The organism is Paenibacillus sp. JJ-223 (genome assembly GCF_927798175.1).
In the GTDB taxonomy this organism is placed as follows: Bacteria; Bacillota; Bacilli; order Paenibacillales; family Paenibacillaceae; genus Paenibacillus; species Paenibacillus hubeiensis.
The window spans coordinates 115,343-173,013 of the sequence record NZ_CAKMMP010000015.1 but is presented as its reverse complement, the minus strand read 5'-3'; the positions used below and the strand labels follow the sequence as shown (position 1 = coordinate 173,013).

General features: G+C 51.9%; 47 protein-coding genes and 3 CRISPR repeat arrays (2 of these 50 running past the window's edge). Of the genes, 36 read left to right on the top strand and 11 right to left on the bottom strand.

From position 1 onward, the window contains the following. A protein-coding gene (phnE, locus tag L6H98_RS24205; RefSeq protein WP_236420243.1) for a phosphonate ABC transporter, permease protein PhnE crosses the window boundary here: on the top strand, positions 1–167 show its end. It extends 640 nt beyond the left edge of the window; 167 of the gene's 807 nt are visible here — the last part of the coding sequence; its start codon lies off the left edge, out of view; it ends in the stop codon at positions 165–167. A 267-nt stretch (positions 168–434) separates the two neighbouring features. Here phnE and L6H98_RS24200 read toward each other — a convergent pair whose 3' ends face one another. Then, the gene (locus tag L6H98_RS24200; RefSeq protein WP_236420242.1) at positions 435–1,289 is read right to left on the bottom strand and encodes an SDR family oxidoreductase; all 855 of its coding nucleotides are present in this window, start codon (positions 1,287–1,289) and stop codon (positions 435–437) included. Between the two features lie 239 nt (positions 1,290–1,528). Between L6H98_RS24200 and L6H98_RS24195 the strand changes: the two genes are divergently transcribed. After that, positions 1,529–2,122 carry a TetR family transcriptional regulator gene (locus L6H98_RS24195; protein ID WP_236420241.1) on the top strand — a complete coding sequence of 198 codons (594 nt, stop codon included), beginning with the start codon at positions 1,529–1,531 and terminating at the stop codon, positions 2,120–2,122. Positions 2,123–2,630: 508 nt separating this feature from the next. Here L6H98_RS24195 and L6H98_RS24190 read toward each other — a convergent pair. Next, positions 2,631–5,372 (bottom strand): chitinase N-terminal domain-containing protein, encoded by a 2,742-nt coding sequence (locus L6H98_RS24190; protein ID WP_236420267.1) that lies wholly within the window; start codon positions 5,370–5,372, stop codon positions 2,631–2,633. Positions 5,373–5,846: 474 nt separating this feature from the next. Further along, the gene (locus tag L6H98_RS24185; protein ID WP_236420240.1) at positions 5,847–6,323 is read right to left on the bottom strand and encodes an RNA polymerase sigma factor; all 477 of its coding nucleotides are present in this window, start codon (positions 6,321–6,323) and stop codon (positions 5,847–5,849) included. 253 nt (positions 6,324–6,576) lie between these two features. On the opposite strand from L6H98_RS24185, the gene L6H98_RS24180 reads away from it, so the two are divergent. The 12 genes from L6H98_RS24180 to L6H98_RS24125 all read left to right on the top strand — a co-directional run bounded on the left by L6H98_RS24180 (position 6,577) and on the right by L6H98_RS24125 (position 25,403). Beyond that, positions 6,577–7,290, top strand: coding sequence for a response regulator transcription factor (locus L6H98_RS24180; protein ID WP_236420239.1), 714 nt, complete (start codon positions 6,577–6,579; stop codon positions 7,288–7,290). After that, positions 7,287–8,747 carry a HAMP domain-containing sensor histidine kinase gene (locus L6H98_RS24175; RefSeq protein ID WP_236420238.1) on the top strand — a complete coding sequence of 487 codons (1,461 nt, stop codon included), beginning with the start codon at positions 7,287–7,289 and terminating at the stop codon, positions 8,745–8,747. The genes L6H98_RS24180 and L6H98_RS24175 overlap by 4 nt, the downstream gene beginning before the upstream one ends. Further along, on the top strand, positions 8,744–9,916 hold the full coding sequence (locus tag L6H98_RS24170) for a hypothetical protein (RefSeq protein ID WP_236420237.1): 1,173 nt from the start codon (positions 8,744–8,746) through the stop codon (positions 9,914–9,916). Before L6H98_RS24175 ends, L6H98_RS24170 begins: the two co-directional genes overlap by 4 nt. A gap of 190 nt (positions 9,917–10,106) precedes the next feature. Further along, on the top strand, positions 10,107–12,134 hold the full coding sequence (locus L6H98_RS24165) for an ABC transporter substrate-binding protein (protein WP_236420236.1): 2,028 nt from the start codon (positions 10,107–10,109) through the stop codon (positions 12,132–12,134). A 7-nt stretch (positions 12,135–12,141) separates the two neighbouring features. After that, positions 12,142–13,209 (top strand): iron chelate uptake ABC transporter family permease subunit, encoded by a 1,068-nt coding sequence (locus tag L6H98_RS24160; protein WP_236420235.1) that lies wholly within the window; start codon positions 12,142–12,144, stop codon positions 13,207–13,209. Positions 13,210–13,290: 81 nt separating this feature from the next. Further along, a complete protein-coding gene (locus tag L6H98_RS24155; protein ID WP_236420234.1) occupies positions 13,291–14,352 on the top strand; it encodes an iron chelate uptake ABC transporter family permease subunit in 1,062 nt (353 codons plus the stop codon). 31 nt (positions 14,353–14,383) lie between these two features. Then, positions 14,384–15,214 carry an ABC transporter ATP-binding protein gene (locus L6H98_RS24150; RefSeq protein ID WP_236420233.1) on the top strand — a complete coding sequence of 277 codons (831 nt, stop codon included), beginning with the start codon at positions 14,384–14,386 and terminating at the stop codon, positions 15,212–15,214. Positions 15,215–16,435: 1,221 nt separating this feature from the next. Continuing rightward, a complete protein-coding gene (locus L6H98_RS24145; protein WP_236420266.1) occupies positions 16,436–17,134 on the top strand; it encodes an ABC transporter ATP-binding protein in 699 nt (232 codons plus the stop codon). A gap of 1 nt (position 17,135) precedes the next feature. Beyond that, positions 17,136–18,503 (top strand): ABC transporter permease, encoded by a 1,368-nt coding sequence (locus L6H98_RS24140; RefSeq protein WP_236420232.1) that lies wholly within the window; start codon positions 17,136–17,138, stop codon positions 18,501–18,503. A gap of 87 nt (positions 18,504–18,590) precedes the next feature. Next, positions 18,591–19,667: an efflux RND transporter periplasmic adaptor subunit gene (locus L6H98_RS24135; RefSeq protein WP_236420231.1), complete on the top strand. Its 1,077-nt coding sequence runs from the start codon at positions 18,591–18,593 to the stop codon at positions 19,665–19,667. Positions 19,668–20,327: 660 nt separating this feature from the next. Then, positions 20,328–22,514: a glycoside hydrolase family 6 protein gene (locus L6H98_RS24130; protein WP_236420230.1), complete on the top strand. Its 2,187-nt coding sequence runs from the start codon at positions 20,328–20,330 to the stop codon at positions 22,512–22,514. Positions 22,515–23,060: 546 nt separating this feature from the next. Then, positions 23,061–25,403: a rhamnogalacturonan lyase gene (locus tag L6H98_RS24125; protein WP_236420229.1), complete on the top strand. Its 2,343-nt coding sequence runs from the start codon at positions 23,061–23,063 to the stop codon at positions 25,401–25,403. A 291-nt stretch (positions 25,404–25,694) separates the two neighbouring features. On the opposite strand, the gene L6H98_RS24120 is transcribed toward L6H98_RS24125, so the two are convergent. Beyond that, positions 25,695–26,312, bottom strand: coding sequence for a histidine phosphatase family protein (locus L6H98_RS24120; RefSeq protein ID WP_236420228.1), 618 nt, complete (start codon positions 26,310–26,312; stop codon positions 25,695–25,697). Between the two features lie 330 nt (positions 26,313–26,642). Here L6H98_RS24120 and L6H98_RS24115 point away from each other — a divergent pair, with 330 nt between their 5' ends. From L6H98_RS24115 to L6H98_RS24050, 14 genes are all read left to right on the top strand, one after another. Continuing rightward, complete coding sequence (locus L6H98_RS24115) at positions 26,643–27,113, top strand: hypothetical protein (protein WP_236420227.1); 471 nt, start codon at positions 26,643–26,645, stop codon at positions 27,111–27,113. Further along, the gene (locus L6H98_RS24110; RefSeq protein WP_236420226.1) at positions 27,110–28,129 is read left to right on the top strand and encodes a CehA/McbA family metallohydrolase; all 1,020 of its coding nucleotides are present in this window, start codon (positions 27,110–27,112) and stop codon (positions 28,127–28,129) included. The genes L6H98_RS24115 and L6H98_RS24110 overlap by 4 nt, the downstream gene beginning before the upstream one ends. 12 nt (positions 28,130–28,141) lie before the next feature. Further along, positions 28,142–28,882 carry a glycerophosphodiester phosphodiesterase gene (locus L6H98_RS24105; protein ID WP_236420225.1) on the top strand — a complete coding sequence of 247 codons (741 nt, stop codon included), beginning with the start codon at positions 28,142–28,144 and terminating at the stop codon, positions 28,880–28,882. Beyond that, the gene (locus L6H98_RS24100) at positions 28,879–29,898 is read left to right on the top strand and encodes a LacI family DNA-binding transcriptional regulator (protein WP_236420224.1); all 1,020 of its coding nucleotides are present in this window, start codon (positions 28,879–28,881) and stop codon (positions 29,896–29,898) included. The genes L6H98_RS24105 and L6H98_RS24100 overlap by 4 nt, the downstream gene beginning before the upstream one ends. 19 nt (positions 29,899–29,917) lie before the next feature. Further along, positions 29,918–30,742: an ABC transporter permease subunit gene (locus L6H98_RS24095; RefSeq protein ID WP_236420223.1), complete on the top strand. Its 825-nt coding sequence runs from the start codon at positions 29,918–29,920 to the stop codon at positions 30,740–30,742. Between the two features lie 40 nt (positions 30,743–30,782). Continuing rightward, the gene (locus tag L6H98_RS24090; RefSeq protein ID WP_236420222.1) at positions 30,783–31,823 is read left to right on the top strand and encodes an ABC transporter ATP-binding protein; all 1,041 of its coding nucleotides are present in this window, start codon (positions 30,783–30,785) and stop codon (positions 31,821–31,823) included. A gap of 15 nt (positions 31,824–31,838) precedes the next feature. After that, the gene (locus L6H98_RS24085; protein WP_236420221.1) at positions 31,839–33,017 is read left to right on the top strand and encodes an extracellular solute-binding protein; all 1,179 of its coding nucleotides are present in this window, start codon (positions 31,839–31,841) and stop codon (positions 33,015–33,017) included. Then, entirely contained in the window at positions 33,014–33,853 is an 840-nt protein-coding gene (locus L6H98_RS24080; RefSeq protein ID WP_236420220.1) for an ABC transporter permease subunit, read from the top strand. The genes L6H98_RS24085 and L6H98_RS24080 overlap by 4 nt, the downstream gene beginning before the upstream one ends. A 226-nt stretch (positions 33,854–34,079) precedes the next feature. Further along, complete coding sequence (locus L6H98_RS24075) at positions 34,080–35,120, top strand: helix-turn-helix domain-containing protein (RefSeq protein ID WP_236420265.1); 1,041 nt, start codon at positions 34,080–34,082, stop codon at positions 35,118–35,120. Between the two features lie 138 nt (positions 35,121–35,258). Beyond that, entirely contained in the window at positions 35,259–36,764 is a 1,506-nt protein-coding gene (locus L6H98_RS24070) for an alpha-glucosidase/alpha-galactosidase (protein WP_236420219.1), read from the top strand. 236 nt (positions 36,765–37,000) lie between these two features. Further along, positions 37,001–38,188, top strand: a complete 1,188-nt coding sequence (locus tag L6H98_RS24065) for an amidohydrolase (protein ID WP_290371487.1) — start codon at positions 37,001–37,003, stop codon at positions 38,186–38,188. A gap of 152 nt (positions 38,189–38,340) precedes the next feature. Then, a complete protein-coding gene (locus tag L6H98_RS24060) occupies positions 38,341–39,111 on the top strand; it encodes an amino acid ABC transporter substrate-binding protein (RefSeq protein WP_236420263.1) in 771 nt (256 codons plus the stop codon). Between the two features lie 167 nt (positions 39,112–39,278). Continuing rightward, positions 39,279–39,938 carry an amino acid ABC transporter permease gene (locus L6H98_RS24055; RefSeq protein ID WP_236420218.1) on the top strand — a complete coding sequence of 220 codons (660 nt, stop codon included), beginning with the start codon at positions 39,279–39,281 and terminating at the stop codon, positions 39,936–39,938. Positions 39,939–39,991: 53 nt separating this feature from the next. Continuing rightward, positions 39,992–40,747 (top strand): amino acid ABC transporter ATP-binding protein, encoded by a 756-nt coding sequence (locus L6H98_RS24050; protein WP_290371486.1) that lies wholly within the window; start codon positions 39,992–39,994, stop codon positions 40,745–40,747. A 307-nt stretch (positions 40,748–41,054) separates the two neighbouring features. Here L6H98_RS24050 and L6H98_RS24045 read toward each other — a convergent pair whose 3' ends face one another. From L6H98_RS24045 to L6H98_RS24020, 6 genes are all read right to left on the bottom strand, one after another. Next, positions 41,055–41,267, bottom strand: a complete 213-nt coding sequence (locus L6H98_RS24045; RefSeq protein ID WP_236420217.1) for a DUF554 family protein — start codon at positions 41,265–41,267, stop codon at positions 41,055–41,057. Between the two features lie 38 nt (positions 41,268–41,305). Then, on the bottom strand, positions 41,306–41,599 hold the full coding sequence (locus L6H98_RS24040; protein WP_236420216.1) for a DUF554 family protein: 294 nt from the start codon (positions 41,597–41,599) through the stop codon (positions 41,306–41,308). 18 nt (positions 41,600–41,617) lie between these two features. Then, on the bottom strand, positions 41,618–42,943 hold the full coding sequence (locus tag L6H98_RS24035) for an amidohydrolase family protein (protein ID WP_236420215.1): 1,326 nt from the start codon (positions 42,941–42,943) through the stop codon (positions 41,618–41,620). Between the two features lie 83 nt (positions 42,944–43,026). Continuing rightward, the gene (locus L6H98_RS24030; RefSeq protein WP_236420214.1) at positions 43,027–43,635 is read right to left on the bottom strand and encodes a TetR/AcrR family transcriptional regulator; all 609 of its coding nucleotides are present in this window, start codon (positions 43,633–43,635) and stop codon (positions 43,027–43,029) included. Between the two features lie 1,232 nt (positions 43,636–44,867). Beyond that, the gene (locus tag L6H98_RS24025) at positions 44,868–45,812 is read right to left on the bottom strand and encodes an EcsC family protein (protein WP_236420213.1); all 945 of its coding nucleotides are present in this window, start codon (positions 45,810–45,812) and stop codon (positions 44,868–44,870) included. Positions 45,813–45,891: 79 nt separating this feature from the next. Next, a complete protein-coding gene (locus L6H98_RS24020; RefSeq protein ID WP_236420212.1) occupies positions 45,892–46,596 on the bottom strand; it encodes a hypothetical protein in 705 nt (234 codons plus the stop codon). A gap of 295 nt (positions 46,597–46,891) precedes the next feature. Continuing rightward, a CRISPR array of direct repeats spans positions 46,892–47,609; the repeat unit is 23 nt; unit sequence GTATGGAGTGCGTGGATTGAAAT. 277 nt (positions 47,610–47,886) lie between these two features. Between L6H98_RS24020 and L6H98_RS24015 the strand changes: the two genes are divergently transcribed. The 8 genes from L6H98_RS24015 (at position 47,887) to L6H98_RS23980 (ending at position 57,261) form a co-directional block, all read left to right on the top strand. Beyond that, positions 47,887–48,768, top strand: a complete 882-nt coding sequence (locus L6H98_RS24015; RefSeq protein ID WP_236420211.1) for a DUF6602 domain-containing protein — start codon at positions 47,887–47,889, stop codon at positions 48,766–48,768. A 19-nt stretch (positions 48,769–48,787) separates the two neighbouring features. Next, entirely contained in the window at positions 48,788–50,911 is a 2,124-nt protein-coding gene (locus L6H98_RS24010) for a hypothetical protein (RefSeq protein ID WP_236420210.1), read from the top strand. After that, positions 50,908–51,654, top strand: coding sequence for an RAMP superfamily CRISPR-associated protein (locus tag L6H98_RS24005; protein WP_236420209.1), 747 nt, complete (start codon positions 50,908–50,910; stop codon positions 51,652–51,654). The genes L6H98_RS24010 and L6H98_RS24005 overlap by 4 nt, the downstream gene beginning before the upstream one ends. A gap of 1 nt (position 51,655) precedes the next feature. Continuing rightward, positions 51,656–52,630, top strand: a complete 975-nt coding sequence (locus L6H98_RS24000) for a hypothetical protein (protein WP_236420208.1) — start codon at positions 51,656–51,658, stop codon at positions 52,628–52,630. A gap of 1 nt (position 52,631) precedes the next feature. Next, positions 52,632–53,459: a hypothetical protein gene (locus tag L6H98_RS23995; protein ID WP_236420207.1), complete on the top strand. Its 828-nt coding sequence runs from the start codon at positions 52,632–52,634 to the stop codon at positions 53,457–53,459. 195 nt (positions 53,460–53,654) lie between these two features. Beyond that, positions 53,655–54,028: a CRISPR direct-repeat array (repeat unit 33 nt; unit sequence GTCGCACTCCGTATGGAGTGCGTGGATTGAAAT). A 153-nt stretch (positions 54,029–54,181) separates the two neighbouring features. After that, positions 54,182–55,066, top strand: coding sequence for a CRISPR system precrRNA processing endoribonuclease RAMP protein Cas6 (gene cas6 / locus L6H98_RS23990; protein WP_236420206.1), 885 nt, complete (start codon positions 54,182–54,184; stop codon positions 55,064–55,066). A gap of 211 nt (positions 55,067–55,277) precedes the next feature. Further along, positions 55,278–55,718: direct repeats of the CRISPR family, unit length 33 nt; unit sequence GTCGCACTCTGTATGGAGTGCGTGGATTGAAAT. A gap of 231 nt (positions 55,719–55,949) precedes the next feature. Further along, a complete protein-coding gene (locus L6H98_RS23985; RefSeq protein ID WP_236420205.1) occupies positions 55,950–56,615 on the top strand; it encodes a DUF6709 family protein in 666 nt (221 codons plus the stop codon). Between the two features lie 346 nt (positions 56,616–56,961). Next, on the top strand, positions 56,962–57,261 hold the full coding sequence (locus L6H98_RS23980; protein WP_236420261.1) for a DUF4190 domain-containing protein: 300 nt from the start codon (positions 56,962–56,964) through the stop codon (positions 57,259–57,261). 286 nt (positions 57,262–57,547) lie between these two features. Here L6H98_RS23980 and L6H98_RS23975 read toward each other — a convergent pair whose 3' ends face one another. Further along, positions 57,548–57,671, bottom strand: the 3' end of a protein-coding gene (locus L6H98_RS23975; RefSeq protein ID WP_236420204.1) for a YhgE/Pip domain-containing protein. Its footprint extends 2,063 nt past the window's final position; the window shows 124 of its 2,187 coding nt (coding positions 2,064–2,187); the start codon falls outside the window, past its right edge — the gene reads right to left on this strand; the stop codon is at positions 57,548–57,550.

Here is a 57,671-nt window from a genome sequence, read left to right as displayed (position 1 = left end):
CCGCAACCATTCTGGGCGTCATTGGGGCAGGGGGAATCGGCACGCCGCTGATCTTTGCGCTCAGCACGCGGAACTGGCCGCGCGTCGGCATCATTTTGCTGGGCATCATCGTGATGATTACGATCATTGACCTGATTTCCGGTTACATTCGCAAGAAGCTGGTGTAAATCAGGGTCGAAAATAAGCGTTTAATGGAAGTGTTCGATAGTTCAGTGCTATGCTTGATTCCGTGCAAAGTACATGAAGGAATCAGGAGTGCAGTTACGTCGGTCAATAAACATGGCCGTGGCAACTGCACTCCTTTTTATATAAGTATCAACAACTCACACATTGTCATTAAGTTGAGGGCTGTGTTCGAATGATTGTTCATTGTTCCTGCTATAGCATCCAGGTGCTCATCACTTTTTTTCCAAACAGTCAGTGTTAAGGTGTTATTACGAAATCGAGTCTTTCAAAAAATCCGTAAAACTCACCGGCGATCTTCCAATCAGGTTTTCCAAAGTGGGATCGGTTTGCGAGAAATCTCCCTGTCGACTTGCCTGAAACATCCCCGTAAGCATGCCGACCATCACTTCCGGCAGTCCTCGGGATACCAAGTGGTTCCGATATTCATCATCCGACACGACCATTCGCCGAATCGGTCGATCCAAGACCTTGGAAGCAATCGCTGCGATTCGATCCATGTCAATCGCTTCGGAAGCCGTAAGGTGGGGAGTTATTCCTTCATATCTCTGCTCTGTCAGGATTACCGCTGTGGCTTCAGCCAGGTCGGAATGGGTGGTCCAGGCAACAGGACCATCTTCCGAAGCAATCAATTCCCCTGTTTTCAAGGCATCACCCATCCACATGATTGCTGATGCGGCATAAAAGCCGTTTCGCAGCGACGTAAAAGCCAGTCCTGAAGATTTTAGCATCTCTTCTGTAGCAGCATGAACGTCCATGGGAGGAAAATGCGACGTTGCAGATGAAAACATTTGGCTAGTATACAACAGTCGACTAACACCAGCTTTCTTTGCCGAGTCGATTGCGGTATGATGCTGACGAACAGCAGCTTCCCCCAAGGAGTGGGACGAGATCATAAGAACTTGAGACGCTCCCTCAAAGGCGTGAAGAAGACTCTCGGAATCATCGAAATTTCCTTGCCGAACACGAACTCCGCGTTCTTTTAGATCTTGTACCGTGTTCACATCACGGACACTCACACCAATATCCCCGGCTGGAACACGCTTGAGAAGTTCTTCTACGACATTCCGACCTAATTTTCCATTCGCTCCAGTAACAACAATCATTTATGCACTCATCCTTTCGTTCGCAATTCAGATAGAGATTTTCTTGTTATACGATTTGGTTTGTGCAATCATAATCGTATAAGTGCATGTTCAAAAAAGTGACTTTTTGAACAACCTCTTAAGTAAAAGATAAAAGGAATAAGCCCGTGCAAACAACCTGCAAAAAGCTGTTTGTGTTGTGTTCCCAACATTTTTGTCCTTTTGTCTGTTATTTGAGTTCAAGAGAAAGAGGGGATAAGATGTCGGTAAATCCCGAGGATCCGCGTGTTAAAAGAACCCGTCAATTGTTCGTGCAGGCTTTTAACGATTTGGTTGAGAAAAAGAGAAACGTCTATTCCATTTCTGTGCACGATATCACGAAACAAGCAACCGTAAATCGAACAACGTTTTATGCGCATTTTCAGGATAAATATGATTTTCTTGAATATTGGATGACGGAAAAGTTCCAGAAGACTATAAGGGATAGATTGCCGGAAGGAACAAGTTGCAATGCGGGCAATTTGCGAATCCTTATTCAAACCATACTCGATTTTCTTTTGCGGTTTCATCAATGTAGTACGCCGGGAGACAAGCAGTTTGAAGCGATGTTTGAAAATATCATGCATCAGGATCTTCATCGACTCCTGCTTAAACGGATAAATGAAGTGGACACACAGAGCTTTTCGCAAGAAAAATTGGAAGCTATGGCACTCGTTATCAGTTGGGGCATATTCGGATCGGCTTTGCAGTGGAGCCGGAACCCTCAAGACCGCTCAGTGGAAACGACGTTTGAAGAAGTTATAGAGGTTATATCGGTCCAGTTGGCCCCTTTTTGGGAGCAAACAGCCAGCTAAAGACACGCCTCATTGACCGATGTCGAGACAACGCGTTTGGGTTATAAATCGGACTTATGATAGTGTGCGTTAATTGGTTGAAAAGGGCGGAGTATGGGGAGCAAAGGGGAGAACGGGGAACAACGTCTACGGATGATCGGGTAACCGCGAGCGCTAACGAACATCACACGTCTTATTCGGGCGATATCAAGCTGATTCCGGCGCTAACGAATCTCAGACACCTTATTTGTGGATTTCAGGGTCTTGGTACATGGGTTGGGCTGAAATAGCGCTCCTCAGGTTCGTTACCATTTCAAGAAGGCCTGATAATCCCGAATAAGGTGTGTCAGGTTCGTTACAGGTACGAGAAAAAAACCGAAACGGGAACTGGCCAATAAGGCCGTGTCCGGTTTCGGTTTTTGCGTTGAGGCGTTTCATGCGGAGGCGAGGCGTAACACGTGGTGAAGCGTCAAATACGTGGGCTTCTCATGCGAGGGGCATGCGCCAATGCTCTCTTTACCAGAGGCAATTAGCTAGCCAAAGGCAACGCTTTTGTGACTTGAACCGTAATCGTTTCGGTGCTTGTCACACCGGCTGAATTCACCAGCTCAGCACGGTACGTATACGTACCTTGAGCGCGTCCGGACAGTTCGGTTACCGCGCTTTGCGCAGAAGGCGTTGCTGCATTCAGCGCTTGCGTGTCGATCAGCACATCGTTTTCATAGAGACGGTATTCCGTGGCATTGGTTCCCCACCACAGGTTCATGCTGACTTTGTAGTTGCCATCTCCATCCCAATTGTCCTGGGAAAGCACGGCCTTGCCTGGAGCGGCATTGGCTACGGTCACGGTCAGCGTTTGGCTGCGAGTCGTGCCTTTGTCGTTCGTCAATTCAGCGACATACGTATATGTACCGTTGGATTTGCCTTGAATTTTCGTTTCGGCAGATTGAGCCATCGGTGCATTGTAAGTCAGCTTTTGTGTGTCGATCAGCACGCCGTCTTCATACAGCTTGTAGCTGGTTGCGTTCTCGCCCCACCACAGGTTCATGCTGACCGTGTACGTGCCTTCAAGCAGCCCGTTGGCATGACCATTGTTGTGGGAAAGCACCGGTGTACCCGGTGCCCCCGCTGCTGGAGTCGTTGGTTCCTGTTCTTCTTGCTCAGCCGGAACAAAATCGTCCAGGCTTCTTGGTTTCAACTGGAACACATCTTTGAAAATAGCGGATACGCCAGTGATGGAAATTTTGTCGCCTTCCGCATAAGGGAAGGAGGACTGGCTTACGCCGGTGCGCGTATCCACGCGGATGTGCGTGCTTGTGCCGTCTGCAGCTACCGCGTCAAACTCAAAGGAGCCTGCAGGCGCGGCGCTGACGATATTTTGAATCGTCACGTCTTTCAGTTCGAGCAGCTGCCCTTGATTGTCTGCCGTTACCGTTTGAGCCTCTACTGGAGCGGGAATGGAAGCCGTTCCCGTTTTCTCGATGGCAACGATATCGGTCAATTCAAACTCGGTATTATACAGCGCCGATGCCGCAGTAATTTTCACGACATCGCCTGCATGATATCCGCTGGCACTTTGAAAGACGTACAATCCGCCGGTTTCATCCTGCATGTAAAAGGCTTGTCCGCCGAATGCGCCCGGCTCGGTCGTGATTACGCCTTCCACGGTCACCGTGGAGCCGATGGCTTTGGCACGTGCTTCGGCGATGCTGATTGGTGCCGGGATCGGTCCTTCTTCTCCCGGAAGCGGTTCGGCCGGAACGTTGGCGATCGTCACGGCATTCGTGATCAGGTTGCTTCCGTTCAGGCGCAGGCGCAGGTTGGCTGCACCGGAAGTGCCCGGTTTGATGCGCACGTTCAAATCCTTGATGGCACGGCCTTTGCTATCGGACGTCACGCTGAAGGCCGAGCTGTATCCATAGGAGGTCGGCCAAGTGCCGCTCTCGTTCTGAACCATGGCTACTTGGGTACCGCCAGCCAGGTAGATCCCTGCGCTGAAGCCGGATACGGTCGTATTGGCAGGCATGTTTTCAACGACGACGCGAATTTGGAAGTCTTCTGCGTTAGGCAGCGTATCCTGCTTCACGAAGCTGTATGTGGCGTTTGCGCTGGAGGCAGGTCCGCCGTACGAGCCTGGTTTGAAGGTGGAACGGTCATACCATTTGTATCCTGCAGCAGGTGCGGCCCATGGTTCTGCCTGAGGCTCCGTGGACAGGGCAGGTGTTTCGAACGGCAGCAGTGCCGTAGGGTTGTCCAGTTGCAGGCCGGGAACCTGCGTCAGACTGGTGTAGCTTTCCTGCGTAGCGAGCCAGTTTACCATGTTGACGAGCAGCGCGGCATCGTCCACTTCTTTGAAGCCGTCATACGTTGTTTTGCGTGCGCCGGTTTCTTCGCGCAAATATTTCGGAGAAGCATCCTCAACCGGGGAAGAGTCACCGATGAAGCCGGCTTTGCCTGCACCAAGTTTGGATACGGCTACGTAAGGACCTTCTTCAACGCCGCCGCCGTTGTAAACGCCTTGGTCAACCGCATTTGGCCAAGCTGCGTTTGTTTTCGGCAGGTATACGATCCCTTTGGCTTGCGTCGGATCGGTGATCGCAAGCGTGGACCCAGCGTGCATCGCTACTGCAGATACGCCTTCCGTAATGCCGAATGCCTGATCGGCAGGAACGATGTTCGTCGCGTTAAGGTCGCCGAGCGCGTTGTAACGGAAACGGACGCCGAAGTTCTCGGACAGCCAGTCCGTGCTGGTCACGTCTTTCATGGCTTCCGAATTGCTTTCCTCGGCGCTCATGCCTTTGGTTGGATTGCCGAATGCGCCGCGGCGGTAACCGTTAATGGCTTCGGAACCGTCCCAGCGGTTTTTGTTGCGGTCGGCATTGTAATGGTCGCCGATGAAGAAAATGCTGCCGCCGTTTTCGACGTATTGCTTCATGGCTGCCTGTTCCGATGTTTTATATGGAATGTTAGGCTCTGCGACGACGAACACGTTATAATCCTTCAGATCGTCATACGTGATGGGCGTCGATTTGCGCAGTTCTTTGACATCATAGCCTTCGTTTGCAAGGCCATTGGCAAAATCGGAGAAACCGCCGTCAATAACCCAGTCCGCAGCGCCCGCCGTTTGAGCATGGGTATTGTCGAACAATACCTTTTTACCTGCATTTTCATTGACAACCTTGGCCTGAATGAAAGGAGCCGGGTCGGTCGGACCCTCTGCATGTACCGATGCATTGGCATCCCATAATCCGAATTGAAGCGGCAAGGCCATGGATACGGCCAGAAACGCTTTTACCCCTTTTCCTCTCCAATTTTTCCAGTTAGCCAACCAAAATCCCTCCCAAAAATTAGTGGATTCCACAATCCGTTCATAGTTTAACATCCAAAATCTCACATCGTCATAACAATATGTAAAAACATGGTCATAAATTGTTAAAACAGGTCTTATGAACCACTGAAGGGCCGTCTATGGCGACATGTACACCATTGAAAATAGGAGGGATTATCGCAGAAAACAAAGGAAATTGGAATGAATGAGAGAAATACACGGAATGGGGCGTTTCTTTGGAATTGCATTCCTGTGGTCCAATGGGGGACGTTATCCGTCTGGATTATACGAAAATGAGGAGATATGGGCTGCAAGGGATAGGCGCTTTTTCCTGGTTTCCCGCAGCCTGAGTGGAAGACTCGACGCGAAAAATGCTTTTCCGCGATGCAAGATGACGATTTTTGTAAAAATGGACCGCTAGGAGATGATCTTGGCGCGGATCCGGTTGACGGCGTGAAAGACCGAAGATTTGATCATGCCCTCACTCCGGTTTACCAACTGTGCTGTCTCTTTAACCGAGAAACCGTGAATCAGGCGTAATTTCAATATTTCGCGATGCTCCGTGTTGGTGACAAAAGAGACCAGTTCATCGACGCCATCGTCGATTTCAAGCCCGTATGTATCACAATGATAGGTAGGCATATCCAGCTTGCTGTCGCGTCTGTGCGTCCGGGTACGCTTGCGGAAGGTATCCATGGCGAGATTGCGGGCAATTCTTTTTAGATAATAGAGGATTCGATCCTCGGGAACGTCGGCCTTGCTTTGCAGCAGCCGGATGAAACATTCCTGGGCGGCATCCTCCGCATCTTGCGGATGTTTCAAGAGGTTGTATAGATAATGAACGATTTCGGATTTATATTGAAGATAGACGTGGCTGATGTCGATTGGATTCATGGGGCGCTCTCCTCTGGTGTATGTTCTTGGCCGTGCCTTGCAGTTGAAATCCATTATATCGGCACCATGTTTCCAAAAAGAACGAGGTTGTATCGTAGTTGTAACATTTGCGCGATGGGGCTGGTCAAGTTTGGGAACTGGCGACAGAATAAAAGAAGAAGCTGGGTGAAAAGGAACGTTTCACCGCAGCATGGTTAGGGTTGAGGCCCGAATCGGGGCAGACGATAAATAGACAGGGAGATTCCGAAAGCATATGAGACCTAAACGGATTTTGATCATTGAAGACGAGGAGGGCATTCGCGACATTTTATCGTATTCGCTGCGCAAGGAAGGTTTCGAGATTCATGAAGCGGCGACCGGCAGAGGCGGACTTTCACAACTGGAACAGCACCAGCCGGACCTGGTATTGCTGGACCTGATGCTGCCGGACATGAGCGGATTCGATATATGCAGGCATTTGTCCGTGACGACCCGGACGCCGGTCATCATGATTACGGCCAAGTCGGACATGCTGGACAAGGTGCTCGGCATGGAGCTTGGGGCAGACGATTATATCACGAAGCCGTTCGACATTCGCGAGGTTGTGGCGCGCATTCGTGCCATTTTCCGCCGCATCGGGCTCATCGGCGAGACGATGGAACAGCCTGTCCGCGAGGCGACGCGCCTTGGCAGGCATATCGAAATTTACCGGGACGAGCGCGAAGTGTGGAAGGACGGCGAACGCGTGCTGCTGACCAACAAGGAGTACGACCTGCTGATGTTTCTTGTGGAACATAACCGCAAGGTGTTTACCCGTTCCGAGCTGCTGGACAAAGTGTGGGGATTCGAATTTGCCGGGGATACCCGCACGGTGGACATCCATGTGCAGCGCATCCGAAAAAAGCTGGATCAAGGCCACGCGGCTGCTTCAATCATCGAAACGGTATTCGGGGTGGGATACAAGCTTGATACCCAGGTGCAGGCATGAGATGGACGATCCAGTTCAAAATGGCAGCCTTGTTTGCCGTGATCGTATTCATCGGATTTGCGGCCCTGCTGCTTGTGTTCAACAAAGTGAGCGAGGACAACATGTACCGCGAGATCGACGAAGATATGGTACAGTTTAAAAAAAACCTGGATATCGCGGTCAATCAATATTTTTTGCTGAAAAATAAACGCATGAACGAAAACGCCATCGAATCCAACGTGGACGACATGGAAAAGCAAATCGGCTTGTCCATCGGGGGTGAGATCGACATCTACCGGGCAGACGGTTCATCGTTCAAATATCCGGCAGGCGATGTTCAGCCGAGCCTCATCTACCGGGCGGATGTGGAGGCGGCGATGAAATCCAACATTGCCTACGGCACCCGGATTAATAAAGGGCATGTCACGGCCAGTTTGTCCGCGCCCTTGATTAGCGAAGACAAGGTGGTCGGCATCATTCGTTTCCAGAAGGATTATTCGAGCCTCTATCGGCGCCATCTACGCTTTCAGGATACGATCAGCGCTTTTGCGATCATAATCTTTGTTTTTGTGTTCTTGGGATCGATTCTGATCTCTCGAAGGATGACGCAGCCGATTCGGGTGCTCACGCAGCATTCGAAGGCGGTGGCGCAAGGCAGCCTCAATCCGGACATCGAGGTGCAGACCCGGGACGAGATCGGCGAGCTGGCCGTCAGCTTCTCCAATATGATTCGGCGGATTCGGCAGCAGATCGATGTTATCGAACGCGAACGCGACGAGGTGAAACAGGTTCAGGAGCGCAGCAAGGTTTTTTTCGATAATGTAACGCATGAATTGAAGACACCGCTCACGACGATTCTGGGATACGCCCAGATTTTGCGGGATAACGGATTTACCGACAAGGCTTTTTTCGAAAAGGGATTGAATTACATCATCAACGAAAGCCGTCGCTTGAACACGATGGTTGTCGACATTTTGGAAACTTCCGTAGCCGCCGCCCCGGGGCAGACGTTCCGGTTCGAGCGGATCAACGTATCGGCCGTTCTGAAGGAAGCCTGCGACGATATGTCGTTCAAGGCGGCCAAGTACAACATGACGGTCAAGTCGGAGCTGGAAGATCCGCTGTATATGCAGGGGGACGGTGACAAATTAAAGGAAGCGTTTCTTAATGTGCTCGATAATTCAATCAAATACGGATACGTAAATTCGATAATTACAGTGAATGCGTTCCGGATCGGCGGCGAAATCGCCATTTTGATCCGCGATCAAGGGGAAGGGGTTCGAGAAGAAGCGCTGGAGCGCATCTTCGAGCCGTTTTATCGTGAGAATGACGTCAACCGGGAAGAAAAGGGCAGTGCGGGTCTCGGCTTGTCCATCGTCAAAAATACGATTGAGCACCATGGAGGGCAGGTCAAGATGACCAGCGTGTTGGGCAGGGGGAGCGAAATGAGAATATTATTGCCGGAGCAGCGCCCATGAACAAAGGGTGGAATTGGTTAAAAGACAAGCGAGACATCGTCCTATTAGCCGGGATGCTGGTTGCGTTCGTAGGCGGGCTGTACGGCATCGGCAGCTTGTTCGGTATCGTGTCGGCCAAACCGAGATTGGTCGTCCTGCCCGAGAGCCGCGTAGGCGGGGCGCTTGCGCTTGCGCCGGAGCCGGATTCGTCCTTTCGGCTGGAGTCGGCGAGCAAACAGCAGAACGATTTCCCGATGTTCGATTTCCGGGTTGCCGAGCAGAATGCCATTTTTTTGAATCGGTTTCGCGCTTCCTATTCGGGCGTCAAGTTGTCGATGTTATACATGGATGACAATCATGTGAAAGATATCGCGACAAACACCGATTTTGGCATGGCCCTTAGCCCGGACGGCACCAAGGTTGTGTACAGCCGCTACGATGAGAGAAACAAGCCTCAACTATACGCATACGACTGGAAAAAGGGAACGCACCGGAAGCTGAAGGATGACCATGCCTACTGGCGCGAATTCATCGGAGACGATGTGTACGTCGCCTATGATGATGATCAATATAAAAAGGTCGACCTTACCACAGGCGATCAGGATTCGATCATTACCCATGATGAATTGTCCTCGCGTGTGTCAAGGCTGGCCGGAAATACGGCTTCGAAAGACGTTTTGACCATGCCGGAAAGCGTTGCGGTCAGCAAAGACCGACGTTTTTTCTATGTTACGGTCCAGTATGGAGAGAACAAAGAGGGCATTTACCGGATGTCGCTGAAAGACGGCGAGCAGGACGAGCTCCTGGCCAAGACCGAGTACATTCAGGAGTTCAGTGTATTGAATAATGGCAGCATCGTTATGTTGGGCGAGGTGAACGGCACGCACGGGTTATATTTGTACAAGCCGGAGAACAAGGAGTTCAAGCTGCTTCACAAAGGGGACATTTACGGATTCGGCATGGATGAAGACAGGTCGAGGATCGCCTATTTGGACGTGCTGGACAATCAGGAAGGGCAGAATGAGCTGCATGTGGCTTATTTGAAAAACGGGGCATTATCCTCGGATACGGTGATCTACCGCAACATTCAGGATTTCTACAAACTGCTCTGGTCCGGGGACAGTCTGTTTGTTGGAGGCAGCTCCATGGACATAAGCGAAATCTATCGTTTTACGTTCCGGGTATGGTAGGGGCAAATGTAGTAGAAGATAGCAATGATGGGGGTTCCCGTCTGAAAGCAAACGAGCTTTCCGGCGGGAACCTTTCAACTTCTTAATGAGAATTGTTTTCAATTATAATATAATGGGTTGTGGATTCAATGCCATGACCAGACACACAAGCGTATGCTTCTGCATCAACATAGAGGAGGTGAAACGTGCAATGCAGGCGAGCCAGCCATTGCTCGTTTGGAGCCATTCGCATATCCATGTTTTGGACATCCGCTACATTGTGCGGGATCAGGGGGAAACGGGCGCGCCGTATCGGCTGCCGGCCAATTGCTTTTTGTATGCAGTGAAGGGAGAAGCGACGATCCATCTCGGCGATGTGCGCCGGCAAGTCGAACGCTTCCTTATATTGCACGGTACCAAAGGGAGTATTTTGGTGATAGACCGGGTGGAAACCTGCTTCGAATATTACCTGATCTTTTACGGGGCAACCTTGCCGGAACTGCTGAAGCAGCGGTTGCTGCCAGGCAAGGATCGGCAAGGGGCTTATTATCAAAGCTACAGCGTAGCGCCGGTATCCTCGTCCGTATTGCTGCATCAGGTGCAGGAAATGATGGCTGCCTGGGAAAACCAGTCCCGGGACAAGCTTCAGCGGATTCGCGTCAAATCGCTCATGTACCAGTTCGTGTACGAGGTTCTGCAGCAGGCCAATACCAGCGGTGCGCTGCTTGTTCACGACGATCTGGTATCCCAGGCCATCCAGTACATGCATGCCAATTATACCCGTCACATCACGCTGGAGGAGCTGGCTGCGAAGCTGTATTGCAGCACGCGCCACTTCTCCCGGATTTTCAAGAACGAGACCGGAAAAAGCCCGATCGAATACATCATTCATCTGCGGATTGCGAGATCGAAGGAGCTGCTGGTCGGCACGGATGCGACGCTTCAGGAAATCGCCGAAAGCATCGGCCAGCCTGACAGTTATTATTTCAGCAAAATGTTCAAAAAACACGTTGGCGTATCCCCTCTGCGCTATCGAACCGAACATAGATATAGCCCCACTTGTCCATATTTGCCATCCGGGATGGCACGATATGACATGGGAGATCCTTTTTTGGCGCAGTACAGTATTGATAAGGATTATCATTCTTATTTAGATGCTAAAGAGGGGGCTTCATCCATGTTCCGCAACAAAAAGTGGGCAGCAACGATGCTGCTTTGTTTTACAGTAGCGCTCAGCGCTTGCTCGACGGGAAATAGTGGTTCGGGCGGAGCGGCCGGGAATGCGGCAGACAACCAAAGCGGGTCCGTCACCCAGCAAACGGCAACAACGCAATCCGCATCAGGGGACACGGCGGCATCCCAGCCTTATCAAGCTTCCATTGAAACCAAATTTGGCAAGGTGGATATTACGGCCGAGCCGAAGCGTATCGTAGCACTGGGGTGGGGAGATGCGGAAACGGCTCTCAGCCTTGGCGTGGAACCGATCGGTGCCAGCGACTGGGTGGCCTTCGGTGGCGACGGCGTAGGGCCTTGGCTGGAGGGCAGTTACCATACAGCACCAACGATCATTGGAACGTTGGAGCCGGACTATGAGCTGATCGCGAGCCTGGAGCCGGATTTGATCCTTGACGTGAAATCGTCCGGGGATGAGGAGCGCTACAAACGTTTGTCCGAGATCGCGCCTACCCTCGGCATTCCGGAAGGAGGGGACCGTTACAAAACATCCTCCGAAGACCAGCTGCGCATGATTGCCAAGGCGCTCAACAAGGTGGATGAAGGCGAAGCGCTGCTGGCCCAGGTCAATGACGCATTTGCGAAAGCAGCGAGCGATCATCCCGAATTTGCCGGCAAAACGGCAGTGGTCGGGTCCTATCAATCCAGCGGGTTCGGGGCGTATGTTACGGGCAGCACTCGCATCGACTTCATGAAACGTCTCGGCTTCGTGACGAAACAGGAGATCGAAGAGACGGAAAGCACCAACTTTGCGATCAAAGTGGCAGATGAACGCCTCGAGATGCTGGATGCGGACCTGACGGTCATTGTACCGATCGGTGTGGAGCCAAATGCGGTCACCGAGCAACCGCTGTTTCAGAAGATTCCTTCCGTAGCGGATGGCCGGGGATTGGTGCTGGATCGCGAAACATCGCGCGCATTCTCGACGGGAAGCATTCCTGCCTTGCTCTGGACCGTGGAACATCTTGTTCCGCAGCTCGCAGACGCGTTGAACGGGAAGGAGTAATCCATTGATGGCATCATCCAGTCGTTCCATGAAAAAAGGCAGGCCGGAGGAAGCCAGACACGCGCAAAACACGAAAGCGGCAGTGACAAGGACGGCAGGGCTGCTCGCCCTGCTGATCCTGCTCGCGGGCGGCGTGGTGATCAGCCTCATGGTTGGCGCCAAGCCGCTTTCTGCTGTTACCGTATGGGCAGCGTTGACCGCTCCTGACGGAAGTTACGATCATACAGCCATACTGGAGGCACGGGTGCCGCGCACGGTGCTCGCCTTGGCGGTGGGGAGCGCGCTGGGCTTGTCCGGTGCGCTTATTCAAGCTTTTACGCGGAATCCGCTCGCCGATCCGGGCATATTGGGCGTCAACGCCGGGGCAGCGTTCGCCGTTGCGGCTGGAATAGGCCTGTTCTCGGTGACGAGTATGACGGGATACATGTGGTTTGCCTTTGCGGGAGCGCTGCTGGCTACGATGGCTGTGTATGTGATCAGCGGCGGCGCAGGGAGAGTCTCGCCAACGCCGGTGCAGATTACGCTGGCAGGCGTGGCGATCGGGGCGGCGTTAAGCGGGATCACGACCGTGTTTCGCATGCTGAACAGCGAGGCGTTTTCCCAGATGCTGCAATGGAGCGTCGGTTCTCTGGCGAGAAGAAGCCTGAGCGATCTTTGGCCCGTGCTGCCGTTCATGATCGTTGGCGTGCTGCTTGCCCTCGCCGTATCGCCGGCGCTTAATGCCGTGGCTCTTGGAGATGAACGGGCCGCGTCGATGGGCGTGCACATTCAGCGGACCCGGATCATCTGCCTGATCGCGGTTACCCTTCTGGCTGGCGGAGCCACCGCCGTCGCCGGACCGGTCGGGTTCCTCGGACTGATGGTGCCGCACTGCGTGCGCTGGTTCGTCGGCCCGGACCAACGTTGGATTTTCCTCTATTCGCTGGTGGCGGCACCGCTTCTGCTGCTTGTGTCGGATGTCCTTGGCCGGGTCGTTATGCCGCCTGCCGAAATTCCGGTAGGCATCATTACGGCATTTCTCGGCGCGCCGATCCTGATTCTGTTGATTCGAAGAAAAAAAGCAAGCGGCCTGTAGACCAGACCAATGCCATTAAGTTCGACTTATCTTCATGACATTGTCTATAAACGGGTTGGCATGATAAAGGGGATGAGACGATTGCGACCTGTTCAAGCCGGTCGCCGCGAGTGGGCAGTGACTTGGCCGATCAAGATCAGGCTGGGGGTCAAGGCGCTGCTGGCTACCCTGGCGATGCTCGGCATCGTCATCGCGCTCGGCGTTCTTTCGCTGATGGTGGGCACGATGCCGGTAAGCGTGGCAGACGTGTTTCGGGCCATAATGGGCCATGCCGAGGGTATGGTGCGGACCGTTGTGGTGGAGTGGAGGCTGCCCAGAGCCATTGCCGCCATGGTGTTTGGCGCAGCGCTCGGAGCGAGCGGGGCGATCTTCCAGTCGCTGACCAAAAATCCGCTCGGATCGCCAGACATCATCGGGTTCAGCTCCGGTTCTTATACGGGGGCGCTGCTGGTGCTGCTGGGCACGGGAACCGTATCCTTTGCGGCTGTAGCTTCAGGGGCGATTCTGGGCGGAATCGGCACGGCCGTGATTGTGTACGCGTTGGCTTTTCGCGGAGGCTCCAAGGGATTTCGCCTGATCATTGTCGGGATCGGCATATCCGCCATGCTGGGCAGCCTCAATTCCATGCTGCTTCTGCGCAGCGACCCGGATGCGGCGTTTGCGGCCGCGGCGTGGGGCGTCGGTTCATTGAACGGCGTTAGTTGGGAGCAGGTGCTGCCTGCATCGGTTGTGGCGGTTGCGCTTCTATTGGGTGCGATGTTACAGACAAGGCCTTTGCGAGAAATGGAGCTGGGGGACGATACGGCCATGGCGCATGGCGTTGCGGTGGAAAAAAGCCGTTTTCTGCTCATTGCCACGGCTGTGGTCTTGACGGCCGTGCCGACGGCGGTGATCGGTCCCGTGTCCTTCGTTGCGCTGGCCGCGCCGCAGATGGCCAAAAGGCTTGCGGGAGCATCGCGCAGCTTGATGCCTGCCGCAGCCATGGGTGCATTGATGATGCTGGGCGCCGATTTTGCGGCGCAGCGGCTGATACGCGGAACGGTGTTTCCGGTCGGCGTTGTAACGTTGTCGCTGGGCGGATTGTATCTGGTGTGGCTGCTGTTCATGCAGGCGAGAAAAAATGGGTTCGGTTCAGGCAAGTAGGTTGGAGAGGAAGGGGACGAATCCGGTAATCATGACAATTTCCGAACATAAAAAAGCGGGACACGGCGCGGCGGCTGCCTCGCCACTGTGGGCCGAACATTTGAGCATTCACTATGACAAACGTGCCATTATCGAAGACCTGTCGGTAACGATCCCGCTGAATTCGTTCACGGTCATCATCGGTCCGAATGCCTGTGGAAAGTCCACGCTGCTGCGGGCGCTGTCCGGCCTGCTGAAGCCGGAGCGCGGGCATGTGATGCTGGACGGGAAGGAGCTCGCGACGTATAAAGCGAAAGAGGTCGCCCGCCGATTGGGGCTGCTGCCCCAGACGGCCATCGCTCCTGACGGCATTGCGGTAGCCGATCTGGTTGCTCGTGGCCGATATCCGCACCAGAGCATTTTCAGGCAGTGGACGGAAGCAGATGAACAGATTGTTGCAGGGGCCATGGAAGCTACGGGCACGAGCAGCCTGGCTGGGCGGCTGGTGGACGAGCTCTCCGGCGGCCAGCGCCAGCGGGTATGGGTCGCGATGGCCTTGGCGCAGCAAACGCCATTGCTGCTGCTGGACGAACCGACGACGTTTCTGGACATCGCGCATCAGATCGAGCTGATGGAACTGTTCACGGAGCTGAACGCGGACGGGCATACGCTGGTAGCGGTGCTGCATGATTTGAACCATGCGGCCAGATATGCCACACATCTCATCGCCATGAAAGACGGCGCCATAGTGGCGCAGGGAGATCCGCGGAACATCGTGACCGAGGCACTGGTCGAGGAAGTATTCGATTTGCCATGCAAAGTCATCGAAGATCCGGTGACGGGTACACCGCTTGTCGTGCCTATCGGCAAACGTCGGGCGTGATGCAGGCATAGGCTCTGTATGTGGCGTCAAGCGGGAAAAAGCAACCCGATTCACTGAAACGAAACGGCAGTCGTGGTTCTTTTTTTGATACATAACGTTAAGAAGTTGAAGGTTGACCTGTACGTCATGAAAGTGGCGCGGGTCGACCTTTTTTTATGGGTATAGGAAGAGGTGATGACAAGTCTAACGGAAGGGCAAAACGGCTGTGGGCTGTGGGCAAAACGTTGTGGCAAGATGCAAGACGCTGTAGACAAGATGCTGTAGGCAAGATGTTGCTGGCAAGATGCTGTTGAAGACGCTGTAGGCAAGATGTTGCTGGCAAGATGCTGTTGAAGACGCTGTAGGCAAGACGTTGTAGACAAAAAGCTGTGGATGAAGACGCAGCTTGAAAACCACCATGCCGATTATGGCGTAACGAACCTGAGACGTCTTATTTGGTCGATTTCCGTCCTTTTCGTTTTCTTACGAACCTGACACACGTTATTACGCCTAAATGAGCCCTTTTTTGGCCTGATTTACCCTAAATAAGACGCCGGAAGTTCGTTAGAATTCCATAAGGGCTGAAATTTGCGGAATAAGGTGTCAGAAGTTCGTTAGAGTTCAAGAATGTGGCACATTGGGGGAGAGCACCCAAGAAGTATCTAAGGAGCACCCTAGAAGCATCCTAGAAGCACCCGATGCGACAAACAGTACGAACCAGGAATACCAGCAAGACGCACAAATAAAGAGTACCGACAAAGAGTACCATCAAAGAACACAACCAAAGAACGCCAACAAGGATCACCTACACATATCTGGGTTCGCCTAAGGAAAAAGCGTCTCCTTTGCAAGAGGGTCCACCCTCACCGAATCGCATCCTGCCTTAATACCATAGCTTTCAGGCATTATTGCCAAACTTGTAAGAGAGCGGGCCAATAAAAGATTCTCCCTCCAAGATTGCAGAAGGCTACTCAAGTTGTGTAATGGCAACATAGACCCTCCTACCTCAACGCCCCTCCCATGTACGCGTCATCCCCATATGTTACAAATTGGATACATCCGCCGTCAGGACGGATACAACTCGCCACTATAATCAAGGTGTACATAACGATGGGAAACCCATCCGCACGTCTGCGAACTATCGGAGTTCGCCAGAGTTTTTCCGGTTGCCGGTTCCGGCGAGGAGAGAAGTTGAGGTAAGGCGAGGTAAGGAAAGGAAAGGAAGATGAACGATTGGCAGCAATGTTACGGGTAGAACAGGTATCGCATGCATTTCGCAACGCCAAGGAAAGTGTGCCGGTGCTTCACGATATCAACCTCACGGTGGAAAAGGGAACGATGGTTGCGCTTCTCGGCAGCTCGGGCTCCGGCAAATCAACCCTGCTTAACTTGATGGCCGGGCTGATGAAGCCGGACCAAGGCAAGATCTGGATCGCCGATCAGGATATCGTGCGCCTGGGGGAGAACCGGCTGGCCGAGTTCCGGCGCAGCCATATCGGTTTTATTTTCCAGTCGTATGAACTGCTGTCCAACCTGACGGTACGCGAAAATGTGGAGCTTCCGCTTGTGTTTATGGGTGTAAGCCCATCCAAGCGCAAAACCAAAGCGTTAAGCCTGCTGGAACAGGTGGGGCTCGCCCCCAAGGCTGCTCTGTTCCCCTCCCAGCTATCCGGCGGGCAGCAGCAGCGCGTCAGCATCGCGCGTTCGCTCATTACCGAGCCGTCGGTTATTTTTGCCGATGAGCCGACAGGGAATTTGGATACGGAGACGGAGGAAGAGATCATTACCATTTTGCAGCGGTTGAATCGGGAAATGCGGACCACGTTCGTCATCGTGACCCATGAGGCGGAAGTCGCTGAACAGATGCAGGTCGTGCTTACGCTTCAGCAGGGACGTCTCGTTCGCGAAACCGTGCAGCAAGCCGGAGTAAAGGAGAAGTAACGTGAGAATTTGGGATGTAACCCGCATGGCATGGGGGCAAATCGTTCGCAGGAAAGTGGTGACCCTGCTCTGCATGATCGGCTTGTCCATCGGCTCGGCCGCAATGATCATTGCGCTCAGCGTAGGGCAATCCATTCAGGCGTATAGCGAGCAGACGCTAAATGCGAATTACAAGATGGACGAAATCACGGTCACGCCGAATGAAGGCATTCGCACCGGCGGCGCGAGCCGCCAGACCTCGACGTTTGAACGGGGCGCGTTGACGCCGGAGAAAATCGGAATTATCCAGCGGCTCCCGCACGTCATCGCCGTAGCTCCGATGCTGAAGCTGGACATGGTGGAGATGGTACTGCCCGACGGACGAAGCTCTTATGTGGAGGCGATCGGCACGGAGCTCGGGACGCTGGGCGGATTCGGATACAAGTATGCGCAGGGAAGCGGAGCGGCGGGTGGCGGACGAACAGCCGTTGCAAGTTACGGGGCAACATTCGGACTCGTCGACCCCAAAGTGACGCAAAAATTGTTCGAGCAGTTGAACAACGATCCATATAACAACGACCTGCTCCAGCAATACATGGAGATGGCGTCCAAGCAGGACAAGCTCGTGCAGGAACGGGTGCAATTCAGGTACGAGGATATGGCGAATCCCGGCAAAAGCAGAACAAGCGGCTCCGTGCGGGTGACCGGGGAGCTGGCTCAGCCAACGAACATGAGCGGCGAAAGCGCCCAGAACGATAAAAAAATATATATGCCGCTCGATACGGCGCGTGCGCTGCAGGATGAGCTCGGCATGCAGCGGGCGGACGGAAAGGTCGCCGCCCGCCTGAATTCCGCCTTGGTCAAAGTCGAGGACAAACGTCATGTTGCCCAAGTGGAACAACAGATCCAGAAGCTGATGCTGAATACGGAAAGCAACCTGTTCCAGGAAGAGGCTTTGGCAGGCCAACTCGCGATGTACCAGAAGGCAGCCATCGGCATCGGCGGCTTCATCATGGTGCTGGCGTCTTTGTCGATCATCGTGGCGATGATCATGTCGACCCACCAACGCCGCAAACAGATCGGCGTAATGAAGGTGCTGGGCGCCAATCTGTGGCAGGTACGCCAGATGTTCATTGCCGAGGCAGCCATGCTTGGACTGATGGGCGGCTTGGCTGGCGTAGGCATCGCGTTTGCCGCGCTTGGCGGCGTGAACGGCCTGCTGGCAAGCCAGATGGCCGACCAGCAGAACGGGCCGATGACGGTGATCATTCAGCAGTCGGCCTTGCCGCAGGGCATTTTGTTCGCCGTCCTGGTAGGCATCGCTTCGGGCATCTACCCGGCCATCAGCGCGTCACGAACCAATGCGCTTAGCGTGATCAAGTCAGGATGACCAAGCTCCGGCTCAAGCTCAAGCTCAAGAGCGGATCATGCACAAGGTCCGGCCAATCACTTTATCAGCGAAAGGGAACATGCAGCAATGAAAAAATGGATCAACGTCATCGTAACCGTGGCGATTATGGCAGGGGCGGGTTACTGGCTATATGAGAAATACAAACCGCAGCCGGAGGCTCCCATCGAGGTTCCGCCGCCGATTACGTTCGAAGTGACCCGGCAAACGATGACCCAGACGATACAGGTAAAAGGAAAGTCGGTCTACACGGACCAGACGGACGTTTTTGCGCCATACGCCGCAAGCATCAAACAATGGAACGTGAAGAACGGGCAGCAGGTGAAGAAAGGAGACGTGCTGTTTACGCTGGATACTTCGACGCTTCAAACGGAGGTCCAGCAGCTGCAAAGCGATCTGGAGAAGGCGAAGCTGGAAATCGAAATCAATCAGGTGACCATGGATCAAGCCGACATGAGCGCATCGCTCGGCGTAACCGAGGAAGAACGCAAAAAGGCGTTTGCCGACCGGGAGAGTAAACGCATGACCAATGAGCTGAACCAGAAAGCAATCGCCTTGAAAGAACAGGAAATACAGAAGAAGCAAGAGGTCATCGGCAGGGCGACCGTGTACGCTCCGGCATCGGGCATCTTTCAGTTGAACGATTCCGACACGAAGACCCGCATGGTCAGCGAAGGCCAGTCCGTAGGCAGCATCACGAACACGTCCAAGCTGCAATTCATGGCGGTCATCGGCGAAGAGGAACTGTTTACGCTCAAACCCGGCATGCCGGTAAAGGTCCGCATGACGGCCAATAAAGAGCCGGAGTTCACGGGCAAGGTGAGCAAGGTATCCAAATTCGCCCGCAAAGGCTCCGACGCCGACCTCAAGCAGGCATCCCAGTTCGATATCGTCATTGACCTGAAGCCGGATGCCCGGATGTATGGCGGAGTCAGTCTTGAGGGAGAGATCGAAACGGCGCGCAAGGACAAAGCCACCGTCGTTTCAAGCCTCGCCATCATGCGCGATCAAGCCGAACCTTACGTGCTGCTCGACAAAGGAAACGGGCAGACCGAGCCGCGAACCGTGAAAACCGGCATGGAGTCGGGGGACCAGACCGAAGTGATTAGCGGATTGAAGCCGGGGGATATCGTGGTTTTACCTTAACAGCAATGAATCTAGTAGGTGTCGAGCATGGCATCTGCCGAAAAATAAGGACAAGCCGGGCAAAGAGAACCGTTTTTGCCCGGCTTGTTTGTTGCCGCTGATTTTCTTCTAAAAAATATAAAATATTTTAATTAATTCAATTTACAGTAATATTTTCATAGGGTATAATCGATTCAAAAGGAGGTGAACATGGCGTGTGAGGTTCAAGGAAGCGAATCCGCCAGATCATATGCTTCCATTAACTTCAATTTAGTAAGCGCTTACCATCAGACGGTTAACTACCTCAACATGAATACCCGCAATCACCCTCAGAGCAGCATCCACATTTGCCCATTTCTTTGCATCGGTTCGGTTTTACTTACAGACTTCGACGCAACAAAGCATCGCTAATCTCCTTTCAGTGCCTGACCTTCAACGTTTCATTTATCCATCGAGAGCTCCTGTATACGTAGACGAACTTTCCGGCCTGTCCAACTTGTCATGGAATCGTCGATCCATCGCATGGTTCATAAGCATGCATTATCAAATTGTTTACGGAGGTGTGCCTGCCAATACCCATCCATACATCAGGGCGTTCTCTACCGGGCATGTTCATCTTGCCGACCCAGAGGATCAGTCATGAGGTAACATCCAATCCAAAAGGAGAAAGGTGGAATTATAATGGCAAAGAGGAAAACGATACCGGGAAGCCCGGCGGGAAGGAAAAAGCTGTTCCGCAAGAGCGTCAAACAAGTGCTTGCAGGAGCTTTGCTGGCTGCGGGCATCTTCCCGGGCATGACTGCGGACCCGATCCGGGCAGCGGAGGCGCATGTGGACAATCCGTTCGTAGGTGCCACCGCGTACGTCAATCAGGATTATTCGGCCCTGGTGGACACGTCGATTGCACAGACGTCCGACACGGCGCTCAAGGCCAAGATGGAAACGGTAAAATCGTATCCGACCGCCGTCTGGGTCGATCGCATCGCGGCAATCTATGGGGGGGCCGACAATGCGGGCCGCAAAAGCGTGGAGCAGCATCTGGACGCCGTCCTCGCGCAGAAGCAGCCCGGCGTGCCGATTACGGCCACGTTTGTCATCTATAACCTGCCTGGGCGGGATTGCCACGCGCTGGCCTCCAACGGTGAGCTGCCCCTGACGCAGGCTGCGCTTCAGACGTACAAAACGGAGTACATTGATGTGCTCGCCGATATTTTTGCAGACCCGAAATACCAGGATATCCGCATCGTCGCGGTCATTGAGCCGGACAGCTTGCCGAACCTGGTCACCAACCTGAGCACGCCGGCCTGCGCGCAAGCGAGTTCCACCGGCATCTATGAAGAAGGCGTGCAATACGCGATCAATAAACTTCATGCCATTCCGAACGTATACAACTATCTGGACATCGGCCATTCCGGCTGGCTCGGCTGGGACAACAACCGTACAGGCGCCATTGCGCTCTATACCGATGTTGTGCAAGGAACGACGTCCGGCTTGAACAGCGTGGACGGCTTCATTACCAACACGGCCAATACGACGCCGCTGCATGAGCCGAACCTGCCGAACCCGGATCTGAACATTGGCGGCCAGCCGATCCGTTCATCCGATTTCTACGAATGGAATCCGTATTTCGACGAAACCGATTTTACCGCCGCCCTCTACAACGGGTTTGTGCAGGCAGGCTGGCCAAGCAGCATCGGCTTCCTGATCGATACGAGCCGCAATGGCTGGGGCGGGCCGAATCGGCCTTCCACCGCGTCGGGCAGCAATATCAACACCTACGTCGACTCCGGACGCGTCGATCGCCGCGACCATCGGGGCAACTGGTGCAACAACAGCGGAGCAGGCATCGGCCAACCGCCGCAGGCAGCACCGGGGGCCGCTCATCTGGACGCCTATGTATGGGTCAAGCCTCCGGGCGAGTCGGACGGCTCCAGCTCCGCCATTCCGAACGATGAAGGCAAGGGCTTCGACCGGATGTGCGATCCCACGTTCGTCACCCGGGATGGCGTTCTGACGGGCGCGCTGCCGAATGCACCGATTTCCGGGCACTGGTTCCATGACCAATTCGTTATGCTCGTGCAGAACGCGTTTCCGGTGATCCCGGCGAGCAATGGTGGCGGATCTACGCCGGGCAACGGCGAAACTGCGCCTTCGGCACCTGCATCACTGACGGCGACGGCCGGCAACGGTCAAGTGACTTTAAGCTGGAGCGCGTCTTCCGGAGCAACGAGTTATCATGTAAAACGCGCGACGAATGCATCGGGACCATACGCAACGGTGGCCGCGAACGTGACTGCAGCATCGTACACGGATACGGGCCTGACCAATGGTACGACGTACCATTACGTGGTGAGCGCGGTGAATGCGGCAGGCGAGAGCAGCCCTTCCGTCGCCGCGACGGCAACGCCGCAGAGCGTGGTCGTTCCCACAGGTGATCTGGTGGTGCAATACCATGCAGGAGATACCAATGCGGCCGATAATCAGATCAAACCCTATTTCAATATCAAAAATACGGGAAATACGGGAAATACGGCCGTAAACCTGAGCGACTTGAAGCTTCGCTATTACTTTACGAAAGAAGGCAGCGCTGCGATGGATTCAGCCATCGATTATGCCCAGATCGGAGGCAGCAACATCCAGCGCACGTTTGCGGATGGGTATGTGGAGCTCAGTTTCACGGCAGGGGCAGGCAGCATTCCGGCTGGCGGACAATCGGGGGATATCCAGCTGCGGATGTACAAAACAGACTGGAGCAATTTTGACGAAACCGACGATTATTCCTACGATCCGACCAAAACTTCTTATCAAGATTGGAGCAAGGTAACCCTTTATAAAGACGGAAGCCTGGTATGGGGCATTGAGCCTTGAGGCTACTGCCGAGGCAGTGCTCAGCGTTTTGAAAGAGCTTGGATAACAAGGACAAAACCGCGATCCTCTGGCAAGGAGGATGGCGGTTTTGTCCTTTATTTCAAATTTTAAACACTGAATAGTGCCTATTTTGCACTGAAAATTAACTATATTGAGACAGGAACGGGCTCTATAATAATAGCCGATGGGCAGATCAAGAGGGGCTGCTCTAACCATTTCGGCAGGTTGTCAGGCATCAGGCTTGGCAGCGGGGTCCGAAGGATGAAAGGGGGATCGGATCGATGGCCTGCGGCAGATCGTATGCCGCGATGCAAAGAAAGGCATTTTTTTATTTCAAGCAAAATGTAAGCGTATCCATTCAAAGATGAATGAAATCTGGCTGATTCTTCAATAGAGCGGCCAAACGTTCCAAAGCTTGATCATGAAGCTGCTGCAGCATCACCGATTCGGTCTAAGGGAGAGTGAAGGTGGATGAATTCGGAAAGACACATGTCAAGGTTTCAGAACAAGGTATCGCCATTGTACTCAAAACGTGGAAAGACACGCATGCCTTTGGCGGCAAAAGTGCTTTCCTCCGCGCTTAGCGCAGCTTTGCTTCTGGCAGGCACTTCAGGAATCGCCGGGGCGACAGCGCCATCCGTTAGCGGTTCGGCTGATGTTGAACTGCAATCCAACAAAGGAGGCGGTCAGGTGAAAAGCATTCAGCTCGAATACCTGGATCGGGGGCTGGTCGCCGCATCGACATCCGAGGGTGTGTTTCTCAGCTGGAGGCTGCTGGCGGACGAAGCAACGGGATACAGCGACAAGGGGTTGACGGGAACGGACTTTAACGTTTACCGCGACGGCAAGAAGATCGCGACCGTAACGGACAGCACCAATTATGTCGATCCGGCAGGCAAAACGTCCTCCAAGTACCAGGTCGCCGCCGTGAACTCCAAAGGCAAGGAAAGCAAAAAAAGCGATGCCGTCAAACCTTGGGCCAACGGATATATCGATCTGCCATTGCAGAAACCTGCCGATGGCGTGACTCCTGCCGGAGAAGCCTATACGTATTCCGCCAATGACATGAGCGTCGGAGATGTGAATGGCGACGGCCAATACGAGTTTTTCGTCAAATGGGATCCATCCAATGCCAAGGACGTTTCGCAAAAAGGATATACAGGCAGCACTTACGTCGATTGTTACACGCTGGACGGGCAGCTGTTGTACCGGATCGATCTCGGGGTCAACATCCGTTCGGGTGCTCATTATACGCAGATGCTCGTTTATGATTTCGACGGGGACGGCAAGGCTGAATTGATGTTCAAAACCGCTCCCGGCACCAAAATCATCAAATACAACAAAAAAGGCAAAGTCACTTCCGAGAAATACATCACCCTGCCGAAGGAGGACCGCAAAGCGGGCTATTCGAACGAGGATGATTACCGTCTGAGCGCAAAAGGATATTACGATCATGTAGTGCAGATGTTCCGGAACTGGCACAAGTACGAGGAAGTCGTCAAGGGGAACTGGCCTGCCACGCTGGAGGAAGCCTTCGGCATCGAGAAAAAGTACACGTATCCTCTCTCCCAGCAGGATGCGGAGAGCTTGGCCGACTACTTTATGGACGTGTACGCGCCGGAACGGAGCGCACGGAACGATCTGCGCACGTTTGAAGGTTTCATCCTGAACGGGCCGGAATACGTGACCGTCTTTGAAGGCGAATCCGGCAAAGAGCTGCAAACCGTACCTTATGAACCGGAAAGGCATGACGATGGCCTGATGTGGGGCGATTACGCGATGGCGCGCATCGAACCCGGCAACCGGGTAGACCGGTTCCTGGCAGGGGTGGCGTATCTGGACGGCAAGAAGCCTTCCGCTATTTTCGCGCGCGGATACTATACTCGCTCCACAATGGTCGCCTACAACTGGGATGGCAAGAAACTGAAGAAGGAATGGAAGGTGGACAGCGGCTGGACGCCGATGAAAAATCCGTTCAACGACGGGCCTCATGGCGTAGACGGCACAGATCCGCAGTACGGTTCGATCACAACGCAGGGAGCCCACTATTTCAGCGTGGCCGACGTGGACGGGGACGGCAAGCAGGAAATCGTGTACGGCTCGGCCACGATTGACCATGACGGCAGCGTCTTGTACAGTTCCACCGACGTCATGCCGCCGGAGAGCGCTGCGCCGGGGACGGTGGCCCGCTTGGGACACGGCGACGCGATTCATGTGGCGGACATCGATCCGGCTCGGCCGGGGCTCGAAATTTTCATGGTGCATGAGGGCGGCCCTTGGGCTCCGTACGGTTATTCGCTGAGAGACGCCAAGACCGGCGAAGTGATCTATGGCGGGTATACCGGCAAAGATACCGGACGCGGCATGGTTGGCGACGTTGATCCGACGCGCCGGGGCCTCGAAACATGGGCCGTGGGATTGTGGACAGCCGATGGTCAGAAGATCAGCGACACGGCGCCAGGTACCAACATGAGCATCCGATGGGCAGGCAACATGACAACTCAGATCGTGGACGGCGCGATCGACGTGACGCCGACGATCAAGGATTGGACGCGCGGCACGCTGCTCACCGCCGCGGGCACGCTGACGAACAATCATACGAAAGGAACGCCGTCCCTGGTGGCGGACATTTTCGGCGATTGGCGCGAGGAGATGCTCGTTCGTACGGCAGACAGCTCCGCGATCCGCATCTACCTGAGCACCGAGCTAACGGATCGCAAGCTGTACACGCTGATGCATGACGCGATGTACCGTGTGGGCATCGCCGGCCAGAACAGCGGCTATAACCAGCCTTCGTATCCGTCGTTCTACATGGCTTCGGACATCGACTGGTCGAAGATACCGCTGCCAAAGTTCCATACGCCAGACAAAGGTAAAGGCGACAAGTAAGTAAGGTAACCGGTAAACGAATCTCCAATAAGGCAAGGAAAGACAAAGGCTTTGACGGACCACGAACTGCTTGCGGCAGGCATTTCGGGTCCCGTCAGGGCCTTATTTTCGTTTTTCCAAAAAACAGGCTCACAATGCTGTGCCCCAAGGGTTAACAATAACGAAAAACTGAATACGCGCTGCATCGCAAGAGCCGCAGAATTCATGCCTGACATTGCTCGTGAAATTTCGCCCATCGCGGTTCGCCGCTTGGACGAACGTGAAGCCAGTGAATTTCATTCGCAGAAGGATTCATGACAGATGTGAAACGGAAGCAAAGTCCGACAGGCGATACCGTCCGTTTTCATAAATCAGCCGCGTGATGGAGCACTCCGGCACAAGCTGGCTCTGCTTGGCGATAAACGCATCGTGCCATACGTTCAGCTCATCTTCGCGGAACAAGTGAACCAGCAAATCAGTGATCAAGCCACCATGCGTAACAATAACAATATTGCGATCATCATCGGATGATGCAGCCGATACGGCACCAAGCTCGTTCAGGCATTCGGAGAACCGCATCCCGGCCTGCCGGGAGGAGTCGCCCACCGGTGGCGCATAATCGGGATCGCGCGTGCAGCGGTCCCACATCTCGACGAATTGCTCCAGCGTCTGGCCGGGCAGATCCCCCCAGTTTGCCCGCTCTCTCAGGCGTACGTCCTCCATCAACGGTGCTTGGATCCGTGCAGCAATGCAGTCGGCCGTTTGCCGCGCCCGCCGGAGCGGACTGGTTACGATGAGGTCAGTGGGCATTGGAGACAATATGCGTGCGACGGCTTGGGCCTGCCGTATGCCTTCAGCAGTAAGGGGAACGTCACCGATCGCCTGCTCTTTGAGCCCATGCCTGACCAGATAGAAAGTATGGGTAACCATGAAATAACCTCCTTTACAAATATAACAGCATTCATGAATTCATAATTAGATAATAATCTAATTATATAATCGACTAATTTGTATTTGCAATCCCGAACATGAAAAGTCAATGCGCATCTTCTCCTTCTTATGCAATGCCACCTGATAATCACGCGGCGGGTTAGAACAAGTTCGAAGCGTTCTCAGGCCCCCAATTTTCTGTTCTCCCTTTTACAAAAGCTTAACATCGTGATGATATCGGGCTAATCCTTCCTCCGTAACATAAGTGGCATGTGGGATCGTTCCCACTGTGGGAACGATCCCACATCACGGCAAGGGAGGATCATCCCCATGAACCTGATGGACATCCAAGGACGCGTGACTCCTGAACAATCCGGGACGCATCTTCGAATTCCTTTTCAATTGACGGCGAATGCCGAGCGCTTGAACATCCGATTCGCGTATTCGCCGAAGGTGCTGGAGGATCGCGAGCGAGCGCTCGCTTTGCTGGAGGCCAGTTTTGCCAAATACGTATTGCCGGATCAACAGGAACGGGCAGCGGCACGGGCCGACACCTATTTGCCGTTAAACAATCTGATTACCGTCTCGCTGGATGACGAGCATCAATATCGTGGAGCATGCCATAGGCATGATCCTGTGCAAGAACTGCACCTATCTGAGCTTCACGCATCCCCAGGGCTTGTCCGTGGGTTGATCAGGCAAGGGCGCTGGACAGTGACGCTTAGCATCCACTGCATCGTGACGGCTGCGTGCGATTATCGCCTGAAAGTCTGGACGGATGAAACGGAGGTGAAGGCATGAAATGGCTCGCCTGTGAGCTGCATACCCATACGCTGCACAGTGACGGAAGTCAGACGCTGTCCGAACTGGCCGCGGGAGCAAGCAAGCTTGGCTTCGACGCGATTGCCTTGACGGACCACAATACGATGTCCGGCCTGGCCGATCGCAAAGACATCGCTAAGGAACATGGGTTGCTCATTATTCCGGGCATGGAGTGGACAACGTTCCACGGACATATGGTCACGCTTGGGCTGGATACGTACGTGGATTGGCGGACCGTAGACAAGGACGGCATTTTGGATGGCATTGCAGCCGTCCACGAACAGGGCGGCGTTGCAGGACTTGCCCATCCTTTTCGAATCGGAAGTCCGGCCTGCACCGGCTGTTATTGGGAGTATGAGATCAAAGACTGGTCTGCCGTCGATTACATCGAGGTTTGGTCCGGGACCTTTGCCCCGATCCAACACAACAATCAACGGGCATTCGCTTTATGGAATGACAAGCTGAACGAGGGCTATCGCATATCCGCTACTTCCGGCCGCGACTGGCATACGCAGGCCGACACGACGGATCCGCTGTCCGTGACGTATTTGGGTATTCCGGACGATGCCGATCCTGACGAGGAACAACTCGTCCAGGCCCTGCGCCGCGGACATGTCTCCGTAACGGTCGGTCCGCTGCTGGAGTTAGGCATCAAAACCGGAGGTGCCACTTATGATCTTGGAGCGATCGTTCCGGCACTCACACCGGATGAACCGAGCGGCAATTCCGTCGTTGCATCGGTGTCGATCGATTTCTCGGTCAGGCCGGGTCGATGGACGCTGCCGGGACGAACCTGCAAGCTGGTGCTGCAGTCCAATCTGGGCACGGAAGTTACTCGTGAGGTGTATGCACCCGAAAGCCATGCGCGATTGGAGCCATGCGAATTGAACATTCCTGATGCCACTGGCCGAAGGTGGATCAGGGCCGAATTATGGGGCAGCGTGCAGGGTGCTTATATGCTGATCGCATTTACAAATGCCATTTATTTTGAATAGGAGTGCATGCAGATGAAGCCTTTTCCATGGGTAACCGCACACACGGGATGTATGGGCATGCCGGAACATTCGGAGGAATCGCTGCACGCGGCGCTTGCGCTGGGGGCGGACATCTACGAAGACGACATACGTGTGACGCGGGACGGCGTGCTCGTGCTCGCCCATGACGACGAAGTGGTGCTGGCAGACGGCAACCATGGCAGCATATCCAGCTTGACGCTGGACGAACTGAACGCCGGCTTGCTGCAGCCGATTCCCCTTTTGGAGCCGCTGCTGCGGCAGATCGGAGCCGCGGGCAAAACGATGAATCTGGACATTAAAATGCCGGCCAGCCTGGAGCCTGTCTTCCATATGTTAACCCGGCTGCAAATGACGGACCAAGCTTTCCTGAGCGGCTGCGAGTATGAAGTGGCCATGGAGGCCAACCGTTACGGAAACAACGTACCCAAGCTGCTGAACGTAAACGTGGACAGCTTCCGAACGCTTGATTACGCGGAGGCCGTCAAGCAAGCATGCCATGAAGCAAGGTCGGCGGATTGCTTTGGGCTGAACATGCCCTATGTATTGATCCGCCCGGAACTAATGGAAACGGCCGAGCGCGAACAGCTGAAGGTCTACGCATGGACCGTGACCGACGCAAGCGACATGGCCAGGCTCGCCGGGCTGGGCGTGGCGTCGATCACGACGCGGAACGTGGCCGGGCTGATGTCCGTCAAGGCGCAATGGAATGAAGCGAAGGAGAAACGCGATTGAATACCAAGCTGAATCACAGTTTAAAGGAGCTGGCGCAGCTGGCCGGAGTGTCGAAGTCCACGGCTTCGCGCGTCATCTCCGGCAAAGGCTACGCCAGCCCCGAGGTGCGCGAACGCGTGCTGAACGCGGCAGAGAAGCTGCGTTATAAACCAAACGCCGTCGCCAGGGCGATGGTGACGAAACGCACGAACAACATCGGCGTCATCGTATTTCGCGAGACGCTGCCGATCGTGTCCCATCCGCTGTACGGCAAAATCATCGATGCCATTCTCATGGCGTCCGAAGCGAGAGGCTACTCCGTTTTCCTCAAAACCGACAAGGAAATGTCGCTTCGTTCGACCGACTACATGCTGGAGCAGCGGGTAGATGGGCTGATTCTGGTCAGCCGATTGCGTAAAAACGTCATCGATTACGTGAAGAAATTCAACATTCCGTATCTGATGGTCAATGGATCGACGGACGATCCGGAGGTCATTCATCTGGTCAGCAACGACGAAGAAGGCGGGGAACGCGCGGCGGAATATATGCATGGGCTCGGCCATCGCAGGTTCTTCATTCTGTCGGGTCCGGGCGCGCACCGAAGCCACTCGCTGCGGTTATCCGGTTTCCACAAGCGATTGCTGCAGCTGGGCGTCTCCGGGGAGAAGGACATATTCATCGCCGAATCTCCCGAATCCCATTTCGATTACGGTGTCCGGCTGATGAACCAGCATTACGACGCATTTCGCGCAGGCGGATACACGGCCTTGTTCACGACGAACGACATGCTGGCATTGGGTGCGATGAAGGTGCTGCTGGAGCACGGGGTACGGATTCCGGACGAAGTCGCCGTGATGGGGTATGACAACATTGAGCTTGGCGCGATGTATTCGCCGGCATTGACGACGGTGAGCGTGAATGCGGCAGGCATCGGCCGGGATGCGGTCGACATTCTCGACCGGTTGATCGGCGGGGAGAAGGACGTGCCCCGGCTGGTCGAATATGACAGCGAAGTCGTGATCAGGCAGTCTACTTGAAGTGGATGGAGGGGAAATCATGCTGTGGTATTGGAAAGCGGTCGGCCTCAGGCGGATTGTGGAATTTGTGCTCCTGACGATCTTTGCCGTGTTTTTTGCCGGGCCGCTGCTGAATTTGCTGGTGCTGGCATTCAGCGAGAAATGGAACTATCCGGACGTTCTTCCGCAGGTATGGGGCTTTAAATGGTGGAACTTCGTGCTTGCCAAGGACGATATCGTCTCGTCCATTTCCTTGTCGTTCCTGATCGCGACGCTGGTTACGGCGTTATCCATCGTGCTGTGCATTCCGGCAGCCTATGCGTTTGCCCGGATACAGTTTCCGCTGAAGCGTATGTTCCTGTTTTCGTTTCTGCTGACCAATGCGTTTCCGAAAATGGGACTGTACGTATCGATCGCGGTGCTCTTCTACAAGGTGGGGTTGATGAATACGCTGCTGGGCGTTGTGCTGATCCACATGATCAACGTGCTGATGTTCATGACCTGGATTCCGACGGCTGCATTCCGCAACGTACATGCCGCCCAGGAAGAATCGGCGAGGGACGTGGGAGCGACGCCGTTCAGGGTGTTCCGCAGCATCACGCTGCCGATGGCCATGCCGGGAATTCTCGTCGCATCGGTGTTCACGTTCCTGCATTCGTTGGATGAAGCCCAGGGCACGTTCCTGGTCGGCATTCCCGATTTCAAAACGATGCCGATCGTGATGTATTCGATCATTTCCGATTTCCCGAGCAGCGCGGGAGCGGTGTTCTCCATCATTTTGACGCTGCCAACGATCATTCTTCTGATTGCCGCGCAGCGGCTGGTTAGCGCGGACGTGCTGGCCAGCGGATTCCAGGTGAAGTGACGGGGCGGAGAGCTTCATGACAGAAAGGGGCAACAGCATCATGCAGTTGAAGGTACAGGAATTGACCAAACGCTACAAAACCGGTGACGGCGTCAGCGGAATCAATCTGGAAGTGGCAAAAGGGGAACTGGTCACGCTGCTCGGTCCCTCGGGCTGCGGCAAAACGACCGTGCTGCGCAGCATCGGCGGCTTTCTGGAGCCGGACTCGGGCGACATTCTCATCGAAGGACAGAGCGTCATCAAGCTTCCGCCGGAGAAGCGGCCCACATCGATGGTATTTCAGAGCTACAATCTGTGGTCCCACATGACGGTGTACGATAACCTGGCGTTTGGGCTGAAAATTCGCAAAATGCCCAAAGCCGACATTCGCGCTGCCGTATCGGATGCGCTCCAGCTCGTTCGCCTGCCCGGCTACGAAAAGAAATATCCGTCGCAATTGTCAGGCGGTCAGCAGCAGCGGGTCGCGCTGGCCCGATCACTGCTGCTCAAGCCGGCGGTTTTGCTCCTGGACGAGCCATTCTCGGCGCTGGATGCCAAGCTGCGGCACGAGATGCGGGAGGAGCTGCGCGAAATCCAAATGCAGACCGGACTTACGATGGTGTTCGTTACCCATGACCAGGAAGAGGCCTTGTCCTTGTCCGACCGCATCATCGTCATGAACAAAGGGAATATCGAGCAGATCGCGAAGCCGCAGGAAATTTACGATGAACCTGCATCGCTGTATGTCGCCAGCTTTATCGGCAAAATGAACTTTTTGGAGGGGGTGGCGGATGAGCAGAACATCCGTTTCGGGGAAGCCGTTTTTCCGAATGACAAACATTTGCGCGGAAAGGTAACGGTAGCGGTTCGACCGGAAGACGTGGGCATCCACGACGGATTGCAGGGACAGGGAATGTTGGCCGGCAAGATCAAACACATCATGATTCTGGGGCACTACGCCGAGGTAACGGTCGATCTGGCCGGCCTTGGCAGTCTGAGGACTTTTCAAACGAAGGAAGCGACGCAGCAGTTGCGAATCGGCAAAGACGTCCAAGTATCGATCACCCGATTGACCGGATATCCGGAACTCGTAACCCAATAACGGAGGCTGAAAAAAATGCGCACAAAAAAAACCTGGTTGACCATGTTCTCTTCAGTGATGCTGTCTGCTGTCATGCTGGCCGGATGCGGAAACGGAAACGGCGCTTCGAACACCAATGCGTCGTCCGAAGGCGGTTCATCCACGGCCACGGCCGCCGAAACGACGACTTCGTTCAATTTCTATTTCACCGGATCGCAAAACGTAAAGGACCTGTGGGATACGCTGGTTCCGATGTTTGAGGAAAAAAATAAGGAAGTCGATGTCAACCTGGTCTACATTCCGTCGGGAACGGGTGCCCAGCCAACCTATGATCGCATCATGGCGGCCAAACAAGCGGGCAAAGGCTCGGGCGACATCGATCTGTACGAAGACGGCATCGCCGTTGTTTCCCAAGGCATCAAGGATGGCGTATGGTCCCAGCTGAGCGAGGGCGACATTCCGAACATCAGCAAAGTCAGCGCGCAAACGATGAAGGACGTCGAAAACTATGCCGTTCCATATCGCTCTTCCGCCGTGGTACTCGCCTATGACAGCACGAAAGTGGCGAACCCGCCCAAAACGATGGACGAGCTCTTGCAGTGGATCAAAGCCAACCCGGGCCAGTTCGCTTACAATGATCCGTCCACCGGCGGTTCTGGCAGCTCTTTCGTACAGACGGTCGTGTATAAGGACCTGCCCGAAGAAGACATCCACAACAGCGATCCGGCCGTGATGGAAAAGTGGGAATCCGGTTTTAACACGCTGAAAGAATTGGGTCAATACGTGTACGGCGACGGCATCTATCCGAAGAAGAACCAGGGCACGCTGGACCTGCTCATGAACGGCGAGGTGTCGATCATCCCGGCATGGTCCGACATGGTGCTGCAGCAGATCAACGAAGGACTCCTGCCGGATACGGTCAAAATGCAGCAGATCACGCCTGGCTTCAACGGCGGACCGACATACCTGATGGTGAACGGCGAATCGGACAAGAAGGAAGCGATCAACCAGTTTATCGATTTCGTGCTGTCTCCTGAAGCACAAGAGGTTATCGTGGACAAAATGAACGGTTTCCCTGGCATCGAGCTCTCGAATATGTCCCAGGACATGCAGGACAAATTCAACGGCGTATCCGACGGGTTCCGCACGTTCAACATCGGCGATCTGAGCACCGAGATGAACAAACGCTGGCAGAATGAAGTTGCGGCGCAATGAGCAAAAAAACGAAACAGGCGATCGCAGGGCTCGCCATGGTCCTTCCTTCTTTTGCCGTCCTGCTGTTCGTGGTCATCATTCCGATCATCCAGTCGCTGATCATGAGTCTCAGCAATGGCGAAGGCGGCTACGATCTCAGCCGGTATCAGATGTTATTTACCGATAAAGGCATGCGGGCCAACATCATCTTTACGCTCCGCATCACGCTGATCTCCTGCGTGCTCGTGCTGCTGGTCAGTTATGCGCTTGCCATCTACATGCGGTTCAACAATGGCCGGATCGTGGAGATGATTCGCAAAACGTACATGATTCCTTTGTTCATTCCGGGCGTCATTGCCAGCTACGGGCTGATCAACCTGCTCGGCAACCATGGCTGGCTGGCACGGCTGTTGGACGGCACGGGCATTGAGCTGCCGCGGATCATTTTCGACGAAAAGGGCATCATCATCGCCAATCTGTGGTTCAACATACCGTTTACGACGATGCTGCTCAGCTCCGCGCTCGCGAGCATTCCGTCCTCGGTTATCGAGAGCGCAAAGGACGTGGGGGCAGGCAAGTTGAAGCTGTTCGTTCGTTTCATTCTGCCGCTGACCTACAAGACGTTTCTGGTGGCCGTGACGTTTGTGTTCATGGGCGTGATCGGATCGTTCACCGCACCGTTCCTGATGGGCGCGAATTCTCCGCAAATGCTCGGCGTGTCGATGCAGCAGGTGTTTAGCGTATTCCAGGAACGGGAGCAGGCTGCGGCCATGGCCTTCTTCTCGTTCCTGCTCTGCTCGGTCATGGGGGCATTCTACATCCGGTCGATGTCGCAGGAGGAAAACGCCAAGGCTTGATATTGTACTATGCATCGTTTCATGAAGCGTGACCCAGTTAGAGAGCTCATCAGCCAAAATAGGATAAACGCTCCGCTCCGGCTTCCCCAATGTGCAGTGATGCATGTTGGCGGACAGCCGGAGTTTTGCGTTATACGGACAGCCGCGATGGGTCCAAACCTGCTACAATGGAGCCATGACGATATGGCAGAACGGACGGGGAGGTTAGGATATGGAACAGGGAAAGTTGAACGGGAGTTTGTACCAGCCGGAGCTGCGCGCGGGAGACTGCGGTCCGCGTTTTTACGCCTACTACTACAAGCAATGGGACGATTACGAAATGTCCCACCATGTTCACGATTCGACCGAAATCATGTACATCATCTCAGGCATGTGCAGAGTGGACGTCAAGATGCCGGACGGCAGCACGGAACAGGCGGTGTTGAAAAAAGGACAGTTCATCCTGCTGGATGCGGGCGTTCCGCACCGACTGCTGGTGCAGGACGGCGTGCCCTGCCGGATGCTTAACGTGGAATTCGGCTTTGCGCCCGCAGCGCCGGGCCAGCCTTCGATTCGCCAGCTCGCGCGGGAAGAGCAGGAGGTCGCAGCTCTGCTCGACGGAGCGTCTCCTTATCTGGTGCTGCCTGATCCGGAAGAGGTATACCACATCATGAAAAGCCTGGTGCTGGAGCTGGACCAGCGCGGCTTGGCTGCGCAGGAACGGCAGGATCGAACAGGCGCCGCCGCGCTTGCAGTGCCGAATCCGCTGCGCGTGCTTGCGCCCGAAGAACGCTCGCAGCATCGCGAAGCCCGCAACCTGCAGTTTCCCGAACAGGGCACGTTAGTGCGCACGCTGTTCGTCCAGCTGCTGGTTCGGGTGGCCCGCCTGCGCGGGGAGCAGCGCCGAAGCGCGCATGACCAGACCGAGCTGTACGTGAAGCGCACGATCGAGTTCATGCATCAGAACATGGACCGCAGCATTCAAATGAAAGAGATCGCCGCAGCCGTCAACCTGCATCCGGGGTATTTGCACCGCATCTTCCGCAAGCATGCGGGACGAACCCCTGCCGATTACCTGACGATGCTGCGCATGGAAAAGGCCAAAATGCTGCTGCAGCAGACCGACATTCCCGTATCGGAAATCTCCGATTACGTGGGCGTGGGCAGCCGCCAATACTTTCATATGCTGTTCAAAAAACATACGGGGCTGACGCCGCTGGAATTCCGGGCATCCATGGAGCGCCATGTTAGCCATTATCCGGATGGCAGCCATGCGGAGTGGGGATGAAAAGTGAGGATTTTTGACACCCTTTCCGCAAACAGGTCATGATTTTGATAACGCTTCCCCGAAAGGCATTGCTACAATGGACTCATGTGGTGAAACAATAACCGAAGCAGTGTCTTCGGACAATGGGAGGACATGGGCATGTCGTTTAAAGTGGCCTTTATCGGGGCAGGCAGCATCGGATTCACGCGCGGATTGTTGCGGGATCTGCTGACCGTGCCGGAGTTCAAAAACATCGAGGTGGCGTTCTGCGACATCAACCAGCATAACCTGGACATGGTGACCGAGCTGTGCCAGCGGGATATTCGCGAGAACGGACTGGACATCCAGATTCAACCGACGACGGACCGCAGAGAAGCGCTCAAGGATGCCAAGTACGTGCTGTGCACGATACGGGTAGGCGGGCTTGAAGCGTTTGCGACCGACGTGGACATTCCGCTGAAATACGGGGTGGACCAGTGCGTCGGGGACACGCTGTGCGCGGGCGGCATTATGTACGGGCAGCGGGGCATCGCCGAGATGCTGGACATCTGCAAGGACATTCGCGAGCAGAGCGCGCCGGACGTGCTGCTGCTCAACTACTCGAACCCGATGGCGATGCTGACCTGGGCCTGCAACACATACGGCGGCGTGCGCACGATCGGTTTGTGCCACGGGGTGCAGCATGGGCATCATCAGATCGCGGAAGTGTACGGGCTGGATAAAAAGGAAGTGGATATCGTCTGCGCAGGCATCAACCATCAGACCTGGTATATCAAGGCGTCGCACAAGGGCCAGGACCTGACGGCAGGCTTGCTCGAAGCGTTCGAGAAGCATCCGGAGTACAGCCGGACCGAAAAGGTGCGCATCGACATGCTGCGCCGCTTCGGGTATTACAGCACGGAATCGAACGGCCATCTGAGCGAATACGTGCCTTGGTACCGCAAACGTCCGGACGAGATCCAGGACTGGATCGACCTGGGCAGCTGGATCAACGGGGAGACCGGAGGATATTTGCGGGTATGCACGGAAGGACGCAACTGGTTTGAAACCGACTTCCCGAACTGGATGAAAGATGAGCCTATGCGTTTCGTTCCGGAAAAAAGAGGCGAAGAGCACGGTTCGTACATTATCGAATCGCTGGAAACGGGACGCGTATACCGCGGGCATTTCAACACCGTCAACAATGGCGTGATCTCCAACCTGCCGAATGACGCAATTATCGAAGCACCGGGCTATGTGGACCGCAACGGCATCTCGATGCCGCATGTCGGCGATCTGCCGCTCGGCCCGGCAGCCGTATGCAACGTCAGCATTTCGGTACAACGTCTGGCGGTGGAGGCGGCAGTGCATGGCGATGACCAGTTGCTGCGCCAGGCATTCATGATGGACCCGCTCGTCGGCGCGGTATGCAATCCGAAAGAGATTTGGCAAATGGTCGACGAGATGCTGGTCGCGCAGGCGAAATGGCTGCCGCAATACGGCGAAGCCATTGCAGCGGCGGAAGAGCGGCTTGCGGCGGGCAACCTTATTCCGACGAAAGCATACGAAGGCGCAGCGCGGCTCAAAGTGAAAACGGTGGAAGAGATGCAGCAGGACCGCGATGCCGCCAACAAAAACGCGGGCGAGTCCGACAAGGGCAAAGATCGCGAAAAGGTACAGCAATAAGATACAGCAATAAGGTGAACTATAAAGTGAATCTATGAAGTGAAGCGATAAGATGAAGCAACAACATCGAAAAGCTTCATGATGCAAGGCGCAGCCGTTAGACGAGGAGTCTGGCGGCTGGGCTTTTTTTGCATGTGAAAATCGATTATACAAAGCGGGCAATTTGGATTATGATGGAATAACCAAGTAAGTTAATGTGTTTACATATAATAGCGATTTAATCTAGGAGGATGATAATGATGTCAACTATACCTGAACCATTGACCACCGAACTGATCGAGCAAGCTATTGCCTGGCGCAGGCATTTGCACCAGCATCCCGAGCTTTCGTTTCAGGAGCATGAAACGTCCCGGTACATCGCCGGCATATTGGAATCGTTCGGCGGACTGGAGATCAGCCGCCCTACGCCGACAAGCGTCGTTGCCAAGCTGATCGGCGCCCGTCCCGGCAAAACGCTGGCCCTGCGTGCAGACATCGACGCATTGCCGATTGAAGAGGAAGCGCCGATCGAGGACGCTTCCCGCAACCCGGGCGTCATGCATGCCTGCGGGCATGACGGGCATACGGCCACGCTGCTGGCCGTGGCCAAGCTGCTTAGCGCGCGAAAGGAGCAGCTTCGCGGCGAGATTCGTTTTATTTTCCAGCATGCGGAGGAAATGCCGCCGGGCGGTGCAAGAGAGCTGGTTGCGGCAGGCGTCATGGACGGGGTGGATTGGGTCGTGGGCGAGCATTTGGCTTCCCTACTGCCCGTCGGCAAAATAGGCATTGCCTATGGCGAAATGATGGCTTCGCCGGACAACTTCACGATTCTTGTCAAAGGGTACGGCGGACATGCGGGATCTCCACATAGGGCGGTGGACGTCATCGCCATTGGCGCCCAAATCGTGACCAACCTGCAGCACATCGTATCCCGGAATGCCGATCCGCTGGAGCGCCTCGTGGTATCCATTGCCCAATTTACCGCAGGCGCCTCCCGCAATGTCATTCCGGATCAGGCGATCATCAAAGGAACGGTACGGAGCTTCAGCACGGAAGTGCGGGAAGAAGCCGAAAGACAAATCGAGCGTATTGCCGGCGGAGTCGCTTCTGCCCATGGAGCAAGCATTGAGCTGGATTACGTGTACGGCTACGATCCGGTCGTGAATGACGAGGAACTGACCCGTACGATTGAAGCGGTGCTGGTGGAAACGTTTGGCCGGGACGCCGTCGTTCATCAACCCCCATCCATGGGCGGCGAGGATTTCTCGGCGTATCAGCGCGTCGTTCCCGGGACGTTTTTCAATATCGGCGCAGGCAATGTGGATAAAGGCATCGTGTATCCCCATCATCATCCCAAATTTATGATTGACGAAGAAGCGCTGCAGAACGGCATATTGGCTTTCGTTAAAATTGCGGAACATTTGCTTGAGTGGAACCGGGATTAGTCAAAGAATGTTCAACATCTGGATATGCAGGATAGGATTAACCTTGCGAATCTCTCGACTCTTTTTCCATGCTATGTTATTATAAAAACTCTGATAACGTGGTAACGAGCTAAAGCGTTTTGCTGGCTATAGACATGGAGGGGTAAGAAATGATGAAGAAAAAGGGAATCGTACTGTTACTGATCAGCATGTTCATCGTTGTACTCGCGGGCTGTTCGGGCTCGGCAAGCAAAGACGACAATACCATCGTCGTAGGCATCGACGACAAATTCGCTCCGATGGGTTTCCGTGACGAGCAAAACGAAATCGTAGGTTTCGATATTGATTATGCCCGCGCGGCCGGGGAGAAAATGGGTAAAGAGTTCACGTTCCAGCCGATCGACTGGTCTTCCAAGGAATCCGAGCTGAACAGCGGCCGCATCGACCTGATCTGGAACGGATACACGATCACGGACGAGCGCAAGGAGAAAGTCCTGTTCACGAAGCCGTATCTGGAGAATAGCCAGGTGGTCGTGACGCTGGCCGATTCGCCGATTACGAAGCTGGACGAGCTGGACGGCAAAAACGTCGGTCTGCAAGCATTGTCCTCTGCGGCAGATGCACTCGCGGCAAGCCCGCTGAAAGACAAAGTAAAAGCTTCCGAATTCAAGGATAACGTACTTGCCCTGACCGACCTCAAAACGAAACGACTGGATGCCGTCATCATCGACGAGGTTGTAGCAAGATACTACATGTCCAAAGAAGAAGGAACGTTCAAACTGCTGGACGAATCGCTCGCTCCCGAGCAATATGGCGTTGGCGTGAAGAAAGGCAATGAAGCACTGTTGAACGAGCTGCAAAAAGCCCTTGACGAGATGAACGCGGACGGAACGGCTGCCGAAATTTCGAACAAGTGGTTTGGCGAAAACAAGGTGCTGAAATAACAGGTTTGATCCGATCCACTTAGAATCGCAAAGGACCTGACAATATCGATTGAACGGCATGGCCTGAATCCTTCATGCCGCCGTTCACTACCAAGTGACCCCGTATTTCCGATGGAGGCAATGCCTTCGGTGGAGTGCGGGGTCAACAGATTAGAGGAGATTGAATCATGAGCTGGGATTATATATCTACCGTATTGAAACCGATGCTGGACGGGGCGCAGACAACGATCATCATGTTCCTGGTCGCGATCGTATTGTCCGTGCCGCTCGGCTTCGGCATAACGCTGGTCATGCGCAGCCGCTTCAAACCGCTGGCCTGGCTGGCGCACGCGTACGTTTACGTCATGCGCGGCACGCCGCTGCTGCTGCAGGTGCTGTTCTTCTGCTTTGGCCTGCCGCTGCTGCCGGTGATCGGGGAGCATCTGGTCTTCGACCGCTTCGTTTCCGCAGCGATCGCATTTGTGCTGAACTACGCCGCATACTTCGCGGAGATTTTCCGGGGCGGCCTGCTTTCCATCGACAAAGGACAGCAGGAAGCGGCGCAGGTGCTGGGGCTTAGCCGTTGGCAAACGATGACCAAAGTCATCGTTCCGCAGATGATCCGCGTGGTGCTGCCGGCAACCGCCAACGAATCGATCACGCTGGTGAAGGATACGGCGCTTTTGTACGCCGTGGCCGTGCCGGAGCTGCTGTATTACGCGCAAGCGGCGGTTAACCGCGACATGCAGCTCATTCCGTTTTTCTTGGCCGCAGTCATTTATTTGGTGATGACCCTTGTGCTGACCGTTCTGTTCAAGCTGTTGGAGAAACGTTACTCGTTTAAATAAGCTGCGGCGCAGAGGCCGCACTCAAAATCAATCCGTTAAAGGACTGTCTAAACATGTCACATATCATAGAAGTCAACCAATTGAAAAAATCGTTCGGCACGCTGGACGTCCTGAAGCAGGTTTCCTTTAGCGTGGAGCCGGGCGAAGTCATTGCCGTCATCGGACCGTCGGGCTCCGGCAAAAGCACCATGCTGCGCAGCCTGATCCATCTGGAGGAAATTACGGGCGGCACGATCCGCCTGCAAAATCAGGTGCTGGTTGAGGACGGACGTTACGCTTCCGGTGCGGACATTCGCAAAATGACCGACCGGATGGGCATGGTGTTCCAGCATTTTAACCTGTTCCCGCACCTGACCGTGCGCGCGAATCTGGAGCTGGCGCCGAAGACGCTGAAAAAAGAAAGCAATGCCGCTATTCGTAAGCGCAGCATGGAACTGCTGGACAAGGTAGGGCTGGCGGACAAGGCCGATACCTATCCGGGCAATCTGTCCGGGGGACAGAAGCAGCGCGTGGCTATCGCCCGCGCCCTCATGATGCAGCCGGACATCCTGCTCTTCGACGAGCCGACCTCCGCGCTCGATCCCGAGCTGACGGGCGAAGTGCTGCGGGTCATCAAACAGCTGGCGCAGGAAAACATGACGATGATGATCGTCACCCATGAGATGAGCTTTGCCCGCGACGTCGCGGATCGCATTTTCTTCATGGACAACGGCGAGATCGCCGAATCCGGTACGCCGGAGCAAATTTTCGGCAATCCGCAGCTGGAGCGTACGCGTACTTTTTTGCAGCGGGTAGAGCTGGACGCCTAAGCCAGGCTGCACATCATAAAGAGCGAAATCATGCCGGACCACGAGGGGACCGGAAGATTCGCTCTTTTTTGCGTTGACGGCACGATGTATGCTGACCGTAATTTACGCTGCAGTCTTCCGCGAGCGCTAACGAATCTCACACACCTTATGTGGGCCGTTTTCGTGGTTTGCAGCACCTAACGAACCTGAGAAGTCTTATGCAGCGTAATTTGGGCCGTTCGGGCGTCATTTCACCATAATAACGTGTCTCAGGTTCGTTACGATTCAACGTGAGCTTTATTCCGGTCGATAAGATGCGTCAAGTTCGTTACAGCAAAAATATGGGGATGAACAAGGCAGGCAGCAGGTTCAACACGTTGATTTTTGTAATGTTCAGAATGTTCAAGCCGGTGCAGAGCGCAAGAATGCCGCCAATGATCGTGATTTCGTTGATGACGCTGGTCGTCATGTATCCGGAAATGAAATCTGCGGAGAAAAATACGGCTGTTTCGATAATAAACAATATTAGCGATGTAATCATTATGCCGATTCCGAAAGTGGAAGCCAGAATGAGCGCCGTCATCCTTCATTCAAACGGCCCGCCGAGAACCGGGCCATCAGTGTGTCCAACCTTTTTTCGATATTTATAAGCTGACCGATGATCCCGCCAAGCGTGAGGAAAATGATAAACATGATTTGAAATTCGCTGGTGGAAAGGCTGTTCATCGTTGTGCTGATGCCGATGATCAGGGCGCTGACGCCGATCACCTGGTTCAGGATGGATTTGTAGCTCTCATGGATGAACCTTTTGGAGATGGCTCCGATCGTGCTGCCGCATATCATCGAAAAACAATTGATCCATATTCCAAGCATCGTGTTCACTCCTGAGGATTACCACACCGAATTTAGAAGTTGGTCGACTTCCGGGATTCGGGTGACGGATGGGGTTGGGATAAGATTGCCGTTGACCATGACCATGTTGACGTTCGACAAGGCTTCGATACGCTCCAGCGGGTTATGCTCGAGGACGATCAGATCCGCGTTTTTGCCGACTTCAAGCGTACCGGTAAATTCATCCACGCCCAAAATGTTTGCATTGGTTCGGGTAGCCATCTCGATGACCTGTGCCGTGCTCAGACCGGCCTGTCTCATGTAATGGTCGAGTTCTCTCCACATGTCGTAATGCGTAACGAACGGCATCGCGGCATCGGTGCCGACACCCATCGTAATGCCGTGTTCAATGGCTTGATGCACGCTTTTCAACATGGATGTGTAAACCAGCCTGGAGTTTTCCTTCACGGTTGCGCTCACCTTTGTGACACTGGTGTCCAAGGAGGCCGACGGATAAGCGGCTTGCAGGGTCGGGATCAGGGCCGTGTAACCATTCAGGGCATTGGGATTGTTTTTATACAGGTCGATGATTTCGTCATCCATTTCCGCGCCGTGCTCGATCGTGTCGACGCCACCTTTTAACGCCACTCTGACGCCTTCCGTGCTCTCCACATGGGCAGCGACCCGCAGCCCGATTTTGTGCGCTTCGTCGCAGATCGCGGTTACTTCGTCCACCGTCATTTGCAAACGGCCCGCTTCGCCGACCATTTTGGCATCGGTCACCCCGCCGGTCACGCAAATTTTGATCAGATCCACGCCGTGTTTCACATTGATGCGCACGTTTTTGCGCGCCTCCCATGGGGAGTCTCCCACCAGAGCGAGGTAGGGTGCGCCGTGTCCGCCCGTGACGCTCAGGAAAAACCCGGATACAAGCAAGTTCGGGCCAACGAACGTGTTGGCATTGATTTCATCGCGGAGCGCCACATCGGTGTAGAAAAATTCGCCGACGCTGCGCATCGTGGTCACCCCGGCGTGCAGAGCCGTCAGCGCATTGCGTTTCATGCGTTTTATCAGCACGCTTTTTCCGAATTTGGTGTTCAAAATGTGGTTGTACGCAAATTGCAGCATGCCTTCGCTGGCGGACAGCGTGAACGGCTTGCCGTCGGCGAACAGGTGAACATGGGCATTGATCAACCCTGGCATGACATATTTGCCCGCAAGGTCGATCGTTTCATAATGGGCGGGGATGTCCATGTCGTGTTCTTTGCCGATCTGTTGAATGCGTCCGTGTTCATCGACCAGAATGGTCATATTTTTGGCCAAACCTTGATGCTGGTCGCCGTGGATTACATTGCCGTTGGTGAATGCATAGGCCTTTGTCATCATAAAATCCTCCTTGAATGCGATGTATAATGAATGAATAATTCATTTTTGGGGCAAAAAAAAGGGCAAGGCATGTCCGGCTTTTTTTACTCGTTCAAGCTTTTCATACCGTGCAGTCTGTAAATGCTCAACGCTTCGAAAATACGTCTGCGGCTGTCGTCGCTCAGCTCTCTTTTCAGCAGATCCAGATTCATGTCGATGACATTGTGGGCGATGATGTTGAGCATGACCATGTTTTCTTCGTGGCCGATTTCGTAGCGTTTATACCGATCCTTGAGATAGGCCTTTTTGGTTTCGATCATCAGGTCGACCAGTTCGTTTTTCGCGTTGGTGTACGTGGTGCCTTTGTTTTTTTCGAAAATGATCACGATCTGTTTGCTGTACTTCGTCAACACGTCCACTTGAGCCTGAAACAGGGCAGACCGCTCCTCGCTGTCGGCGCCGTCGAAAAAATGCTGATTATCGAAATGAATCGTCTCGACCAGCACGTTTTTCAGGTATTCCACCAAGGTGGGCGGCACGACGGAGTAGAACAGATCCTTTTTGTTTTTGAAATAGGTGTAGATGTTGCCAACGGAAATGTTGATCTCGTCCGCGATATCGCTCATCTTGGCGTCGACAAACCCTTTTTCGAAAAATACCTTTAACGCGGCATATTCGATTTCTTTTTTGACTTCGTCTTTTTTGGACTGCAATCGGAACGTCTCCTTAAAAGTGAATGGTTAATTCGTTATTAATGTATTCCTGTTTCTGAGGTTTGTCAAATCATCGGATGTTATAGGGGGAACGGGGGATATGTAGGGCAGTGGATGGGGTGCTGTGGATGGCGGGATTCATGCGGTTGTGTTATCATTGGTGCGAATGCCAAGCTCACATGAATTTCCTGGAGATTCGCACCTCGAAAAATGTCGAAAACGCCTTATTTGTGACCTTTTGGCAATGGAGAGGAATGCTTTGGTTAAGAGAAGTTGCTGGAAATGACGTAGGAAAGTTTGTTTTTTGAAGTGGACGCAGTTTATACGTTATTTTTCGCTGTCGCACTCTGTATGGAGTGCGTGGATTGAAATCTTAGCAACCCCGCGACAACTCCCGCGAAAAAAAGTCGCACTCCGTGAGGAGTGCGTGGATTGAAATCTCCAATGCCCGATGCCTTGTTGCATCTGCGGCTGGTCGCACTCCGTATGGAGTGCGTGAATTGAAATGTCACGCTGGGCGCGGTAACGATCGGCGGTCCAACGTCGCACTCCGTATGGAGTGCGTGGATTGAAATCCAATCAAGGACTTGTGCGACGCCTTCACCGATTGTCGCACTCCGTATGGAGTGCGTGGATTGAAATCCCGGCTTGGTGCGCCTCTGAGCATACAGCGCGTCGTTGCACTTCGTATGGAGTGTGTGGATTGAAATATTAATTACCATCCCACCGTACGGTACAAAAATTTTAGGTCGCACTCCGTATGGAGTCCGTGGATTGAAATTTCGGTGAGTATGCAGGCTTTCTCAACTATTGCGTCGCACTCCGTGTGGAGTGCGTTGATTGAAATACATGGGTGGTGCACCCCATGCTTTCTAGATGTTTTAGTCGCACTTAGTATGAAGTGCGTGGATTGAAATTTGGGACTTCGCCGATTGCAAGCAGTGTAAGTTAGTCGGAGTGCATAGATTGAAATTCGTATTGAATCATGTCATCCGTCTTTTCGATGGAAGTCGCACTCTGTATAGAGTGCGTGGATTGAAATTCTTTGATGTTGTCCATAAGATACTTTAGCAGCATGGTAGACTCCGCATAGAATGCGAGGGTCGTAGTGTATAAAGGGAAGGTCCTTAGATTACAACGAAAAAAGCTCGGCATATGCCGAGCTTTTTTGAGTGAGAACCGATTTGAGTTTCCGGCTAAAGATAATTAACCGTAAAGTTATCCCTCAGCATTTATACGGGAACTTCCTGTAGTCTTTTCACTTCCAACTGAATGAAATGGTGGACATGATCCTGTCCGTATTTATTGTCCAGATAAAGCTTGCGGAAATAATTTTTGGCATTGGTGTGGTTCATTTGCTGAAAAGCCAGGTTAAGTCCTGCATTGAGAACGGCACCTGCAATGGGCACAATCATGCCCAGTTCCTTTTGCGTGATGACGACGCCTAATCGCTCAGCCACCTTTTGCACAAGCCGGATGAGTTGGGGACAGGATTTTTCGATGACTTCGGCGGTTAATTCCCCAGCCAGTCCTTCGGCAAACTTGGTCGCTGCCCTCACTTCGGAAAAGGCCAACGATTTGGCTGCCAGAAACCCTTCATCCGAAGCCGACGATGTTGGCGCCATCGCCGCCAAGACATGCGGAATATTCATCGGATCCGCCGTGGAGTATCCATACGAAGCAGCGATTTGGCTTACATGCCGGGACATCAGCGTCATGGAGGCGGTCACGTCAGCTGCGACGGTCACTGGAAGCAAGAGTCCGCCTGAAAGAGTTGTTGCCATTCCCAATGCTGCACCCTCCGCCGTAACCAAAAAACCGTTGCTGACATCAAACGTATCTGCCACGATATCCATCTCTTTTAATGGCAAGCGTCGGATCTCCTCTAGACCGGCAATGCGGATATTGTGTTTTTTCATGTATTCTTTGCGAATGGCATCTTCGCTGGTCAACGCCTTGGCCATTTTGATCGTTCCCCGCAAAGAAGACTCAATTGTGGAGTCGATGCGAGTGATGGCTTTTTTGATCATCTTGCTATTGGATGAATGAGCTGCCTCCATAAGCTTAGACACGGGTTTTCCGGCGACTTCAAGCGCAGCTTGGACCGGATTGACCGAAACTTGGCTTTTGGCCATTTCCCCAATGACAAATTGTTCGTACTCCGTAAAGGTCGGCATGATGATTTCCCTCCAGTACAATCGAATGATGATTCCACGCCAACAGCGGACATCTCAAGTCAAAAGCATCCGCCAGGGTTTAGGCTTTGTAGTCCGGGTTATGCTGTTCGTATCCCCCATTTGGACGGTTCACGCTGGTATCCCCGTCGCCATCCCTGTAGTACCCCTCGACGTGCGTGCCGTCTGCGCGCTCATAACCTTCGACATAATGAGGTTCAACGTGGTGAGTATTCGGATTTTCGATCGTAGCGGCATCGGTCTGCTCGACATTTGCTGTGGTCGTTGCATGTTCCATAGGCGCTGCATGACCTGGGTCGCTTTCGGCTGCAATTTCACCTATTCCATCTGCACCATCCGCCACATCAAGTATGCCGACTGCAATGACACTCACCGCCGCGGCAGTAACCAGTCCTTTGGCACCGTGTTTCACGCGATCTATATCCTCATCCTTGATGCCCGTAACGACATCTTTGCCGTTGTTGTAGACGTATTTGGCAGAAGCAACGACGCCTTTGGCGGTATCAGACACAGCCCCACCAATATCGTTCAAGCCATGATCCACCGTGGCTCCGTCGTTTGTAATTACCCCTTTAGCGACATCATATACACCGCTGGCAAGATCGCCCACCGTGCGTCCGGTATGTACGGTTGCTTTTTCGACGCCGTTACCGACTTCTTTGATATATTGGCTGCCTGTGACTTCACCAACAACCCGGACGGATCCGCCGAGCACTCTGCCTGTGACTTTTCCCGCGAATTGCCCCAAATCTTTTAGGAAGCTCATATTGTCATTCTCCTTAGACACGTTAGGTACTCAAAGCGCGTCGTTTTTCTTATGCATAATTGTATTATATACGGTTATAAGGGGAAAAGCGGCGCAAAGGTTTGGAAATTTAGGTGCGAACCCCATGCTCACATGAATTTCCTGGGGGATTCGCACCTCGGAATTTGTCGAAAGTATCGTTTTCGTGACCTTTTGGCAATAGATTTGCTCCATTAGTTGGGTAATGTATAATAAAAATAGATGAATTTACGTAACGATTGTTCCGATTGACACATTTGTTACGTCATTTTTTGCTGTCGCACTCTGTATGGAGTGCGTGGATTGAAATCAAGCTGGTTATTCGTCCCTTTGCGGTAAACCGCGTCGCACTCTGTATGGAGTGCGTGGATTGAAATGCTAAGACTGATCGTTATAAGGCGATCCGTAAGGAAGTCGCACTCTGTATGGAGTGCGTGGATTGAAATCCGGCTGCTGACAGGGTGCTGGGGAGCTGTTCCCGGTCGCACTCTGTATGGAGTGCGTGGATTGAAATCGTATCTGGGAGCGACGCTGTTTCCCGCCCGTAAAAAGTCGCACTCTGTATGGAGTGCGTGGATTGAAATCCCTCATCATTACTTGGATCTTGCCAGCCAACCCTGTCGCACTCTGTATGGAGTGCGTGGATTGAAATCTGAACGCCAACATTCAGGGTAAATCGAAGCTTATTGTCGCACTCTGTATGGAGTGCGTGGATTGAAATCGAAGTATCATCTATTTTGGTTGGAATTTGGGATTGTCGCACTCTGTATGGAGTGCGTGGATTGAAATTCAAATGGGTTGCGATTGTCGGCATAACACACCTCGTCGCACTCCGTATGGAGTGCGTGGATTGAAATCTCAAATGTATTGATCCAAATTGCTGGATAGCATGAAGTCGCACTCCGTATGGAGTGCGTGGATTGAAATTCCAGCGTTGGCTGCATGCCGTTGAACCCGTCTACGTCGCACTCCGTATGGAGTGTGTGGATTGAAATTACAGGAAAAGACGCGAACCAGACTTCACTTAATTATCGCATTTCGTATCTAGTTTGGTTTCCACAGGCAACCACTTCTCGTAGCACTCCTTATGGAGGTATGTAGTTTCCGAGATACTAATAGATAATTGGAACATATCAAACTTCTTTTAAGAACTTACGAAAGATGCAATCTGTTTGAAGAGAGCATCTTTTTTTGGTGTGGAATTTTTAGGAAACATGCTAATATAATTATGAGGCTGTTCCACTTTGAGTTCCCTTGAGAGGAGTATTAAACATGGCGAAGGAGCTATCTTTTGAAGAAAAAAAGCAAAAAATGATTGGAAACATTACAGAGAATTACCGTCAAGTAGAGAAGTCCATCGTAAATCAACTTTATATGAAACATGATTTGCATGGTACGACGGTTGGCTCGGAGAGAGAACTGATCTGGTCGCAATTGTTTGAGATGATTATCCCGAGGAAGTTTGTTATTGAGCAGTCCGTCTTCATCATTGATTCCCATGGAGGGGTCTCCAAAGAAGTGGATTTTGCCATTCTGGACGAGACGTATACACCATACATCTTTCGTTATGGACGAATTAAGTTTGTGCCAATAGAGGCGATTGCTGCAGTGATCGAGTGCAAGAGTCAAAATATTAAGGAGAAATCTATTAAAAACTGGGCAAAGAGCATTCAATCTCTGAAGACTTCAACCCAATCTACAGCTCGACTGGCGACAGGTATAGCTACAGGAGCTGTTCCGACACAACAATCGACACGGCCTATCCGTATCCTTTGTGCGTTACAGGAAAATTGTAATTCAACGATCAAAGACTATTTTGATTTTACCTTGCTGGCTTCCCGAGATGACGATGGCAGTAACGAATGCATTGAGATTGAGTATAAGCAGGCTCGGGAAGACGAGACGCTGCTAGATTGGTTCAAGAGCCTGAACTTTCACAACATTGAATTTGCTGAGAGTACGCCAGGAAGTGAAAACGTAAAGGAAGCACTCAACAAACACTCCCTTAAAGACTACGCCGTACTTGACCAAAGTGGTCGATCCATTTCACTACTCACTTTCAATTTTCAGTTGAACCAGCTTTTGATGTTGATTAATAATCCGATTTTGTTTCCGCATCGTGCGTATGTCGATTTATTTAACTCCAAGAAATGATAGAAAGGGCGGAATTGCTATGGGCCAATATGTGGTAGCCGTGTCCATTGATAAGGTGCAGTCTTTCCTATATTACGTACTTCATGCATCTGAGCAGGAAAAGCAAAGCAACAGTGGTACGTTGAAAACGATTATCGAATCGTCCAGACTGATTTCGGACCAATTCTATCAAGATATTGGAGTTGAGGAAGGCAGCGGTCCTTTCAACGGACATATTGATAAAGAGTTGTTAAAGTGTTCAGGTATGTGCGTCTTCACGACTTCTCTTTCGGAAGAACAGATCATTAACAATCTGGACGCGTTATTTAGATCGTATTATATGAAATTGAGCGGAAAGCTTCTCTTAAAGTATGTATTCTTCAAAAAAACGGAGCTTAAATCGGACTCGGATCTGTTAGCAATAAAAGAATGTAAGAATCGTCTTCGACAGACGAACTGTCTCAATTCGATCATTGAGCGAAATCGTGAGGTGTTGTTCACGTTTCATGCTGTTCCCCAAGATGATCAAGAACGCGATGTCCTGATGCAACAATCATTTTCAGAAAAATTCCCTGATTTCTCAAACACCATCAACGATCTTTATTCGGAATCGGAAGCGGTGAATGATAACCATTTCAGAGTAGCGGTCATTAAGGCCGATTTAGATGGGATGGGTGATATATTTAACAGTCTGAATAGTTATGAGACGTATAAACAGGTTAGCGAACTGCTTTCGGAGTACATATCGATGGAAAAGTTACACGATCAGGTGATACGGTACCAGAAAAAAGATAACACGTTCAAATTGTATCCACTGTATATTGCAGGGGATGACATCTTTTTTGCTGTTCCTGGCTCCAAGCTAATTGACGGGGTTAACTTATGTCAGAGCATTTTGAATCAGATTAATACACGGCTGGAGCAAATAAACTCTATGGAGGGAACGAAGCTCAAACCCTTATCCATGAGCATAGGAATTGATTTTACGTTTAACCGCGAACCGATCCGGTATTATTACGAAAGGGTACAGGAGCAACTGGATCTTGCGAAAGCTGAAGGGTTATGTTTTACCGAACATATCTACGATTTGTCCTGCATGAAAATCAGTATCAATCAATTCCAAATGTACCGTTATCGGTTGCCGGAGGTAACGCCGAACTCCCCTCAAGAGAGGAAAGCGTTTGAGGCATACGAAAAAGAGTTCAAAACAAAGAATGAGAACAAACAACAGTGGCATCATTTCGTGTCACAAGTGAAACGTCTTCAATATGCAATGAATGAAGGTTATGCCGCACACCATTTTTTCTATGGATTGCTGGACAAAATAACGAATCGCGAGATTAAAAGCAATGCAGTGAAGTACAGCAACGCTGTTCTTTATCATATGATTCCACAACATCTGAATAGCAACAATCAAAAGCTGAGAGAAGCAGAACTCTTGGTTTTGGAGTCGGTACTGAAGCAGGTTATCGTTTCCAATGCAACGGGAAGAGAAGGCAGGCTGTGTTTCGATGAAAATCAACAAATGCGTTTAGAGAATTACGTCCGGTTATTGTTATTGTTTTCTGACCCAAGATTTCAAATGAACGACGAAGCATCAGAGAATAATTTAGGTCAGAATGACATAAAACGCATCCGCAGTACATTGTTCAATAAAACATTGCGCTACTTGGTTGACAACAACTTGGATGTCAAGAGTAGCGGTCTTCGGGACATCTTTGTGAGTAAATCCGAATACGATAAGCCCTCTCAAAATATGGGCTCAAAATGGGGACAGAAAGGCGGAAGCAGGAAAAACAACAAGGTTGAAGTGTACCGCACGTTGAACCTATCTTCTTCCCTGCTTCATCGCCTGAAAAGTGTTACAGGTGTGGAACGAATGGCGGAAATGATCGAAGCTGTGAACCCACAAACCCTGGAAATGATCAAAGACCGTGAAGAACAATGCAAAGCAGAACATAAAGCTCCACCGGGATTGTATTTTGACAAGTTAGCATTCATACGGATGGCACGAAGATCAGGAAGTTGGAATAGCGATTATATCGATTCACTCCTGATCTTTTATCAACTACGAGAGCAGTTGATCGGATTGAAAGTTCACCCGGCATATCAGGCAAAAAGACGAACAACAGATCGAAGAAAAACAGGAGGAAGAGGCAGATGAATCCCAACAAAGTAACGATCAAAGTTACAACACGTTCAAATTTATTCATAGGCGGTTCTCCATCCACATTCGAGATTGGCGGCGTGGATCTGTTTACGGTGACGAATGAAAAGGGACTGCCCTACATTCCGGCTTCTTCATTCAAAGGTACTTTACGTCACATCATCAAAGAGTCAGTTAAATACCCAGGTGAACAACAGGATCATGGGAGGGTAGTTACCCGGGCTTATGAAGGCTATTTGAAAACTATATGGGAGAACAGTCAGGAGGAGCTAAAGCAATATAACATTAAAGGTGAACGTATTCAGAGGATGAATGACCGGTATGCTAAAGTGATCAAGGAGTCCTCCGCACAGTATTTATTTGGAATCGAAGGTTTCAATGATACGCCAAAATTGATTTTCAATGATCTGCAGCTTGTGGAGGAACAAAAGGAAATTCAGGATTGGTTCTCGATCGATTCCAAAAACAGCATTGAACAAAGCCAAGAGGGTGGAGTTCCTAAAGTCCACGCGAATCCCAGAACCTACAAAGTCGTTCGCCCAGGAATTTCTTTTATCGGGGACATATTGCTGTATAATATCGATCAATTGAACATGGATGATGCAATCATGGAGCCAATAGTTCAACGTTTTGTTAGAGCAGCGATAAGCCAGTTTAATTCAGGATTGTACCGCTTAGGAAACTCGGGCAGCAGGGGATACGGGCGAGTAACGGTTGAGTTCGTTGGGGAGGATGCCTGACATGGCGAAGTGGAACTATTATCGCGTCGATATGGACCTAAAGGGAAGAATGACCCAGATACCGGATTCCCAAAAAATATTTGGTGCGATGATTCATCGAATGGCTCAGAACTTTCCTTCTGAACAGGTTACGGAGTTCGTTGCCAAACAGAAAAGCGGAAAGGCGTCATTGGCGGTGTCGAATCTGCTTCCTCGGGGATATGTTCCTGTTCCGTATTCAGCGCTAGTAGGAAGGCTAGGCGAAGATAATGAGGAAATAAATCCGAAAAGAAAGATGATTTATAAAGAACTGAAAAAGCGCTCCTATGTGAAGATTGATCAACTTGATCTTTGGCTAAAAGAGCCTGTTACCGCCAAAGACGTGTTCCCTTATGTGAATGTCGTGAATACGCAACAGATTCATGCTTCAATTGATAGCAAACGGTACGATCTCCCGGGATTAGATCCGAATCTTTATTCCGTGCCAGAAGTTATTGTGAATGAGGTTCATTCAACGAAGGTACATACCATTCATGAATTTATGTTCTATATTGCTATCGAACAAGAGACAGATGGAATGCGACTGCTTAAGGTCTTGGAATCGGCGAAAGATGAGGGAAGAACATTCGTGCTTGGGCCACGGGGTTCTCAAGGAATGAACACTTTTCAAGTCCATGGTATCCATCAGGATTCTGTATTCACATCGGATCAGGAAGGATATTATCTGAACTTAGGTATGTTGCTGCCTGGAAACATTGATTTTGGAAAGTCTAGCCTGAAATTGTTTACCTCAGAGCGGAGACCCTTTAATCCTCCGGGGGGATGGGATGAGGGGAATCATAAGCAATTTATTAGCTTTATTGAAGCCGGGAGTATTATATATGCTCCTAATGGGATAGAGAGTGCCGGGCATTCGATTCAATCACCTTTTCATCCAAGAGATATTGTATTTGGGAATGCCTTGTTGTATGCACTCGGCGAAAGGAGCGCGCGCTGATATGCCGTTACTTCAACGTTACGAATATCGTTTAAAAACCATTTCCACACTCGTCATGTCTCCACGCAATCATCAGGGGCATTATCTCGTGGCTGGCGATTTTAAAAGAGCTGATATTGAACAGAACCTAAATCATTTGGTGACAGATGGCGAGAATGCAAGTCCAAACCGGGTTAACATTATTTATCCTTTCTATCAGTACGGAGCATATTCCAGCTATGATCCGAAGAATACCCAGTATTATATCCCTGGTTCATCAATAAAAGGAGCGGTTCTGTCCAATGGACCACAGCCGAAGGCTCCAGTGAATATGATGGTTGATGACATTATCGTACAAAGTACGCATCTACAACTGAGGGGATTGTATAAACTACAATATCTTTCGGAGGAAACGAACCACTCCGTTAGATTGGAGCATTTCTTTCCAAATGTGGCCGTTGAAATGCTTGCGGCTGGTACCGAATATACCGGGACGTTGTTCTGCAATGAAAATATACACGAGTACCTTCAAGTCAGTCAGAGAAAAACACAAGATAAGCTAATACAACTAAAGGATAGACTTCGTGCGGCTAATGACGCATCTTTAATAGAAGATGGGGGCCGGATTGAACGATTAAAAAATAACATTGATTCGATCATGCAAGCTATGCTGAGTAACACGGGAGCACATACATTATTGCTCGGAGGATATAAAGGATTGGCATTATCTGGCGTTTTTCCAAATACAGCATTCAATAAGGTCGATAGTGCGGTTTATGTGGATCAATCGAAAGATTTGCCACATGGACTCGTTCAAATTGATAAAGTACGTTTGAAGCAAGGCATCTAATCTCTTGATACAAGGTGCGAACCTCAAGCTCACATGATTTTCCCGGGAGATTCGCACCTCGGAATTTGTCGAAAATTTCATGGTTGTGACCTTTTTGGTAATGAATTTGATCCATTTGTTGGGTAATGTATAATGAAAAAGATGAAGTACGTAACGGTTGTCCCGATTGACACATTTGTTACGTCATTTTTTGCTGTCGCACTCCGTATGGAGTGCGTGGATTGAAATAATGGACCATGTGATCGGTGTACCAGCATAATCGCGTCGCACTCCGTATGGAGTGCGTGGATTGAAATTCCAACATCATTACGCGTGGCTGGACGAGGGCTGCGTCGCACTCCGTATGGAGTGCGTGGATTGAAATCGTAACGTGGACATACGTCCTTTAGGCTTGCGCTTGTCGCACTCCGTATGGAGTGCGTGGATTGAAATAGAGATAACAATGTGGCATTAACATCGTAGTTATGGTCGCACTCTGTATGGAGTACGTGGATTGAAATCATACCGGATGACATACGGGTTAAGTACACCAAAGAGACGCACTTCATATGTTGTGTGTGGATTGAAATTGTAATGTAGTTTTAACAGCACCTCGTAGTTTATTGTCACACTCCGTATGGAGTGAGTGATTGTATTGAAATAACGTGAAACGGGAGCCTGATGATCCCAAATTTGAGTCACGCTTTGTATAGAATTCAACAATATTTTGAATTGGAGCACATATGAAGAATAGTAAATTCCCTATTTTTTCACTGGAATATCTGCCGTTACTTATTCGGCTCAAATGCAAGGAAGAAGCACGTTTGCCTGCATTTCTTGGTTCAACGCTGCATGGTGTTACTGGCTGGGCACTACCCCAACATCCCGAATCATATGAATATTTATTCCAAAACCGTCGACGGGGCGGAGCAAAACAGGACATTGTAAATCCATACATGATCGAGCCACCAAGGCCTAAGCCCATGTATCAAGAGGGTGATCTGTTGTGTTTTAGGCTGGTGTTATTTGGAGATGCAATTCGATACACTAAAGATGTCATTAATTCGTTGGCTCAAGTTCATAGGTTCGGGATTGGAGCGGAACGAAAGGTTTTCGAATTGATGGATATCTTGCATGGTGATAAGTACATACCTTTGTGGCCCAAAGAAAGCATGGATTTGAACGCTGCTGCTCCAGAAAACATTTCTGCGTATGCGACTCAGGATCATGCTTCCTGGTGTTCTGTTCATATGGTGACCCCTGTTCGTATTCGGCGCGGAGGAGAATTGGTGCAGGAGATCGATTTTCCGACCATTATCCGGAGTATCACGAGGAGAGTGGAGACGATGACCAAACGTTACGGAGGACACATGGACACAGATGTAGCCGCGACAGCTTGTGAGTTTGCAGAGAATGTTCATGCGATGTCCTCAGCGCTTTATTTAAACCAGATGCATCGCTACTCGAATCGTAAAAAGGAATCCGTGGACTGGAGCGGGATGCTCGGCGCTCTGACGTTTGAGGGAGAACTATCTCCGTTTACGCCTTGGCTGAATGCCGCACGCATTTTACATATTGGAAGAAACTCGACGTTTGGTTGTGGTCAGATCGATGTAGTATATAGATAAGAAATCTGTAGCGACATTGGTCTATAACAGGTGCGAACCTCATGCTCACATGATTTTCCCGGGAGATTCGCACCTCAGATTTTGTCGAAAGGCCCACTTTTGTGACCTTTTGGCAATAGATTTGCTCCATTAGTTGGGTGATGTATAATAGAAAGGATGAAGTTACGTAATGATCATTCCAGTTGACACATCTTTTACGTTATTTTTTACTGTCGCACTCTGTATGGAGTGCGTGGATTGAAATCTCCACGAAATCTTTTTCGCGGTGCTTGGTGGTTGTCGCACTCTGTATGGAGTGCGTGGATTGAAATAGTCATTGGATTGCTGCCAATGGGTAACAGCCGTAGTCGCACTCTGTATGGAGTGCGTGGATTGAAATACTATTCGGATTGAGCGCGGCAAAAGCAAGATTCGGTCGCACTCTGTATGGAGTGCGTGGATTGAAATTGCTGAGACTGCAGGGGCCCTTTCTATATATAAAAGTCGCACTCTGTATGGAGTGCGTGGATTGAAATCCTAGCGTATGGCGTCAAGTGAATCATTTCGGCCAGTCGCACTCCGTATGGAGTGCGTGGATTGAAATCGCGAGAGAGGGCGGCCGTTAATGAGCTCGTCCAGTCGCACTCCGTATGGAGTGCGATTGGATTGAAATATCCAACGTTGATCAACCGCATTCTCACGGCCCGCGTCGCACTCTCTATGGAGCGCATAACAACTGAAAACCTGGACTGCGACAAAGATGCGTAAACGATTGTTTACGCATCTTTGTGTTGTTGCATACGAGGTTGGAAGAATAATTATCAAGACCAATTCTTCATATTTTTCCCTGATTGACCGATAACTACTATGAAGTAGATGAAATAATTGGGAAGGGGAGAATTAATTGCAAGAACAATATGCTTTAGAGAAGAAGAAAGTCATACGTGGCTTTCTGATTGCAGCTGTGTTGGCCACACTCGTGTTCGGAGGTTTTATCGTCCCAGGTTTGATCAACAACGCGAAGTATGCGGAGGGGCCCAGAGATTTGAACCATTTGGATCCGGGAACCCTAAAGGCAGGGGACTACGTCGAGGTACAGTTCGAGAAGATGCACCAAGCTTTTGCCAGGTATTATATGCAGCGGGAAGGAAATGATCTGGAGGTGAATCACTACCTGTATTACATCTATCCTTATCAAGAAAAAGGACTCATTGTGCAAGTGCTCGCACAACATTCATCCCGATACGACCAGCTTGCGTATTCTTCGAATAATGGCGAACTGTCTGTGGATACCACGATATACAACACGGGCAGTATGCAAAAGATAGACCCCGAAATTAAGGGGCACGCCACTGAATATATGAAGGAACTTACGGGTACCGAAAAACCATTCGAGGAAGAGTTCTGGCCTTATATGCTTAATTTGGACATTCCTAAGGAAATTGGAGAGGATCAGTCGTCGTTCATACTTCAAATTCTGGGAGGCATTTATCTAGGCATTATTCTATTGGTCGGTCTAATCGTACTCGGAAGATTGAGTGTGCTGAAGCATAAATACCGTCAGTATTAATACATAAGCTTGGGCAAAATAACGTTGTAATAAGCGTGAGCTGATTCAACTGTGATTGCAAAAATCCTCCAAATTATGTGATCTGAAATAAGAAAGAGCTCAAAAACCCGGGGATAACCTAATCCGAATATGTTTTTGACTGTTGGTGTGGTCACATATAAAATGACTTGTTCAACTTCTTTACAGGGCCCCATAAGAAAATTTTTACGAAACCCTTAGCATTTACAAAATATGGAGTATGATTCTACGCACGATCAAGTATAATGGTAGTCAATGAAATGAATGGGGAGGATTTACCTTGGAACATCGTCAGAATGATTGGGATCAGAATTTTCATGATCCACTCATGCCACCGCCACCACCATATATGCCGCTGAAAACGAATGGCAAATCGATTGCCGCACTCGTTTTGGGGATATTGTCCATCATGATTCCATACCTTGGATTTTTGATCGGGATCGTTGCCATCATCTTTGCAGCACTGGCCCTCAAAGAACTCAAGGTTCGCATGGAGCAGGGGAAAGGACTGGCCATCGCCGGTCTCGTCTGCGGAATCATCGGTACAGCGATTTATGCCATCATTATGCTGATTCTTCTCATTGTCTTCTTCGCGGCAGCTGCCGGAAGCAGTTATTACGGCTACTAAAGCCCCATTGAGAGATGGAGTCGGCCATTCTGATTGCATGGTCATACTGACATCTTAGTTTGGATGATAAAAAGACGGTCTTCAGGTCATTTGCGGATGATCTGTAGATCGTCTTTTTTTGGCGTGGTAAGGGAAGATGAGGCAGCATCCAACCAATGAAGGCCAGTTACATTTCAAAAAAAGCAAGGCCGTGCATGAAGCATCACCCTCCAACGATTGGACCGAGTTGGGCGAACATTTCATGCATGCCTTGCTCTATTAACGATTGTACGTTTACTGATAAAACCTAAGCATGAAACGCCGCTTCGCCTTGAACTTGTTCGACGTTCCCTGTACGGTGTTTCATGAAATACGCAAACGTGGCACCAAGGCCGATGACGGCAAAAATGCACATGATTCCGAGTTGATCC

What these genes read in the sequence shown, in the direction of transcription:
- L6H98_RS24200 (WP_236420242.1), bottom strand. Translation starts at nt 1,289, where the DNA reads ATGATTGTTGTTACTGGAGCGAATGGAAAATTAGGTCGGAATGTCGTA.
- L6H98_RS24195 (WP_236420241.1), top strand. Translation starts at nt 1,529, where the DNA reads ATGTCGGTAAATCCCGAGGATCCGCGTGTTAAAAGAACCCGTCAATTG.
- L6H98_RS24190 (WP_236420267.1), bottom strand. Translation starts at nt 5,372, where the DNA reads ATGGCCTTGCCGCTTCAATTCGGATTATGGGATGCCAATGCATCGGTA.
- L6H98_RS24185 (WP_236420240.1), bottom strand. Translation starts at nt 6,323, where the DNA reads ATGAATCCAATCGACATCAGCCACGTCTATCTTCAATATAAATCCGAA.
- L6H98_RS24180 (WP_236420239.1), top strand. Translation starts at nt 6,577, where the DNA reads ATGAGACCTAAACGGATTTTGATCATTGAAGACGAGGAGGGCATTCGC.
- L6H98_RS24175 (WP_236420238.1), top strand. Translation starts at nt 7,287, where the DNA reads ATGAGATGGACGATCCAGTTCAAAATGGCAGCCTTGTTTGCCGTGATC.
- L6H98_RS24170 (WP_236420237.1), top strand. Translation starts at nt 8,744, where the DNA reads ATGAACAAAGGGTGGAATTGGTTAAAAGACAAGCGAGACATCGTCCTA.
- L6H98_RS24165 (WP_236420236.1), top strand. Translation starts at nt 10,107, where the DNA reads ATGCAGGCGAGCCAGCCATTGCTCGTTTGGAGCCATTCGCATATCCAT.
- L6H98_RS24160 (WP_236420235.1), top strand. Translation starts at nt 12,142, where the DNA reads ATGGCATCATCCAGTCGTTCCATGAAAAAAGGCAGGCCGGAGGAAGCC.
- L6H98_RS24150 (WP_236420233.1), top strand. Translation starts at nt 14,384, where the DNA reads ATGACAATTTCCGAACATAAAAAAGCGGGACACGGCGCGGCGGCTGCC.
- L6H98_RS24145 (WP_236420266.1), top strand. Translation starts at nt 16,436, where the DNA reads ATGTTACGGGTAGAACAGGTATCGCATGCATTTCGCAACGCCAAGGAA.
- L6H98_RS24135 (WP_236420231.1), top strand. Translation starts at nt 18,591, where the DNA reads ATGAAAAAATGGATCAACGTCATCGTAACCGTGGCGATTATGGCAGGG.
- L6H98_RS24130 (WP_236420230.1), top strand. Translation starts at nt 20,328, where the DNA reads ATGGCAAAGAGGAAAACGATACCGGGAAGCCCGGCGGGAAGGAAAAAG.
- L6H98_RS24125 (WP_236420229.1), top strand. Translation starts at nt 23,061, where the DNA reads ATGCCTTTGGCGGCAAAAGTGCTTTCCTCCGCGCTTAGCGCAGCTTTG.
- L6H98_RS24120 (WP_236420228.1), bottom strand. Translation starts at nt 26,312, where the DNA reads ATGGTTACCCATACTTTCTATCTGGTCAGGCATGGGCTCAAAGAGCAG.
- L6H98_RS24115 (WP_236420227.1), top strand. Translation starts at nt 26,643, where the DNA reads ATGAACCTGATGGACATCCAAGGACGCGTGACTCCTGAACAATCCGGG.
- L6H98_RS24110 (WP_236420226.1), top strand. Translation starts at nt 27,110, where the DNA reads ATGAAATGGCTCGCCTGTGAGCTGCATACCCATACGCTGCACAGTGAC.
- L6H98_RS24105 (WP_236420225.1), top strand. Translation starts at nt 28,142, where the DNA reads ATGAAGCCTTTTCCATGGGTAACCGCACACACGGGATGTATGGGCATG.
- L6H98_RS24095 (WP_236420223.1), top strand. Translation starts at nt 29,918, where the DNA reads ATGCTGTGGTATTGGAAAGCGGTCGGCCTCAGGCGGATTGTGGAATTT.
- L6H98_RS24090 (WP_236420222.1), top strand. Translation starts at nt 30,783, where the DNA reads ATGCAGTTGAAGGTACAGGAATTGACCAAACGCTACAAAACCGGTGAC.
- L6H98_RS24085 (WP_236420221.1), top strand. Translation starts at nt 31,839, where the DNA reads ATGCGCACAAAAAAAACCTGGTTGACCATGTTCTCTTCAGTGATGCTG.
- L6H98_RS24080 (WP_236420220.1), top strand. Translation starts at nt 33,014, where the DNA reads ATGAGCAAAAAAACGAAACAGGCGATCGCAGGGCTCGCCATGGTCCTT.
- L6H98_RS24070 (WP_236420219.1), top strand. Translation starts at nt 35,259, where the DNA reads ATGTCGTTTAAAGTGGCCTTTATCGGGGCAGGCAGCATCGGATTCACG.
- L6H98_RS24065 (WP_290371487.1), top strand. Translation starts at nt 37,001, where the DNA reads ATGATGTCAACTATACCTGAACCATTGACCACCGAACTGATCGAGCAA.
- L6H98_RS24060 (WP_236420263.1), top strand. Translation starts at nt 38,341, where the DNA reads ATGAAGAAAAAGGGAATCGTACTGTTACTGATCAGCATGTTCATCGTT.
- L6H98_RS24055 (WP_236420218.1), top strand. Translation starts at nt 39,279, where the DNA reads ATGAGCTGGGATTATATATCTACCGTATTGAAACCGATGCTGGACGGG.
- L6H98_RS24050 (WP_290371486.1), top strand. Translation starts at nt 39,992, where the DNA reads ATGTCACATATCATAGAAGTCAACCAATTGAAAAAATCGTTCGGCACG.
- L6H98_RS24045 (WP_236420217.1), bottom strand. Translation starts at nt 41,267, where the DNA reads ATGATTACATCGCTAATATTGTTTATTATCGAAACAGCCGTATTTTTC.
- L6H98_RS24040 (WP_236420216.1), bottom strand. Translation starts at nt 41,599, where the DNA reads ATGCTTGGAATATGGATCAATTGTTTTTCGATGATATGCGGCAGCACG.
- L6H98_RS24035 (WP_236420215.1), bottom strand. Translation starts at nt 42,943, where the DNA reads ATGATGACAAAGGCCTATGCATTCACCAACGGCAATGTAATCCACGGC.
- L6H98_RS24025 (WP_236420213.1), bottom strand. Translation starts at nt 45,812, where the DNA reads ATGCCGACCTTTACGGAGTACGAACAATTTGTCATTGGGGAAATGGCC.
- L6H98_RS24020 (WP_236420212.1), bottom strand. Translation starts at nt 46,596, where the DNA reads ATGAGCTTCCTAAAAGATTTGGGGCAATTCGCGGGAAAAGTCACAGGC.
- L6H98_RS24015 (WP_236420211.1), top strand. Translation starts at nt 47,887, where the DNA reads ATGGCGAAGGAGCTATCTTTTGAAGAAAAAAAGCAAAAAATGATTGGA.
- L6H98_RS24010 (WP_236420210.1), top strand. Translation starts at nt 48,788, where the DNA reads ATGGGCCAATATGTGGTAGCCGTGTCCATTGATAAGGTGCAGTCTTTC.
- L6H98_RS24005 (WP_236420209.1), top strand. Translation starts at nt 50,908, where the DNA reads ATGAATCCCAACAAAGTAACGATCAAAGTTACAACACGTTCAAATTTA.
- L6H98_RS24000 (WP_236420208.1), top strand. Translation starts at nt 51,656, where the DNA reads ATGGCGAAGTGGAACTATTATCGCGTCGATATGGACCTAAAGGGAAGA.
- L6H98_RS23995 (WP_236420207.1), top strand. Translation starts at nt 52,632, where the DNA reads ATGCCGTTACTTCAACGTTACGAATATCGTTTAAAAACCATTTCCACA.
- cas6 (WP_236420206.1), top strand. Translation starts at nt 54,182, where the DNA reads ATGAAGAATAGTAAATTCCCTATTTTTTCACTGGAATATCTGCCGTTA.
- L6H98_RS23980 (WP_236420261.1), top strand. Translation starts at nt 56,962, where the DNA reads ATGCCACCGCCACCACCATATATGCCGCTGAAAACGAATGGCAAATCG.